Source organism: Enterococcus sp. LJL120, from assembly GCF_054871765.1.
Genome location: NZ_JBTXLV010000009.1, coordinates 1 through 57671, shown reverse-complemented (window position 1 = coordinate 57671; position 57671 = coordinate 1). Strand labels below are relative to the sequence as shown.

Here is a 57671-nt window from a genome sequence, read left to right as displayed (position 1 = left end):
AACTGAAATGGTGGATACTGCTGATCAAGAAGCTATTGTCCTCAGCAGTAACAGCCGGCATATGAAACCGGCTGATGCTCAGGCTGCAATTGCCGAAGCGATTGAGGCCTTGAAAATTGAGGGGGCTACTTATTTTTCCAAAAGGATTGATACAACTTTACGAGGTGGCATCGGCTATGAAATTGATGAGATGCTAGCTCATTTACCAGAAGATACCGTGGGAATCATGGTGCCAGCAATGCCCCAGTCCAACCGGATTTTAGTTGGCGGGTATTCAGTCATTGATGGTACTGCGTTACAAAAAACGGATGTTGCTCAGGATGTTTTGACACCAATTAAAGAGACCCACGTCCCGACGATGATTGATAAACAAACACAGCATCGGACCGGGCAATTAGGCCTCTCCTCCTTATTGGCAGGCAAAGAGGCTGTTAAAGCAGCTTTGAGTCACCAAAAATCATTAGGCGCAAAAATAATTATCTGTGATGCAATCAGTCTGGATGAAATTGAGCTGATTGCTGAGTGCGTCCATGAGTTAGCATGGTCTGTTTTAGCCATTGATCCTGGACCCTTCACACAAAAGCTAGCAATTCAGCGGGGCTTTGGCTCAGAGGCTGAACCAGAATCAAGTGAAGCTGTCGCAGCGATTATGGATGGCAAAGTAATTGTGGTCGCCGGAAGTGCCACAGCTGTCACCAAACAGCAGATAAATCTTTTGTGTGAAAATGAAAGCGTTTCGAAGGTCTCGGTAGCGCCGCTGGCAATTGCCCTTGATAATGCAGAAGGGGAAGCTGCTAAACTAGAAGCTATTGAAGCTGTTGGACATGCATTGTCAGATAATCAGAGCAATGTCATTGTTTTGGAGACAGCTGTCTCAGGTCCCCGTTTGGACTTAGCAGATGTTGAGTCCAATCAAGGTATGGCTAAAGGTCAAGCAGCCCGCAATATAAATGCAGCATTGTCGGAAATTGTAAAAACAGCTCTGGAACAAACGCAACAGCCAATCAAAGGGATATATATGACTGGTGGCGATACGATGGTTTCAACGCTGAAAACATTAGGTGCATCTGGCATTGCCCTGGTTGATTATGTGATACCGCAAACAGATTTAGGTCGAATTATCGGTGGACCCTATGATGGTGTTGTCACAATTGGTAAAGGTGGTTTAACCGGGAAAGAGGATACGGCAATCGTAGCGGTTAAGCGGATTTTCCAAGAAGCAGATAAAAAGGTGAGTATTTAAAGGGGGAAGCAGCGTGAATCTACTAAAAAAAGTACCAGGTGGTTTTATTATTGTCCCATTGTTATTAGCTATTTTAATCAACACAGTTTTTCCAGATGTTTTAATGATTGGCGGTCCAGCAACAGCATTATTTAAAGAAGGTAATCAAGCAATGATGGGACTTTTTTTAATTGTTTGTGGTTCCTCCATCAATTTTAAGCAGGCTGGTGAACCATTGTATAAGGGAACTGTTCTTTTAGGTCTAAAATTCATTGTCGGTGCAGGCATTGGCCTTCTAGTCGGTCATTTCTTTGGCTTTGCCGGTATTCTTGGCTTGACTCCATTGGCTTTGATTGCGGCTTTAACCAGTTCCAACAGCTCTCTTTACATCGCACTTTCATCTGAATATGGCAATTCTAGCGATACCGGTGCCATTTCAGTTTTTTGTATTAAAGATGGGCCCTTCATCACGATGGTAGCAATGGGGATGTCTGGTTTAGCCAATATTCCTTGGCAGCAGATTGTCGCGATGATTATTCCTTTATTGGTGGGAGCAGTTTGGGGCAACTTTGATAAGAACTTTAGAGATTTATGTAGTCAAGCCCAACCCTTAATCATTATTTTTATGTCCTTTGCGATTGGAGCAAATACTAGCGTCTCAACAATTTTACAAGCAGGCCTGTCAGGTGTGCTATTAGGTGTCTTGGCATTAGTGATTGGTGTTGGTTACTTCTTTATTTACAACTTGTTCTTGAAGAAGAAAACTCCGTTGGGGGCCGTTTTAGGAACAGTGGCGGCAAACTCTGCCTTGACTCCAGGGATTGTAGTTGCAGCTGATCCATCTTTAGCACAATATGCTGATATGGCGACAGCACAATGCGCTACTGCCAGTATCATTACGTTGCTGGTAGCACCTTTCTTAGTAGCTTATTTTGATAAATGGTTGAAAAAACGTTACAGTCAAGACAAGCTCAATCCACAGCCAAATATGGAAGAATTTGTGGAACCAGAGCCGAAAACCGCTTAGAGAAGGTGAGGGAAAAAGATGATTTTTCAAAGTCAAGTAGTGACAATCGGGCCGGAAGCTTCCCGTTTTTTAGATGAAGGGATTTTGCTACTGTTTTCCGCTGAAAGTGTCATGACTCAAATTAAAAATTATAGTATTACAATCGGTAATATTAGCTTAGCAGGTGATATAAAGGTTGGCCAAAATCTGGTGCTGGGCTCAGAAAGCTTTACCATCACCGCAGTTGGCAATATCGCACAGGATAATCTGGCGGACATTGGCCATGCTACTATCAAAGCCGATGGGAGCCAAGCTGCAGAGCTTCCTGGTACCATCTATGTTGAAGCGAAGCCTTTACCTAGTTTACAAGCAGGTGATGTAATTAGGATTACTGATTAATCGGTTATTGTCATTCTCCACAACCAACATGAGTCAAAAACTATAGCGGAATATTTGTTATCCGCTTGAAAGTCGAACAAATTTCCTAGTAGGAAAATCAATCCATTTAAGATGAATTAGGTGAATATTATGAAGCGTAAGGCGATTGTCGGCATGAGTTTAAAAAATTATATGAATACCAACGTGAAAACGGCTGAGTTTTGCCGGAATATCCGCCAACTTACCGGTAATGAAACGGCGGTGGAGCAGTTTTTGTTTCCGAGTCTGGGGGCAATTCCCGCAGCACAGGTGGAGTTGCAGCATCAAAGTAATATTAGCTACGGTGCCCAGAATATTGCACCAGGGCAAAATGGTGCTTATACCGGCGAATATTCAATTGAAAGTATGCTGGAATTAGGCGGCAGTTATGTGGAATTGGGGCATAATGAGCGGATTCAAATATTCCATGAGACTCCGGAGCTGATTAATCAAAAGACTCGTTTGACTTTAGAAAATAACTGTACGCCAGTGTTGTGTATTGGCGAGGGCAATCAGCAGCTTTCAATGGCAGACTTTACCGCTGTTTTAACACAGCAACTGCAAGCCTATCTTCATGAAATTGCGCCGGTAGCCATCAGTCGAATTATTTTCGCCTACGAACCCGGCTGGGCGATTGGCAAAGCAGAGGCGGCTCCGACTGCCTTTGTCCATCAAGCCCATCGGGAAATCCGCACTATTCTAGCAACACTTTATAATCAGGAAGTGGCCGTGGCCAGCCGAATTATTTATGGCGGTTCAGTCTCAAAAGAAAATACCGGAGCCATTATCAAGGGCGCCGATGTCGATGGTGTATTTATTGGACGCTTCGGGCATCAGCCGCAAAATTATCAAGCAATTTTAGAATTAGTCAAAGCAGGAGGTCGATTAGATGACAACTAGAAAACCAATCGTCGGAATGAGTTGGGCTATGCGGCAAAATCGCAATCAAGATGCGGTTGATTTTGCCAAGCAACTCGTTGACTTACTAAATGAGAATCAGGAAATTGAACAAATTGTTTTTCCATCAATGGGGACTATCACCGCTGTTGCGACAGTTTTAAAAGATAGTCGGATAGGGCTAGGGTCACAAAATATTGCCCCTTTTGCAGCTGGTGAATACTCAGGTGAATATTCTATTGAATCTTTAGTTGATGTTGACGGGCAGTATGTTGAATTAGGACATTGGGAGCGCCGCAGTATGTTCGGCGATACTGACGAGTTGATTAATAAAAAATTACTGCTAACCCTAGAAGCTGGCTTAACACCAGTTCTCTGTATTGGTGAGGATGAAAAAATTGAAGATCCCAATAAACTGTATAGCATTTTAAAACGTCAGCTATTCAACGACTTGCAAGATGCCAAAGAAACGGATGTCCGGCGACTAGTGGTGGCATATACACCCCATTGGGCAGTCGGCAAAACCCGGGCTTCAAATGCTCCTCATATTCACCAAGTAGGACAGGTCATCCGTGAGATTTTGGCGGAATTTTATCCCGCAGAAACGGTGGCTGCCATTCGAGTAATTTACGGCGGCTCTGTCAGTCCGGAAAATGCCCGGCTGATTGTTGCTGATGATGCGATTGACGGAGTATTAGTTGGCCGTTTCGGCAGCGAGCCAAGGCGCTATGCTGAAGTGGTAGCAGTTGTTGAGGAGGCAAAAGGGAGAATCAGTGTGTAAATAAGACACCTTTACTCTAAACTCGTGATTTAAACGGGTTTAGAGTTTTTTATTTAAAAATACTCGAAAAATATCATTAGTTTATTGAGTAAAGTCCTTGTGGAAACTAGTTCTTAATATGGAAACTATTGTTATCTTCGGAAAATGAGACACAATTCGAGATGAGTTATTGTTTTTACATTTTATTCGAGTATTCTAAGAGTGTGCACATCATCTTCTAGAAAATGAAATCGCTTAAAAAAATTTTTTTATAAGAAAGGGAAGTATATTTGAATCTTAATAATTTAAGTATATGAGGTGCTTATCTTGGGAAATAAAATGCATTTATTAACAGATAAATTTCAAACAGTGATGGGGAAATTCTCAACAAATATTGTTATTATGTCAATCGCCAATGGAATGATCAAAATATTACCAGTTACAATGGTGGGATCAATTTGTGCCATTTTGTCTAATCTTAGTATCCCCGTCTATCAAAACTTCATTGACAATGTTGGATTAACTGGCTTAATCAAAGTCGGTACGACGATGACTACAAATTTAATTTCAATATATGTTTTGATTGCCCTTGCATATGAAATGGCGCGAACCTTAAATAGTGACGTTATCTCTTCAATTTTAATATCCATCATGAGTTTTTTTATTGCGACTCCGTTAGGTAACTTTGAGGTAAATGATAGTACAATCAGTGGTTTTGATATTTCATACCTTGGCTCAAAAGGAATGTTTGTAGCAATGTTAGTCGCTTTGTCAACAACCTGGTGTTACCATTTTTTGACCAAGAAAAAAATTACTATCAAAATGCCTGAAAGTGTCCCCCAAAATGTGGCAAATTCCTTTACAGCACTAATCCCTGCAGTCATTATCGCTGCATTTATGTTAGTGCTCTCAGGAGTTCTTTCATTTACTAGTTTTGGAAACATTCACGACTTAATCTACACTTTGCTTCAAGAACCTTTACAATATTTAGGAGGTTCAATATGGGCTCTTCTTTTTTTGATGTTTTTTTCTGAAGTACTGTGGTTTTTTGGGATACACGGTAGTTTAGCAACTTCAGCCATTTTATATACATTATATCAGCCTTTAGAAATTCAAAACCTAGCTGCATTTTCGAGTGGGGAGCCTCTGCCGAATATTTTAACTATGACTTTTATCAATACCCTCAAAGGTCCACGTCATTTTGCTTTAGCATTATTGTTATTAGCCTTTTGTCATAGTAAGCAACTGAAAGCGGTGGGGAAAATCGCAATTGTTCCTGGCTTTTTTGGAATTAGTGAGCCGATGAAATTTGGTATACCGATGGTTTTAAACCCAGTTTTATTTATCCCTATGAGTCTTGCTCCAGTTATTTCAATTGCGATGGCTTATGTCGCTACGCTCTTTAACATTATTCCAAGAGCAAATGGTGTGACATTTCCATGGAATATTCCATTCTTTAGCGGTTTAGTTATTGGTGATTGGAGGACTGGGGTCTTACAGCTTGTACAAGTAGTTGTTGTAATGCTCTTGTATTATCCGTTCATTAAGTATTTGGATAAGAAGAATCTAGAGAATGAGTTACTGACTATTAACTAATAAGGAGATTATTTTGAATATTAATGATGAACATTTCATTCGATTAAACGGAACATTTAATACAAGAGATTTTGGAGGATATCAAACAGAGGGCGGTCGTCGTATAAAAAAAGGGAAGCTGTTCAGATCAGATGATTTATTTTTACTAACAAATTCTGATATTGAGATTCTAGAAAAGTATGGTATAAACACAATTATTGATTATCGAAATCAATCTGAACGCTCTAAGAGGCCTAATCAAGAGATCGCTGGCGCTAAAACCTATGTATTATCACCTGATAGTAAAATTGCAGCTTTGGCAAGTAGCGATTTGAAAACAGATTTTGAAAAAGTTAATAGTTTGATTCAGCTTGATGTAAGCAATCAACTAAATTTATCGTCAGATATGCTAAAAGAAAGCATGCTTTCCTATGTAAAAGATAAACATTCACAAGGGATTTATAAAGAAATGCTGACAATATTGGGCCGAGGACCAAATATTATTTCTCTGCAACATTGTCGCGGCGGCAAAGACCGTACGGGTTATGGAGTTGCTTTAGTTTTGCTGCTTTTAGGAGTGGAGGAAGAAACTATTATTGAAGATTATATGGCCACGGGGAAATATAATCAGACGAGAAACGATGAAAGAATGGCAGAATATCGGCAATATACTGATAATAAAAATGTATTAAATTATTTAGAAAGCGCCATGGCCACAAGGGAAGATGTAATTTACGATACAATTATTGAAATAAAAAAAGTTGGGGGTACAGTAATTGACTATTTTAGAAAAGTCATGGGTCTATCAGAAGACTTTATCCAGCGTTTCAAAGAATACTATTTAGAGGATATGAACTGATTCATTTTAAATTGCTATTTCATTTAAAACTCATTAATATATACCTGAAGGGGGTTATTTAAATGAGTTTTGAAAGTAAAATCATAGACAAAACCTCAATATTAAATTTCAATGAAAACACGGTCGTTACTTGGCTATATGAAAATCGTAAATTGATTGAAACTTTGACAATTGATGAAATTGCTAGTGCAGTGCATATGTCTAAATCATATATCTCTAAAGTAATCAAAAAATTAGGATACTCTAGCTTTGCTGAATTTCGGGTTCAGTTAAAAATCGAAGCTGATGCTCAGATATCTGAAAAAAATGCAGATGTGCTTGAACTACAGACTAAAGATCTTGCTGAAACAAAACGTTTGTTGAGACAGATAAACTTTACAGCAATTTTTGATGACTTTGAACAGCTTGAATTTATTTACTGCTTTGGAACAGGACACACGAATCAAAATTATATTCGTGAGCTTTCAAGAAATTTAATGGGTATCGGGAATAAAAGAGTCATCTATCTATCTGGCATGAGTGAGTTAGAATCGGTGATTCCTTTGATAACGAAGCGCGATTGCTTTTTCATTGCTTCCCATAGTGGTGAGTCAGTAGATTTAATTAAAGTAATAAAGCTTTTAAAGTTAAGAGAGGCTAAAATTATTAGTATTACTTCTTTTTCAAATAATAAGCTTGTGCGTCTGGCTAATTATAATTTGTTCTATTACTCCACGCCGATTGCTAATCCATTAAAAGGGACCCAAATCCATTCCTATCTGCCGTTAAATCTTTGTATTGATACGCTAATGCGAAATTACTTGTTATATTTAAAAGCATACTCATGTAATGAAACAATTTAAAACGAAAGCTAATGGGGTGAATGTGTACGAGCTCACTCCATTAGCTTTTTTATGCTTATTTTTCCAAAGCCGGCACCGTCCCTCGCCCCCGATAACTAAAGAAAATCACCGTATATAAAAGGGCAGTGAATAGCGTCACGCCCCAAGTGTTTGAGGCGATAATGCCAATTAAAATCAAGCTGAGGCTGACAATTGCCCCGCCGCTGAGTATTTTTTCAAAGAGGCGGCCTTTTCTAAGGGCGAGAACGAAGGCGCCACAGCTGATTAGCATCCAAGTCGCTAAAACCGAGTAGGAGAGGCTGCCGACAAGATAATTAAAAAGGTTATCGCCTAAAAAATAAGCTAGGATAACGCCGACATACAAGGTGCCGGTGCAAAATAGCACCGCCCGCTGTGGAACTTGATGTTTGTTTAGACGAGCCAGCTGCTTGCCGATGCCGGTCTGATCCTTCAGCCGGAAAAATAATGTCCGAGAAGAGGCGTAGACGCCGGAATTAATCGACGAAAAGAGGGCCAGAATAATGACGAAATTAACGATATCGGCTGCGTATGGGATTTGCATTTTTTCAAAGACCATCACAAAAGGGCTAACAGAAGTTGCCGCTAGAGTCTGCCAAGAATAAATCGTCAGAAGTAAAATCATCGGTACAATGTAAAAAGACACAATGCGGCCCATTACGCCTTTGATTGCCTTGGGAATGGCTGTTTTCGGGTCCTCCGTTTCTGAAACGGTGATGGCGATTAGCTCTGAGCCGCCATAGGAATAAATCACAATCAGCAGGGAGCTGACCAAACCGGAAAGACCTTTAGGAGCAAAGCCGCCATGACTGGTGAGCTGGCTGAAGGTTGTTAGCCAGCCGCCTGCAAAAATTTGTTGAGCGACCAGATAAAGGCCGAATAAAATTAGTAATAGAATGATAACAATTTTGGCAAAGGCCAGCCAATACTCGGTTTCGGCGAATAGTCGAACGGAATATAAATTGATGATGGTAGTCAACAAAGCTAAAATCAGAACAAAGGCCCAGGTTGGCACCTGGGGAAACCATAATTGTAAAAAGCTGGCGGCGGCGACCGCTTCAGCGATGATATTAATCATCCACAAGGACCAATAGAGCCAGTCGATAAAATCCGCCGCATGATCGCCTAAATAAGGCTGGATAATTCCTGATAAGCCGTGGGGATTTTCTTGATCCACCACCATTTTGCCGAGGCCGTTCATCACGACAAATAATAACAGTCCGCCAATTAAAAAAGCTAAGATAACAGCCGGTCCAGCCAGACCGATTGCTTCGCCGCTGCCTTTAAACAGGCCAACGCCAATTGCTCCACCTAAAGCCAGCATCGTGATATGTCGGGAGGTCATCCGTTTTTGTAAATTTTTCTCCATGAAACTCTTCCTTCTTTTTAAAATAATTTATCCGAAAATATCGTGGGAATTTTCAGATAATTCTTTTATATAATAACAGAAAGTTTTCAAGTTTCAAGGGCCGCTCGCCTGCCGGAAGCTCGCCTAAAGGCCTAGCAGCAAAAAAAGCAAACAGCACCTTAAGAATCCTTTGGCTTTTTCAAAAGATTTACATCTTTTTGCGAAAAAAAGGCGGATTCAGGTCTGTTTGCTTCTTCTTGCTGTTGTTTAAGATAAGGTAAACATTTTAATTTCCGAAAAAGTTTTTGAATTTATCCGCCAGACCGCTAAGGCCCTCTGGATTGCCAATAAACTCTTGAGCTTTATCCATGATGCCGGAAACTCCGCCGGCATTTTCTAAAAGATTGCTGGCTTGACTGGCTAAATCACCCAAGTTTTCCTTGTGTTCATCAAAGAAATTTTGAGCGGCCTCAAGATTTCCTTGGCCGATTAATTCTTGTAATTTGGCGAAAATTTCTTCTTGATTCATCAAAAGTCCTCCTCTTAATCATGTAGGCTGCAGCTGGACTTAGCTTTTTTGGAGCGAGCAGCAGGTTTTTTTATTTCACATAGCTTTCTGTCAGGTCCATAAACTGCTGGATATCCTGCATGACCATATCAATGCCGGCCTGCCAGAAGTCAGGTTTAGTCAGGTCAACCTGCAAATGTTTTTGGGCCAAATCTTCTGAGGTCATCACGGCAGTGTCCCGCAGTAATGCGATATATTGGTCCTCAAAATTTCCTTGATGCTGGTTGGCGTAAGCGTAAATGCCCATGCTGAAAAGATAACCGAAGGTATATGGGAAATTGTAAAAAGGAACATCATCAATAAAGAAATGCAGTTTTGCTGCCCAGAAATAAGGGTGGTAGCTGCCCAATTGATCGAGATAGCTTTCCTTTTGTGCCGCCAGCATCATGTCAGCAATTTCTGCCTCTGAAACTAAGCCTTTTTGGCGGGCTTCGTAGAAATTGGTTTCAAAAATGAAGCGGGCGTGGATGTTCATAAACATCGCTACAGCATTTTGCAATTTAGTATCTAATAAATTAATTTTTTCTTCGGTGGTTTGAGCGTCCTTCAAGGTCGCATCGGCAACAATTAATTCCGCAAAAGTGCTGGCAGTTTCCGCCACGTTCATAGCATATTCCTGATTGATAACCGGTAAATCCCACAGTAAACTGCTGTGGAAGGCGTGGCCTAATTCATGGGCCAAGGTGGCCACTTCATTGACTGATTCGCCATAGGTCATGAAAATCCGTGATTCTTCTGATTCTGGGAAGCCTTCACAGTAGCCACCGGGACGTTTGCCGGGGCGGTTTTCCGCTTCAATCCAAGATTTTTCAAAGGCCGATTGGGCAAAGGTTGCCATTTTCGGGCTAAAGCTTTGGAAATGTTCTAAAATAAAGTCGGCGGCCGCATCAAAGGAATAGGTTTTTTCCGTTAAATCCCCTAAGATAATCGGTGCGTCTTGATCCTGCCAATCAAGTTTTTCTTTGCCGAACAATTGGGCTTTGCGGGTCAAAAAGTCCATCACGCCCTGTTTGTTTTTGGCGATGGTCGACCACATCACATCCAAGGTTTCTTTTTTGAGACGGTTATACTCCAACGGCTCCTGTAAAAAGTCGTCTTCCCCGTGGAGCTTATAAGTGGAGAGTCGGAAGCCGTCTAAATGGTTTAAGGTATCGGCTAAAATGCTGCCTTTTTCCCGCCAAGCTGCTTCCCATTTTGTAAATAATTCTTGGCGCACAGCGGCATCGGCATCCCCCATCATCGTGTTGAAGGCTTGACCGGCTGACAACAGTTTTTCACTACCATCCTCTGTAAAAGGAATTTGAATTGTGGCAACAATCGTATCATAATGCGAGCTCCAAGCATTGAGGCCGTCTAAAGCAAGCACTTGGATAATGTTTTCGGCTTCGCTGCTTAAGAGGCGTTGGCCGTCGCGACGGATTTCACCTAAGCGAAAAGCCAATGGAGAAATTTGGCTGTCGGCAGCTAATTCCTGCCAAGCGGCATCGGAAATTTCCGCTAATTTTTTAGAAAATAACGTTTCAGCCAAGCGGATTGTCGGCAAAAGGGCAAATAAATCGCCGGCTAAAACCTTGGCTTTGGCATCAGTGACGTCAGCTGAGTTTAAAGCGGTGATAAAGCTATTGCATTGGCTAAAGCCATTGGTGACGATGCCTAAAGTCGTCACAACCTCGACGAGCTTTTCTGGAGCATCACTCCCTTGATAGCGGTCAACTAAGTCATAGAAATCTTTGGCCTGCTGTTTTAATAAGGTCATCCGCTCCTGTAAGCCTTGCGAGCTGCTGCCGCCGGTGAAAATACTGTCTAAATCCCATTTCATTGAATATCTCATGCATGTACCAACCTTTCTTCATACTTTCCTAAGTATAGCAAAGTTTTTTTCTGCTGTAAGGCTTGGCATTCAAATTTGGCGTGGTAAGATAGAAGGCAGAGATATTTTTTAATAGAAAGTAGCGAAATTTTTGAAGAAAACAATCAGTAAATCCATGAAAAACGGCAATTTTTATTTAGCCGTGGCCGCTCTTATCATGCTTATCTTATTTATCAGCTCATCGCAAACCTATGAGCAGCAATCACAAATCGGCCTCTTGCAAAGCCTCTTGAAAAATGAACCCTTTAAAGACCAACTCAGCGGCATCTCTTTTGTCTACGGCGGTTCAGAGGTCAGCATTGCCGCCTCTGGCTATTTTAAATTTGTCGAATTTTTTATTCGCAAAGGCGCCCATTTCGGCACGTATTTTGTAATGGGCTGGGGCTTGTTTTTAGGCACCCGCAACAAAACCAAGCTGACCGCTTTGCCGATGATTTTGGCTTGGCTGTCGGCCACCGGCTATGCGGCGACAGATGAATTTCATCAGATGTTGACCGGCGGCCGCACGCCATTATTCCAAGATGTGATGCTGGATTCAGTGGGGGCGGCGACAGCGATTGTGCTGACTTTTTTAGTCGGGCTGATATTCAAGAAACGAAAAAGAAGATAGCTAAAGATAACTAGCAAGGCCCGGCAAGAGTGAACTTTTGCCGGGCCTTGTTTTAGTTTTTTTGTTTAAAGTCAGAGTTGCAAAGCTAAAATACTAGCTTGAAATTTTTGATAGTTTAAATAGATTGAAGTTGAAATTTTTTTATCTAGCTCTTCTACGGATTAAAATGCAATGGAAATTCTGCGATTGGATTAGTGAGGTCATTACAAAAATAGTAGTCGCTACCTTGCTTGACGGCAATGCTGTCTTGGCCGTCGCCATTCCAATCGCCGGCTAAACCAACGTCTTCAGCAGCACCAAAGGTTACAGAAAAAGTTTGTTCTTCTGTCTCAAGCGAATTAGTAAAATAATAAACATTTCCCCGTTTAACCGCCACACTGTCTTTACCATCACCTTCCCAGTCACCGACTAAAAATTCGTCATCATCGTGGCCAAAAGCAAAGGTGAATTCCGCTGTCGTGGCTTCAAAATTATTGGTAAAATAGAAGACATTTCCCCGCCTAACGGCAATTGTATCAATGCCGTCACCATCCCAATCACCAGCAATCGCTGTGTCCTCCAAGTTGCCATAGGCCAGTTCATGGTCAATCAAGTCATCAGTCAAATCATTGTCAAAATAAAAACGATTTTCCCGTTTCAAAGCCAACGTATCTTGACCATCACCATTCCAATCGCCAACCAGCACTTGATCTTCTGGTAGACCATAGTCAAATTGCCAATCGATTTGGTCATCAGTCAGTGAATAGTTGAGAAAGTAGCTGGTCGCTTTTTTGACGCCAAGACTATCGACACCTGTGCCCTGCCAATCCCCAATAAGTGCTAATTCTGTTTGAATGGATGAAGTGGTTGGTAAAATTCGTTTGGCAAAGCTAGGTGGATAATAGTTGACCGGCGTGACTTTGACGGTTTCTCCCGGCTGCGGTGCGTAAATCATCTGTTGGTCGCCAAGATACATGGCGACATGATAGGCAGCGCCTCGTTCTCCGTAAAATAATAAATCACCGACTTGTAAAGTCTCAAAACTAACTTCTTCCCCGTAGCGTTCTTGATTGGTGGTGCCCATCGGTAAGTCAATGTTCAAAGCCTGCTGATAGCTGTATTTCACCAAGCCGCCGCAGTCAAAACTATCGGGACCATGTGCGCCTAAAACATAAGGCTTGCCAACTTGAGCCAAGGCAACCTCCCGCAGTGCTTGCTGGGCGGTGGTAACATCTGTCGTCAAGTTGATAGTTAGCGGCGGTGCTGGTGTCTGGGACTTTTCGGCAGGTGCTTGTGAGTTGGCGGTTTCCGACGGGGCAGCGGGTTCTGCGGGCGGAGCAGGAGTAGCAGTGGGCGGCGGACTTTCGGCGGGAACTTCCGCTGGGGTTTCGCTAGGCGTTTCACTGGGATTCTCATTTGGTGTTTCAGCTGGCGACTCAGGCGAGGGGGACGGTGTCGGTTCCGGTAGCGGTTCAGTGACTGGTGTTTCCGGCGGCTGTTCGGGTGTTTGTTCAGGGGGCGGGCTTACTTCTGGTGTGACGGGTGCAGTATTTGGCCCGCTCTGGTCAAAGGTGGCATCGGCATCGGCGGCTTGGGCGATTTGATCGCTCAACAGTGCAGCCGTTAAGACGGGTACCAGCAAAAACGAGCTTAAAAGCAAGCGGGACTTATACAAGGGCTGACCTTTTTTCATTTTTCTCCCTCCGTTTCATGGTAAATAGAACCGTTAAGAAATCACCTTCATTGTATACGGATTTAATTACGGCGAGCTGAAAAATTTATTTTTTTCAGGTTTGACAGCTTTGAGCAAGGCTGCACAATTGCGAAATGATAAGTCTTTTATCGGATGTTTGACGGCTAACTCTGAATTCTCAGGTTTTCCGCCCGCTGTTAATTTTTTGAACATCCCCTCAGATGGAACCTGAAAAAATATTTTTCTTGATGGCATCTTTTTTTTAAAAGTTAAAGTCAAAAAAAATTTGCTTCCCCATTTTTGACAATAAGGAAGCAAATTTCGAACTTGACGGAAAAAATTTTTTTCTGCAGGTGTTGATTTTTGGCCGGCTCAGGTTGTTTATATTATGAAGGGAAAAAAGGGGGAGATACCGTGCGAAAATTACATTTAATCTTTAGAAATGCAGACGGCAGCCGCAAAACGCTGATTATTCACTGCTGTCATCAAAATCTTAGTCCAGCCATTGTCCACTGGGCGATGAGTGAAATCATCGCCTTAAAGCTATTTGTTCGTAACGGCGTGCAACTGTACACGGAAATTATCGGAGCGAAATATGTTGAAAAGCGAATTACACCGCTATTTGATGACTTTAATCCCCACCAAGTCGCCAAACGACAAATGCGCCAGCGACCTTTCCAAAAGTCGCCACAGCCATTGTCAGCTAAGGAAATTAGCCCGTCGTTGGAAGCAAAGTTGGAACCAGAGTTGAGGGCTGAGCTGTTGGCAGAGAGAAAGCCAGAATTAAGTCTAAAGAAAAGGGCAGAAAACAGCTGTGGCGAAAATCAATTAGCTGTCAAATCAAGCCAGCAGCAAGCAGCTGAATTTGCGACTACAGTAAAAGCCAGCTTTCTCCGGCTGTTTTTCAAAAAGCCGCTGAGTCTGTTGTGGGAGCAGTGTTGCCTGCTTCTGCCGGCTGCAAATCACAGGGCCGCCTCTCATCAAGAGGCGTATTTGGCGCGGGGAGCGCCTTAGCCAAGTAGAGCGCAAAAATAATTCTAACTACGGACCTGCCGGACAAGTTTTTTTGACCTGCACAAAAACAGCCAAGCAGCGGCGCTGCTTGGCTGATAAATCATCTATTTAGATTCTTTATTTTCTTCAGCTTTTCTGCGTTTGCGGCGGCCAATGCCCACCACGCCCAACAGACCTAGCATGCCGGCACCAAGGCGTTGGTACCAAGCTGGATTAACTTCTGAAGTCTGCGGTAAAAGCTGATTGTTGCTGCTGCCGGTATTTGGCAGCCCTGATGTGTTGGCAAGCCTATTGGCCGTCCGATTGCCACTGAAGTTAATGGTAATCGTGCCGCCTGTTCCCGGTGTCCGATTGGTGTTGGTACCACCGACACCTGAATTTGGATCGGTTGGATTACCTGGATTTGTCGGATTGCCAGGGTTTTCTGGATCAGTCGGATCGGTTGGGTCAGTTGGGTCAGTCGGATCGGTTGGGTCAGTTGGGTCAGTCGGATCGGTTGGATCAGTTGGATCGGTCGGGTCAGTCGGATCAGTTGGATCGGTCGGGTCAGTCGGATCGGTCGGATCGGTTGGATCGGTTGGATCAGTCGGATCGGTCGGATCCTCTGGTTCCAATACCGGTGGGTCAACTTCTGGTATTGGTTCTGGCTCGACCGGTTCGACGGTTTCGATTTCCTCTGGTTCCAGTGGTTCAGTGATAATAATTTCTTCTTCTTCCTCTTTAATCACGCCATCGCCAGGGTCCTCAGGTGTTTCAATCGGCGTCGGGTCAAATTCCGGTTTTTCGACGCCTTCAAAGGCTGGCGACTCCGTGAATTCGGGAGTCGGCTTGACTGGTTCCGGCACGTCAACAATGACGCTATCTGCTTTTTCTGGTTCGGCATTTGGCGTTGGATCACTGACATTCAATGTAGTTTCCGTGACACCGGTGGTAGTTTCCAAATCCGGCAGCACTACGGTAATTGGTGTCGCCACCTCTGTGGTCATCGTAATAAACTCAAGCGGGCTGACCTCTGGCAAGTTTTCCAAGCCTGGCAAAGTGGTTTCTTTCACACCTGTTGCCGTAATACTTGGTTCCCTCAGCGTGATATCCAAATCTGTCATGGAAACCGGACCTAATAGCGGTAACGTCAGCTTATCGGGTTCTTCAGGCACTGGAATAGCAACAGTCGGTGTCTCGATTGCAAAAGGTTTTAATATCAACTCTGGATCAAGTCTCAAGCTAGGAGTTAATGGCATTTCCGTTAATATCTGCGCCTGTACAGGATTGAAATTACCGTAGGCCATAAAATAATCCAATGAAGCGTAATCTTTTCCGTAATCTAAATAAAATTGGAAAGGGTCACCATCGTCGTCTCTATTGTATTGATATACTCGGTATAGCCCATATGTCAGAGCTCTTTCCATTTCCTCGTAATTTAATGGAGGAATTCTGGCAAAATCATCTTCTAACTTATTTGCCATAGTGTAAAGAGAGCCATTATCGATTAGGCTTAGCAGGCTTCGAACTGAAACGTCGGTACCATCCATGATTGCTTCGGCATCCGCATTGAAAGCCTTCTTTGCATCTAGCCAAGCATTCGTTACCTTATTTATATATTCCCTCCAGGCAGGTATCTCTTTGGAATACGCCTCTCCTTTAGCTAGATAAGCCTGCCGCATCTCTTCCCATTCCTCATTGGAATCGATTGTCGCATATTTCTCGTCTATAAAGCTAAAATCAATTGTGGCACCAAGACCTTGACCTACAAGTTTTGGACTTTGAAGGTATTCCGCCCAATCTGCAAAATTCTTTTCATAACTAGGGCCGTCCTCGTCATCCTTGTTCACTACAGAATCTGCCCTAAATTTGTCATATTCAACTAACACGTCCATAAAACGGTCTACTAATTGAATATAGGCATTTAAGTTCGTCACATTGCGGTCTTCCGTAGTGTCAATTGCAAATACGGCTTCCGCATCCGTGATAAAGGCAGTTGGATCAAACTCCTCAGAACCCGGTGGTATTGTCACGAGGCCGCTAGCGGCATATTCTGCATAGCTTGCTTGATAGTCTGTAATAGCTGTTTTATTTTCTGCAAAGATCTTAGCGCTGCTTTCCTGTTGTTCTTGGTATTCTTGCCGCCAAGCTTTTATATCAGCAACTAATTTCTCCTGATCATCAGTTTTTGTATTAGAAGTTATAAGGTTAGCAATTGCTTGCTCGGACTGGATTGGGTAACTAGCTAGTAAGTCTGTTAAAGGTTTAAAAGCTTCGTCTTGGATTGTCGCTACAGCTGCTTGCGCTGCATTATAAGCCGTCAGAACCTCTTGATAAGCAGAATTTTTATCTGGGTCGTTAAAGTCATTGACCGCTGTTTCAGCAGCTGGATAGAGTCCGAGCATCTTATCGTATTTTTCTTTTGCATCAGTAAATGCTTGTTTTATTGCTGTTACATCTGGGTCTCCTTTATAGTCATCAATTGCATCTACAGCTGCTTGATAAAGCATTTGCGCGCTAGAAAGCGTTTGTTGCAAGTCGTTCTTAAAATAGTTATCCGCCGCTTCGAACTGATCTTTTAGACCTCCGGCATCATTCAAGCGGCTTTCTAAATTTGTCAACAGAATATCCAATGAAGCCTTTTGTGTAGCAAGAGGACCATAAAGATCTGCCGCTTTCTTATATTCAGCCATCACTTGATCAAAATGAGTTTTCAGCGTGCCGTGCTGAGTTTGCAAAGCGGTATACAAGCCTTGAACTCTTGTTAAATCGGCACCCGCCACGGCTACTTGGTCAATCACAGCTTGGCGAGCTGTTTGGGCAACTTCTAAGAGCTGTTTAACCTCCTCAAATTGTGCAGAAACCGTCGCATAAGTCTCTGAATGGATTTTTAATTGTGTTTCCAGCGTTGTTTTTTGGCTGATGACCGTCGCTAATTGAGCATTCAATTCGCCTAATTCAATGGTTACTTGGTCGTATGTCGCATTCAAGCTAGCCAAGTCAATTTCTAAAGCAGTTTTTGTGACATTTAAACTGTCAGCATTTTCTTTGGCAGTAGTGTAGGCTGTCATCGCTGCTTCATAAGCCGCCTTGGTTTTTTGATAGGCTGCTGTCACTTCCTGATAGTTTGCATCCCCCTCAGGAATTTGACTGGCTACTTCCTCATAGGCCACCAGCAGATCATCATACAAACCAGAAACGCGATCTTTTTCCGCAGTCAGCTCAGCGATTTGTTCTAACAAGCGTTCGTGCTCGGTTTGGACAGCGGTATATTGGTCGGCAGCTACTTGATAATTTGTTTCTAGTGTTTCATAAGTGGACTCAGCATAAAGCTTTTGCTCATTCAACTCATCATATTCCGTTTTCAGACTTTGATAATTACTTTCTAAAGTGCTGAAGGCGGTTTTTGCTGTGTCATAATTACTTTGGGTCGTCTCAAACTCAGTTAGTAATTGGTCATAAGCGGTTTTAACCGGCTGGTACTTTTCCATCGTCTGATTGTATAAGGCAACATTTTCACTATAGGTTTGGTAAGCTGTTGCGTATTCGACGCTGCCTTCAGCATATTGGTCCATCACTTTTTGGGCACTATCTCGGTTAGCCGCATAGGTGGCTAGTTCGCCTTCAAGTGCAGTCAACTGGCTTTCGTAGCTACGTTTATTTTCATCGTAGGTGCTTTTTGCTAAATTATAGGCTTCAGTTTCCTGTTGATAAACGAGGACCGCTGCTTGATATTCTGCGGCTTTGGCTTCGTAGGTTGGTAAAAGCTCATTCAGCTTAGTGGTGGTTTCTTTGTAAGTCGTCACCGTCGTTTCATAAGCTTCTTTGGTAGCTAGATAAGTCTCCCGCAACTGATTGTACTCTTCAACCTTGAGATTGTGGGTAGTAATTTGGCCTTCTAAAGTTGCCAATTCACCTTCATAAGCACGTAACTGTTCAAAATATTTGGATTTCAGTGCTGCCAATTCTGCATATTGGGCCTCATATTTCTCTTGAAGCGGTTCGTAAAGGGCTAAGTTCGTTTGATATTCCAGCGTTAAACGGTCCACTTCACTATTTAGATTCGTCAGCTCAGCTACGGCCGTGTTGTAATTAGCTAAAACTTCCTCATATTGCTCTTTCTTTTGATTATAGCCTGTTAAGTTCTCATTGTAGGTTTGCTGCTTTTCTTCGTAAGTCGTCAGCAAGGTTGTGTAATTTGTGACTAAAACTTGATAGTCCTTTTGATCTTGTTCGTAAGCGGCTTTAGCTTTTTTATACTCGGTTAACTTTGCATCATATTCGACTTTCGCTGCTAAAAAGTCAGTTTGCAGTTGGCTATCAGCTGCCAAGGAATCTTTAAGCGCATTGTAATCAGCTAATGCTTTCAGATAGACGCCTTCTTGTTGTTTAAAAGCTATTTCAGCCTGGTTATAAGGTTCTATCAGCTTTTCGTAATTTTCTTTAGCGGTTTTGTAGGCCGGCAAAGCTTGCATATACTGTAAATTCAATGGATTGAATTCTTCTTCAAGAATGGTATTATATGCTTTTTGAGCATCTTCATAAGTTTTTTTTAATCCCAGATATTCAGCTTCGGCAGCTTCAAGATTTAGCAGCTCTTTATCATAGTCATCTTTCGCTGCAACGGCTTTCGTATATAAAGTGTTTTCCCCTAATTTATAGTCTTCAAAAGCTGCTTTTGCTTCTGCGTATTTGTCGTAAGCCTCTTTGTATTCGGTATAGGCGGCTGGCAGTTCAGTTGCCGCTTGGGCTTCAGCAGCTTGATTTTTTTGTTCCTTTTGTTCCGCTTGGGAAGTGGTGATAGCAAGGACATTGACTGGTGTCGTCAACCCCATTAAAACGGTACTTGAGTACAATAAAAACCGAAAATATTTATTCCTTTTCATCTCCTATTCACTCCTTTTAAAAAATTAACAATATCCTACCTAATTTCCTAATAACGCTTTTTCCTTTTGGCATACCTAGTAGGCTGAGAGCCGTATGTCTAAAAAACTTCGAGAACGCTACCATAATAAATTTGTTGAGGACAGTTCTTTGATAACTAGTTCTGGATTGGGTCAAGCAGCTGGTAGGTTGCTTAAAGCCAGCCTAATCCATCAGCTTTTGAAGCGACTTTCTGATAGTCCAGCCACTCTACGCTTTGGCAGGCTCATTTTAGCACCAGCTTAATGTTTTGCTTATGGGCCAAAAGAAAAAGGTAGCGAATCTTGGTACCAGAAAATTTTATGAGGGAGCCGGTTAGCTGGAAATCTCATTTCGCAGTTCTCCTTTCATGTAAATAAAAACAGGTTTATTCGTAGACCAATTTAATAACTTTCTCTCCAAATAAAACTCTGGGCCTCTATCTGGATGTAGACCATTTTCTATGTATGGTTCCGCTTGCTATGATAGCGTTTGCATGTGAAGTTTTAAACTGGAAAACTTAACATTATATAAAAAGTATAACATATTTCGATAAAAATGATTAATATTTTAACAAATATGAAATTTTATTACATTTAAAGGTTAAAAAGAGAATTTTTTTGTGAAAAAATATAAAAGTGTGGTTATTTTTTAAAACTCGGTTTCATTGATAGTGCAACGTTTTTTGATGAGGATTACTACCTCAATGTTTTTTTTATTACGTGAAAAAAATTCCCGTAAAATTAAAAATTTTTAATGGAATATGAATGAAGCGTGATGAGGAGCGGTTTGTAGCGAAGCAGCAAGATTTTAAAAAAAATTTTCTCTAACGTAAAACACAGCACACCAAAATAAACCCAGCAGAGGATTGTCACTTAGACGGACAACTCTCTACTGGGTTTGGTTAAGCTGGGCTAGGTTGCGGCAAGACCGCCCTGCTCAGCAGCTTCTTCGGTTAAGATGGGGCAGTCAGGTGCACAGTAGGCGGATTTTTTTGGTTGATAAAAATTACCTTTTAGCATTTCAGCCTTTAATTCTCGGGAATCAAAAAATTGGATAGCGGCCATTTCGGCGTGGCTGATATGTTGTTCAACGGCCCGTTTTAAATAATCGGCCTCTTTAGCTTCAATGAGTTGGACGAGAATCTGATGTTCCTTGGTGGCAATTTTGCGGCGCTCCCGCGTATCAAAGGAAAAGCTGCGGAAGTTGCGGAAGTAGGTATGTAAGTCTGACAAAATGCTCGTCAAGGTAGTCATCTGGGCAATCTCATTGATGCGTTGATTGAAGTCGTTGAGTTCTAAATTCAGGGCATCCGTCTGGTTTTGGTCCTCCAATTCGAGCATTTTTTGAACGGATTTTTTCAAAAAGACTAAATCGGCTGCATTGGCTTTGCGGGCAACTTCATCGTAGAGTAGGACCTCTAAAGATTTGCGGATTTTGTAAATCTCGCGAATTTTATCTAAGTTAACGCTTTTGACAAAGGTGCCGTAGTCATAGACGTGGTCGACTAAATCTTCTTCAATCAAACGATTCAGGGCTTTTCTAATCGGTGTGCGGGAAATTGACAATTGTACCGCCAGACTGTTTTCATTAATCCTTTCCCCCAAAGGAAAGGTGCCGTCTAGAATGGCTTCTTTCAACCCTAGATAGACAACTTCGGCAAGGGGCTTGCGCTGAGTGAAATCAATTTTCTCCAGCAGTTTTTCTTCGTATCCATACTTATTCATTTTTGACCTCCATTTACAGTAAGGGCATTAGTTCCTTTATAATAAACACTTTAATATTCTTTTTCAAGAGACCTACCGGGAAAACTCATCAAAGCTTCATCTGTGCCTGCTGAAACTTCTTTTTCTATTTTTAAGCGTCAGACAGAAAAAAACAGAAAAAAAACAGGCGGTACAGTTTTTGGACAGAAATCGCTTTCATTGAAAAAATGAATGGTGCTATATTAAAGATGCTTAAGCAACTACATAAAAAATGGTGAGGAGTTTTTATATGGTTACATTTATGGCGTATGCACTGGTGGCGACTTTCTTAGTGCTGATTATGACCAAAAAATTAAGTCCCTTTGCAGCCTTGGCATCTGTTCCGCTACTTTTTGGGATTGCGGGGCAATTGTTCGGTCTCTGGGATGTTAATTTAGGGGAAGCGGCCTTGGAAGGGCTGAAAACAACCAGTACTACAGCAATTATGCTATTATTCGCTGTTTTATTCTTTACATTAATGATTGATGCCGGTTTGTTTGATCCTTTGTCCAATGCGATGATTCGCTTTGCTAAAGGGGACCCTTTGAAGGTGATGATGGCAACCGTTATCTTGTCTGCCGGAGTTTCTTTAAATGGTGACGGTACCACGACGATGATTATCGTCTGTTCGGCCTTTGTTCCCATCTATAAGAAGCTGAAGATGAGTATGCTGGACTTGGCGGTTCTAACGATTCTTTCCCACTCCGTGTTGAATTTACTGCCGTGGGGCGGACCAACTGCCCGGGTGATTACCGTCTTGAATTTAAATGAGTCAGAAGTTTTACGTGGTTTGGTGCCGATGATGATTGCAGCGACCATCTACATGGTAGTAGTAGCTTACTTCATGGGTAAAAAAGAACGGAAACGTCTAGGCATCATGGACTTTACCGATGAGATGCTTTTAGAAATGACTACGATTACCGATCCTGAATTGCAAGCCATTCGTCGTCCAAAATTATTGTGGGTCAACTTTATTTTAACCGCAGCGGTTATCATTCTGTTGATTATGGGGACGATTCCTTCTGCGATTTTATTTATTGTCGGGATGGCTTTAGGCTTGATTATCAACTATCCAAACTTAAAAGATCAAAGGGCCCGCATCGAAGCCAACTTGCCGGATGCCGGTCAAGTATCGATGGTGGTCATTGCTGCCGGAATTTTTATGGGAGTTTTATCAGGCACAGGCATGAACGATGCCATTGCCAACAGTTTAACTGCGGTTATTCCAAGCAGCATGGGCAGCTACTGGGGCTTGATTGTTGCTATTTTATCCGCACCAGGAACCTTCTTCTTATCAAATGATGCCTTTTATTATGGTGTTTTACCCGTCTTGGCTGAATCTGGTGCCCAATACGGCTTCACACCATTGCAATTAGGTTTTGCTTCCTTGATGGGTCAAGCCTTCCACTTATTGAGTCCATTGGTACCATTTATTTACGTATTACTGAGAATGACAGACGTTGACATGGGGCAATGGCAAAAGAAAAGCGCCCTTTACGCCATCGGAATTTTTATCATCTATGTGGTGGTAGGAATTATTTTCGGCTTGATGCCATTATCCGTTTAGGTTTAACGAAGGAGAGAGACTATGAGTCAGACTAACTATTTAAAACAGCTGGAAAATTATGGCGACTACTTTGATATTCAAGCAGCAGCAGCTGAAAACGATTTGGATATCAAGACGTTACCTTATGCAATTCGGATTTTATTAGAAAATGTGCTGCGGAAATCATCTGCGGCGGATTTGGAAAAAAATATTGCGAAGCTTCGCAATTGGAAACAAAACACCGGTGAAGACATTGCCTTTTACCCGGCACGGATTTTATTGCAGGATTATACAGGTGTTCCTTGTGTAGTGGATATTGCTTCGATGCGGGATGCCGCAAAAGCGCTGGGCTTAGACCCTTTGGATATCAATCCAGAAATCCCCGTAGATTTGGTAATCGACCATTCCGTTCAAGTCGATCAAGCAGGCTCACCGGCAGCGATGGCCTACAATATTAAAAAGGAATTTGAGCGCAATCACGAACGCTATGAACTGTTGAAATGGGCTCAAAAGTCCTTTGATAATTTCCGGGCGATTCCACCGGATACCGGCATCATCCACCAAATTAACGTGGAATACTTATCGCCGGTGATTCAAGAATCAAAAGAGCAGATTTTATATCCTGACAGTGTTTTTGGAACTGATTCCCACACGACGATGGTCAATTCCCTCGGCGTACTTGGCTGGGGCGTCGGTGGGATTGAAGCGGAAGCCTGCATGCTGGGTGAGCCTTCGATTTTTGGTATCCCAGAAGTGATTGGTGTTAAACTGGTTGGTCAATTACCTTCTGGCGTTGTCGCAACTGATGTGGCGCTGCGGATTACCTCTTTATTAAGAGAAAATAATGTTGTCGGCAAATTTGTGGAATACTTTGGCGAAGGCTACCAAGCCTTGAGTCTGGCTGACCGTTCAACAATTGCCAACATGTCACCGGAATACGGCTCCACCTGTGGCTATTTCCCGATTGACGAACAGACCTTAAGCTATTTAGAGTTAACCAATCGGGAGGCAACTAAGATTGCCGCAATTGAGGCCTACGCCAAAGCTAATGCTCTATTTTATACGGCGGCAACAGCGGCGGAAATCGATTATACAAAAGTGATTGAATTAGATTTGGCGACAATTTCGCCTAGTCTTTCCGGACCAAAACGCCCGCAGGATTTAGTCTTGTTGGAAGATTTAAATGAAGCCTTTGAAAAAGCTGTTTCAGCGCCCCTTGGCAATCATGGTTTTGGCGGGACGCCGGCTGATTTAGACAAGGAATTTGCTTTTGAATTAGAACAGGCAGAATCTTTAAAAACCGGTGATGTGTTGATTGCCGCTATCACCAGCTGCACCAATACTTCAAATCCTGAAGTCTTGATTGGTGCCGGCCTGATTGCTAAAAAGGCCGTCGAACAAGGCTTGACGATTTCGCCCAAGGTTAAAACCTCCTTTGCTCCAGGTTCTCAGGCGGTGACTCGGTATCTAGAAGAGGCCGGTTTGATGCCTTATTTGAACCAATTAGGCTTCAATATTATCGCCTATGGTTGTACGACTTGTATCGGAAATTCTGGTCCACTAAAGCCTGCTATTGAAAAAGCTTTAGTCGATTCTGAGATAATTGCTGGCGCTGTTCTAAGCGGCAATCGTAACTTTGAAAGCCGGATTCATCCGCTGATTAAGGCCAATTATTTGGCTTCGCCGATGTTGGTCATCGCCTACGCTTTAGCTGGCAATCTGCGGGTCAATTTAAACCAGGAGGCGATTGGCATAAACGAGGCCGGCGCCGAGGTTTTCTTGAAGGACATTTGGCCGACGACAGCAGAAATCAACGAGCTGACGAAAAAATATGTGACTTCTGATGTCTATCGGGAAGCCTACGAAGAAATTTTCTCAGGAACTGAAGAGTGGAATAAATTGGCAGTGACGGATTCAACCAATTTCAATTGGAAGCAAGACTCGACTTATATCGCCAATCCGCCGTATTTTGATGAACAAGTAGCGGGCACTACGAAAACCCCAAGCTTGCAGAACATGCGGGTTTTAGCTAAATTAGGTGATTCCGTGACCACTGACCATATTTCGCCAGCGGGTTCAATTGCTTTGGGTACACCAGCTGCTCATTATTTAGAAGAGCATCAAGTTGCACCGAAGGATTTCAATTCCTACGGCTCCCGTCGAGGCAACCATCATGTGATGACTCGAGGAACACTAGCTAATACGCGTCTGAATAATGCTTTAGCCGATGGCAAAATCGGCGGCTTTACCAAGTTCTTCCCGACTGATGAGATTCTACCGATTTTCGATGCTAGCCAGCAGTATACTCAAGGGGATACTGAACTCGTTATTTTAGCCGGCAAAGATTACGGCATGGGTTCTTCCCGCGACTGGGCTGCAAAAGGTGTTAAATTGTTAGGGGTCAAGGCAGTTATTGCTGAGTCATTTGAACGAATTCATCGCTCAAATCTGGTGATGATGGGCTTAGTACCGTTGCAATTCAAGTCAGGAGAAAGTGCGGCGACCCACGGTTTAACCGGTGAAGAAGTCATTGACATTGATTTGCCAGCAGACTTTGTACCAAAACAAGATGTCAGAGTAACTGCAACCAAACCTGACGGGACAATTGTCACTTTTATGACGACTTTGCGTTATGATACCGATGCTGAATTGGCCTATTATCAGTTAGGCGGCATTTTAAACAAGGTGTTGCAGGACAAAGTTGCAGAGAACTAAAAGGTTACCACCGTCAAAATTTGACGGATAAGATAGTTAGCGGGGTTATCCTACAAGTTTACAGAGGCCGACCTGAAGCGATGAGTATTCGTTTTAGGTAGGTTCAATAGCACAAGCATTAAAGGCTGCCGCTATGTTTCTCTGTTTAACTTGTGGGATAACTCCATTTTTGGAAAATAATTTCATGCAATATCTAAAGGAGGAGCTACACATGCAGCTTTTTGACAGTCATTTTCATATTATTGAACCGGGATTTCCACTGATTGAAAATAACGGCTTTTTACCGGAGTTTTACACGGTTGAGGATTATCAAGGTGAATTGGCAGCTAGCGGCTTAGAAGCGGTTGGCGGAGCAGTGGTCGCCGGTTCCTTTCAAGGTTTTGATCAAACTTATTTAGAAGCGGTTTTGAAAAAATTCGGACCGAACTTTGTCGGCATTACCCAATTGCCGCCAGAAACCTCTGATGCAGAAATTCTCCGTTTGGATGCGGCAGGGGTCAAAGGGCTTCGCTTTAATCTATACCGAGGAGCCGCAAGCGATTTGAAAATTATCGAAAAATTTTCTCGTCGAGTCTACGATTTAGTCAACTGGCGGACGGAATTTTATTTAAATTTAGATACAGTTTCCGCAGATTTGGAAGCCGTCATTTTAAAACTGCCAAAGGTTTCCATCGACCACTTAGGCATGGGCAAAGCCAACTCACAGCGTGTAGCTAAATTTTTAGCGGCTGATGTAGCGGTAAAGGTGACCGGCTTTGGGCGGGTGGATTACTCCCGAGAAGAAATTGCCCGTTTACTGCCGCAATTATTTGCCGAAAACCCAGACCGCTTATTATTCGGCAGTGATTTGCCGGGGACCAGAGCCAGAGAGCGGTTCACAATCAATGATATCAAACTGATTCAAGATCAGTTTTCAGCCGTCGATGCCAAAAAAATTCTACTGACAAACGGACAAAACTGGTATTTATAGGACAAAAGCCAAGAACGAAAAACCCCTTAGCAAAAATGCTAAGGGGTTTTGAGGTTAGTGATTAAATAACTAAAACAGGCGTACCAACTGAAACTGATTCATACAAGGTTGCCATCACACTTGGTGGTGTATTGATACAGCCGTGGGAACCGTTTGTTGTGTAGCGGTCGCCGCCGTAAGCACTTTGCCAGCTGGAATCGTGAATCCCAACGCCCGTCCAATCAATTGGCATCCAATAGCTCACGGGTGTCTGATAATCTTCACCGACTAAAGTTGCATTTCTTTCTTTGTTCCAGACATAGTTTACACCAGTTGGGGTCGCCATTGAAGGTCGACCGCTGACGATATCAGTTTCCAAGACTAAAGCGCCGTCTTTGTAATACCACATATGCTGGTTGACTAAATCTACTTCAATATAAGTATTGCCGATTAATGCATGGTCGGCAGTTGTCGCACCGCTGGTAATTGGCGTGCGGGTGAAATCTTCCCCAGCTAAAATCTGTTCTGTCAAAGCAGCGACTTCATCGCCGGTTTGAATCGACCAGCTGTAGGTACCGGCTGGCACTGAAACAGTCCCCCGTAGCGTGCTGGCGAAGCTGGTTGGGTTGGTGCTCGTATTGTATTGCGTACCTAAATCAGTCACATAAGCGGTCACTTTGTCATTATCCAAGCCAACTTGGCCGTCGGTATAAGTTAACCAATCGGCAATTGTTTCTGTCGGAATTTGGAAGCTGGTGCCATTAATTGAATAAGTTGCATTGACTTGGGCAATGTTATTTAAGCTGGTTAATTGATTTTGTAAATCAGCATTGTCCGCGGTAATGGTCGGTTGGGTGATGTAATTTTCCAACTCGATTGTGAAGCTGCCATTGGCAATCGCTTCAGAAATCGCAGCCATCGCAGCTTCGGCGTTGATGTTATCACCTACAACAGCATCTTGAACACTAAAGCCAGTCTCGTTTTTAACAATGGTCGCATCTTGAGTTACCGTGCGGCCTTCATTTAAAGTATTGATTTCACTAGTGATTTCAGCCAAAGCCGTGTTTAAAGTTTCTTCATCTAATGAAAGGCTGTCAACCGATAAATCGCTATCGGAAAATAGCGCTGTACCCCAGGCCCAATTATTTTGATCCTGTAGATGGGCGCTGATTTGATTAATAGTATCAGCTGTCACACCTAAATCAGCAATCGGTAAAGTTTTCCACTCTTGGCCATTATCGGTAATCGTAAAATTCTGACCATTGTAATAATTTGCTAAAGCTTCCTGAGCTTCATTGGCCGTCATTCCGCTAACGTCAATATTGTTAATCGAAGTCTGAGGTTCAAAGCGACTTGCGTAATAATTACTTCCAAAGGCATAACCACCGAGTAAAACAACAATAACAGCTGGAATTACAATTAAAAGAACTTTTTTCAAGCGTCCTTTTTTACCTGCATTTCTAGCACTTCTGCTCATAAAAGCAACTCCTTATAGTTAGTCAAAAAAATGTCAATCGGTAACAATTGTAACATAAAAAGGCAGCTTTGTAGAGAACTTTATCTTCGTCTAAAAACGACCAGTCCTCCAAAGGAAAACTGGCCGTCAAAATCTCGCTGCTTATTCGTTGTCTAATTGGGCAAAGGCTTGGTCGATGACTTCTTTTAGTTGGTCAGCTGAAGCCTTCATTCGATCTTTTTCAGCATCGGTTAAAGGAATTTCAATCACTTGTTTGATACCGGAACGGTTAACAACCGCCGGCGCACCGATAAAGATGCCTTCTTGATCATATTCGCCGTTTAAGTAAACAGACAATGGCAAGACAGAATTTTCATCGTCTAAAATCGCTTTGGTAATCCGAGCTAGAGCGACGGCAATACCATAGAAGGTCGCGCCTTTTTTCTCGATAATGGTATAAGCGGCATCCCGCACACCGAAGAAGAGATTAACCATTGCTTCTTCATCGACATCTGGATTGTTTTTAATCCATTCATAAATTTGAAGACCGGCTACGTTGGCATGGGACCAGACTGGGAATTCAGAATCCCCGTGTTCCCCTAAGATATAAGCATGGACGTTTCGGGCATCTACATCCACCAATTCAGCAATCGCTTGACGGAAGCGGGCTGAATCAAGGGAAGTTCCTGAACCGATGACCCGCTCTTTTGGAAAGCCGGAGAATTTCCAAGTGGCATAAGTTAAGATGTCTACTGGGTTAGCCGCCACCAAAAAGATTCCAGAAAAACCAGAATTGACAATTTCTGTCACGATGGAGCGGTTGATTTTTAAGTTTTTGCTAACTAAGTCTAAACGAGTTTCACCGGGTTTTTGCGGCGCACCAGCTGTTAAGACTACGATATCAGCGTCTTGGCAGTCGCTGTATTCAGCGGCATAAATTTTCTTAGGTGAAGTGAAGGCCAAGGCATGGGATAAATCAATCGCGTCCCCTTCAGTTTTTTCTTTAGCTATATCGATAATACCAATTTCTTGGGCAATGTTCTGATTGACTAATGCGAAAGCGTAGCTGGAACCGACAGCACCGTCGCCGACTAAAATTACTTTTTGATGATTTTTGATTGCAGAATCTGTCATGTTGGATCATCCTTTCAAGTTGTATTTCACTACACATACTAACAGCATTTACGGCCCTTGTCACTTCAGACGCTCGCAAAAATAATACAGATTTATCAACTGTTTCTTTTGGAATTGTTTACATGTGTGATTTTTCACGATTTCTAACCTTTTGATATTTTTTGAAGAGTTGAAAAAAATGACGAACTGATAAAATAGCAGAATAGTAAAGTTTTCCTTGGAGTTTCCAATTGGAAACAACGAGAATGAAAACTTGAGCAATATTTTCCATTTTTAAATGAAAATTATCGGAAAAAGGAATTAAAAAGAAAATTTTCAAGAAAATTATGTAACAGAATTAGGGCGTGGGCTGAAAATAATTTGCTGCTAGAATACCTTGTGGGAAGAAAGGGCCTGCCCCTGTCTAACAGCCAAAAATTTTAACGAAGTCTTAAAGTCTCAACAGGGTTTTCTTAAGCGGAGTATGCTATAATTTTGAAAGAAAAACTGGGTAGCGGTGAAGCTATCCAGTATTTTGTGTTGGAGCGGGGAAAAAGCCGCTGATAATCTTCGAGGTGGAAAATGAAAATGATTGTAGGGCTGGGCAATCCCGGCAGTAAATATGAAAAGACCAAGCACAACGTCGGCTTTATGACCGTCGATCGTTTAGCAGATAAGTATCAGGTGACGTTTAAAGAAAACAGCTTTAAAGCCGAGGTCGGCAATTTTTTCCTCAAGGGAGAAAAAATATATCTGGTGAAACCTCAGACCTTTATGAATGAATCCGGTAAAGCGGTGGTCCCCCTAATGAATTATTTTGGTATGTACCCCGAGGAGCTGTTGGTAATTTATGACGACTTAGATTTAGAGGTCGGTAAAATCCGCTTACGGCAAAAGGGCGGCGCCGGTGGGCACAATGGTATGAAAAGTATTATTTCCCATTTAAATGACAATGTGTTTGATCGAATAAAAATCGGCATCGGTCGGCCAAAAGGACAGATGAGTGTTGTCAATCATGTCTTGAGCCCATTTGACACAGATGATCTGCCTTTAATCGAAGGCGCCATTGATCAAGCGGTGGCCGCCAGCGAGTTTTACTTGGAACAAAATAATTTTATTGATACCATGAATAAATTTAATTAATCAAGCAGTTGTTGTTTTTATCCGGGTAGAAAACTATCAGCTGGTAAAAATCACAGCCTTAAGAGGAGCACTATCATGAATTTGGTTGAATTAATCAGCCGCAGTCCTTTATTGCAGGAGTGGACTGGGCTGTTGTCGAAAAAAAATAATCGCGAGCTGCTGACGGGCCTTTCCAGCAGCGCCAAAATGCTGGCCTTTGTCGCCGCCTACCAAAAAATGCAGCGGAGCATTGTGGTCGTCACTCCAAATTTGTATTACGCCAATCAATTAATGGAGGACTTATTAAATGTGCTGCCGGAAAATGAAGTTCATATTTTCCCGGTGGACGAAGTCATGTCAGCGGAAATGGCCTTTGCCTCTCCTGAAGCCAAAGCCAATCGGGTCATCACATTGAATGCTTTAGCAGCGGAGGAACGGGGCATCTACATCGTCCCAGTGGCTGCTTTACGCAAGCAGCTGCCGGAAAAAAATACTTGGCAGGCCGCCCATTTAAATTGGCAGGTCGGCACTGAAATCGACTTTGATAACTTGCCTCAACAACTAGTACTAATGGGCTATGAGCGCCAAGAGATGGTGGGCCGCCCTGGCGAATTTAGTATTCGCGGCAGCATTATTGATATTTATCCCCTTGATACAGCTTATCCGGTGCGGGGGGAGTTATTTGACGTGGAGCTGGATTCGCTGCGCTTTTTCGATGCCGATACCCAGCGTTCAGTGGAAACGCTGGAGACAATCACCATCAGTCCCACCTCTGAGCTGGTATTTTCAGCTGATAATCTTAAGACAGGTGTCGCCAATTTACAGGTAGCTTTGGAAAAAAGGTTGGCCATTACCAAAGAAAAAGTTGACCAAAACTTTTTAACCGATTATTTCGGTCAGCTGATTGCTTCTTGGGAACAAGGAGTTCCCGGTGAACAAGCTAATTATTATCCGTCGTTTCTCTATCAAGAGGCAACGACTTTACTAGATTATGTGACAGAGGGCAGTTTGCTTTTTGTCGATGATTTTTCTCGGGTCATGGAAACCAATCGAGAAATTGAGCGGGAAGCAGCAGAATGGCAGACGTTGAAAATTGAAGAGCTGCGAATTTTTCCAGAACAGAGTTTTGGCGGCGATGTCCATCAGCTATTGACGAAATCAACGCTGAACACCAGCTTTTTCTCCCTTTTTCAAAAGGGGATGGGCAATCTACGCTTTCAAGGGATTTACAATTTTCAATACCGCAGTATGCAGCAATTTTTCGGGCAAATGCCCCTCTTAAAAGTCGAAATCGACCGCTGGCAAAAACAACAGCAGACCGTAGTGATTTTACTACCCTCCAGTGAGCGACTGAAAAAAATGGAAGAGATGCTGCGGGACTTTGATGTCACCAGTGTGGTCACCAAGCCAGAGGAGCTGATTGAAGGCAAGCTGCAATTAGTCGCCGGCAATCTTCAGACCGGCTTTGAGCTGTTGCAGGAAAAACTAGTCGTGATCACGGAAACCGAAATTTTCCAGAAGGCGACAAAAAAACGAGCGAAGCGCCAGACGATTTCTAATGCAGAACGTCTGAAAAGCTATAACGAGCTAAAAACCGGCGATTACGTCGTGCATGCCAATCACGGGATTGGGAAATATATCGGTATGGAAACGTTAGAGGTCGATGGCGTCCACCAAGACTATATGACGATTCTTTATCAAAATGATGATAAAATTTTTATTCCCGTCACCCAGCTGAACCTGATTCAAAAATATGTTGCCTCTGAAGGCAAGAGCCCGCGGATTAATAAACTCGGCGGCAGCGAATGGACCAAAACCAAACGGAAAATCGCCGCTAAGGTTGAAGATATCGCTGATGATTTAATTCAGCTCTATGCTGCCAGAGAAGCGGAAAAAGGGTTCGCCTTTGGACCCGATGACCAGTATCAAAAGGAATTTGAAGATGCCTTTCCTTACTCAGAAACTGATGACCAGCTGCGGAGTGCCGCTGAAATCAAGCACGATATGGAGCGGGAACGACCGATGGACCGTCTCTTAGTCGGCGATGTCGGCTTCGGTAAAACGGAAGTCGCTTTGCGGGCGGCGTTTAAGGCAATCAAAGAAAGTAAACAAGTCGCCTTTTTAGTGCCGACAACGATTTTAGCTCAGCAGCATTATGAAACCATGCTGGAACGCTTTGAAGGCTTTCCCGTGAATGTTGGTCTTTTAAGCCGCTTTAGAACTAAAAAACAACAAAACGAGACCTTGGAACAATTAAAACAAGGCAAGATTGATATCGTTGTTGGCACACATCGGATTTTATCGAAGGACATTACCTTTAGTGATTTAGGTCTGTTAATCATTGATGAAGAACAGCGCTTTGGTGTTAAGCACAAGGAGCGCTTGAAACAATTGCGCTCGCAAGTTGATGTGCTGACCTTGACAGCGACACCAATTCCGCGGACTTTGCACATGTCAATGCTGGGAGTGCGGGATTTATCGGTGATTGAAACACCGCCGGAAAATCGCTATCCGATTCAAACCTATGTCATGGAAAAAAATCCTGGTGCCATTCGTGAGGCAATTGAGCGGGAATTAGCTCGGGACGGTCAGATTTTCTACTTATATAATCGCGTCGATACTATTGAACAAAAGGTAGAGGAGCTGCAGGCTTTAGTTCCAGAGGCCAATATCGCCTTTGCCCATGGTCAAATGACTGAGGTGCAGCTGGAAAACACCCTCTTTGATTTTATTGAGGGGCAGTATGATATTTTAGTCACCACGACGATTATTGAAACCGGCGTGGACATTCCCAACGTCAACACCCTTTTTGTCGAAAATGCCGACTATATGGGGCTATCGACCCTCTATCAATTGCGGGGCCGCGTTGGTCGGAGCAATCGAGTGGCTTATGCCTACTTTATGTATGAGCAGCAAAAGATTTTAAATGAGGTCAGTGAAAAACGGCTGCAGGCGATTAAAGATTTCACCGAACTGGGTTCCGGCTTTAAAATTGCTATGCGGGATTTATCGATTCGCGGTGCCGGTAATATTTTAGGCTCCCAGCAGCACGGCTTTATCGATGCCGTCGGGTTTGATATGTACTCACAAATGCTTTCTGAAGCGGTGGCCCGCAAGCAGGGTAAAAATGCCCAAATTCAGCGGACATCTGTGGAGATTGATTTGAGCATTGATGCTTACATTCCGGCTGAATACATTGAAGATGAACGCCAAAAAATCGAAATCTACAAACGAATTCGGGAGCTGGAAAATCAAGAAATGCTGGAGGAACTGGAGGCGGACCTCTTAGACCGCTTCGGCGAGTTTCCTGACGAAGTCGCCTATCTTTTGGCAATCGGCCAATTGAAGATGGACGGCGATCGGGCATTACTAGAAACCATCCGCAAACAGCAGATGACCGTCCAAGTTGTCTTGAGCAAAGTCGGCACCAAGCGTTTTTCTGTGGAGCAGATTTTTGAAGCCTTAGCCGCTACGAAAATGAAGGCGACTCTAGGAATTGAAAAAGAACAAATGGTCATCAAGTTAACTATCGGTAAAAACATGTCACAGCCGGAACTCTTGCAGGAGCTGAGTAGCTTCGTCAAAGGACTACGGCAGTTAAAGAGTACCGAAGAATTAACGACAGTTGAATGAGAATAGCTGAAGGCAGAAAAATCACAGCTGTAGTAAATTGATAGCTAATTAAGAAAGTAGTAGCTAATTGGTAAATTGCTAGACAAATAAGAAATGGAAAAAAGCAGATGCAGACAGACAAGGAGGGTAGCCATGGCCAGAGAGATGCAATCAATTATGAAAGGGGCAGCGATTTTGACCATCGCTTCCTTTATTGCCAAGTTGTTGAGTGCGGTCTATCGGGTGCCCTTTCAAAATCTGGTGGGGGACGAAGGCTTTTACGTCTACCAGCAGATTTATCCGATTTATGGAATTGCCATGACGCTGGCCTTGAGCGGTCTGCCTCAATTTGTTTCAAAGTATGTGGCGGCTCAAAATAGTTTAGCCGAAGAAAAACAGGCGATGCAGCGGCTAATGCCGCTGCTGGTTGCCCTGAGTATTGGCTTGTGGGGGCTGACCTTGTTTGGCAGCGGCTGGATTGCCGGCTTGATGGGGGATAGAAATCTTCAGCCTTTGCTACAAGTAGTTTCCTTCACCTTTTTATTGATGCCCGGCTTATCTTATTACCGCGGCTATTTTCAAGGCCGCCTGCAGATGATTCCAACGGCGATTTCGCAAGTCTTGGAGCAGCTAGTCAGAGTCGGGATTATTATAATCGCCGCCTTATTTTTCTATTACTTAGGCTGGGATGTTTACCAGACCGGCACATTGGCCATGGCCGGTTCCGTTGCCGGTGGCTTATTGGCCTATGCTGTCTTGTATTATTATGACGGCAAAATTAACGGCCACGGCCTGTCGACGCGGGATATTTCTCTGCGGAGCTGGCCGGACAAAGCCCTGTTGCGGCGCTTTATCATTGAAGGCGGCTTGGTATCGATTTACAGCGGCTTTTTGATTTTATTTCAGCTGGTGGATTCCTTTTTTGTCAAAAATTATCTGGTGGTGGCGGGCCTCAGCGAAGAAGCTGCCAAAATTGCCAAGGGAGTTTATGACCGGGGCCAGCCGTTGGTGCAACTAGGCTTGGTGGTGGCTACGGCTTTGAGTGCGACTTTTTTGCCGCCTCTGACCAAGAGCTTTTTAACTCGCAATCAACAACAGTTTCAAAAAAATGCCACAATTTATCTGCGGCTGACCGCCAGTTTGGCCTTGGCGGCGACCTTAGGATTAGTGCTGTTGGCACCATTTATCAACTACGCCCTCTTTAAAGATTTGGTCGGCAATCCAACCTTGATTGTCTTTGTCTTGGCGGTGGGGCTGATGGCTTTGATTCAGACGTATCAAAGTATCACTCAAAGTCAAAATATTTTCCGCAAACCACTGTGGGGGGCGCTTTTGGGATTTTTTACGAAACTTTTGACAACCGGCCTCTTAACCTATACTCTTGGTACTGTAGGAGCCAGTCTGTCGACAATTTTAGGCCTCTTGGTGACATTGGTCTACCTGATTCGACTCCTGCCGCCAGAAATCAATCAGTTTTGGCGCAAACAGCAGTTTAATCGTAAATTATACCGCTGCTTGGCGGTGATGACGGCAGTCATTTTCATTCTGTATGGTGTGATTTTGATCAGCGGCTTATACACTCATCGAAGTCAGGCCCTTTGGTGGTCACTGACAGGGGTGGCTCTTGGCGCTAGTGCCTTTGTGATTACGGCAATCCGAGTCCGGCTGTTTACCATTCGGGAATGGCTGATGTTTCCTTTCGGGGAAAAAATATTAAGATTTGTTCAAAGATGGGAGAAAAAATAAATGCGTTTAGATAAATTTTTAAAAATTTCGAGAATTATTAAAAGACGGTCGGTGGCTAAAGAAGTTGCCGATAAAGGCCGGATTCAAGTCAACGGCAAGCTGGCGAAATCCTCCAGTGATGTTAAGGTTGGCGATGAATTAAAGGTTCAATTCGGCAATAAAATTTTGGTTGTAAAAATTACCGAGCTGCATGAATCCACTAAAAAAGAAGACGCAGCGAAAATGTATACGATTTTATCTGAAGAACGCGTCAATTCCTCAGAGAATTAGGTTAGACAAGGTTCTGAGATGTTGGTATAATAAAACGAACTTAGAAAGGCTGAGGGGATTAACTTGAGTAAAGACGATAAAATTACAAAACTCACCAATGACTATACAAAAGAACAATACGCACAATTTCAAAAACAGCGTCGCCAAGTCGTTTTCAAGCGCCGCCGCTTATTTTTCATCTGTCTAGTGGCCATTGGCGTCTTTGCCTTTATGGGCTATAACGTTTACGGTAATTATCAGAAATTGGCGAATTTAGAAGATATCAAATCTGAAGCTGAAGTTGAGGCCCAAACTGTTACTGATAAAGTAGCGGATTTGCAGACGGATGTTGACCTTTTACAAGACAATCAATACGTGCTGAAACAAGCCCGTAGCCGGTTCTATTATTCAAGGGAAGGCGAATCGGTCTATGTACTGCCTAGCGGAACTACTGAATCCAGCGATACTGCCACAGATAGCAGTCAAACCACTGAGGATTCTGGTACAGAAGACAGCGCCGCTCAGTAAAAGCAATAATTAATTTATATAAATTAGGAACAAAAAATTAGGAGGAACATTTTTAGATGTCAATCGAAGTAGGAGCTAAGTTACAAGGAAAAGTGTCAGGTATTACCAATTTTGGTGCTTTTATTGATTTAGGAGGCGGCAAAACTGGTCTGGTTCATATCAGTGAAGTTTCTAATGGGTATGTTAAAGATATTCATGATGTATTAACAGTTGGTGATGAAGTAACGGTTAAGGTTACCTCAGTCGGAAATGATGGGAAAATTGGTCTTTCGATTCGTCAAACACAGGAACAACCGGCCGATGCCAAACCCGAGGTGAAAAAAGAATTTCGTCCTCGTCCTCCGCAAAAGAAAAACTTCAGTAAACCTGCCGGCAACAGCGGCGGTAAAGATGATTTTGACACTTTGATGAGCTCTTTTCTTAAAGACAGTGATGATCGCCTTTCCTCTTTAAGAAGAAATACCGAAGGCAAACGTGGTGGTCGTGGCGGCCGTCGCAATTAATTAAATGTAAAAAAGAGGCTGTGACATTAGGTGTAACAGAGTAGAAATTTCCAAAGACTAATTGGCAGATGCCAATTAAATAGTATGAATTTGCGCAAAGTCCGACTAAGATGATGCGCACGTTCAAGCTACTGCGGGATTTCAACTGTTAACAAGACTAATGCCACAGCCTCTTTTCTTGATTTTAGCAAAGGAGGTCCGCAAAATGGCGGCAGCAAATCTATTTGCCGAATTTCAAAAGCAATATCAAAGGTCTTGGCAGAAAGAAAAAATTTTAGTAGCCGTTTCCGGCGGAGTTGATTCAATTGTCCTATTGAATCTGCTGCAAAGGCTGGCACCAGTTGGAAATTTTCAACTGGCCGTCGCCCATGTCAATCATAATTTGCGGGCAGAATCCATAATGGAAGCAGATTATTTACGAGAATTTTGTCAGCAAGCAGGACTGGCCTTTTGCGAAGCCAGTTGGCAGGAAGTCCCCGCCAGCGGTTTTGAAGCGGCTGCTCGGGAATTTCGTTATCAATTTTTTGCAGAAACGATGCGACAAAATGATTTTTCGCTGTTGATGACGGCCCACCACGGGGATGACCTTGCAGAAACAATTTTGATGAAGCTAATTCGTGGTGGTCATCTGGAAAATTTTGTGGGCATTTCTCCAAGCCAGCCCTTTGCGAACAAACAACTAGTTCGGCCGCTCTTGCCGTTTACAAAAGCAGAGCTGAGAGCCTATGCCGCTGAGCAGCAGCTGGACTATTTTGAAGATGCTAGTAATCAAAGTTTACTCTATCAGCGCAATCGGCTGCGGCAACAGGTCTTGCCGTTATTAGTTGAAGAAAATCCCCGGACTGTGGCTCATCTGGCGGAATTTTCAACTAAACTGGCAGCCGCTAATCAACTGGTAGCAGAGGAGATGAACCAGCTCTATCAAAAGCTGGTCCAAAAGCAGATAAATCCTGTCAGTTATCAGCTAAACTTAACGGATTTTTTGACTTATTCACAGCCGCGTCAAGAACTTTTTTGGGATTACTTTTTTGAACGAGTCCGCAGTGAAACTGGAGTGGTCGGGAAAAACAGCCAACTCAATCAAGTGAAAGAGCTGCTGGAAAATTCTCAGGCTCCGCAATGGCAGGTGGACTTTGCTGACGGTTGGCAGCTACGGCGGCGCTACCAACGACTGATTTTTGAAAAGTCTATTTCAAACGAAACAATTGAAACAACTGAAATTGTCAAAGCTCTACCGCTTCTAGAAAAAGGTATTTTTATTAATGAAACAAGCTGGTTGGCGATTTTCCCAACAGAACAGCCAGTTCCAATCCCTGAAATAGCCCAAGCATGGCCAGCTTGGCAGCGGGAATTTAGTTATCAAAAAAACAGCAAATTCTTTTACCGCTCCCGTCAGGCGGGGGATTTCATCCAGTTATCGTCAGAAATGCATAAAAAAATTCGCCGCTATTTTATCGATGAAAAAATCCCGACTGAAAAGCGGGCTGAAGCTTTAGTGATTTTATCTGATGAAGAGCAGATTTTGGCGCTTGTTCCCCACCTGCTTTCCTATTTGAGTATTGCTCCAGAAACTGATACAATACACTACACATTGCTTTATCGAGCAAAAAATTTATGATGTTAACCTGCTAAAAAAATAGTTCGTTTTTTAAATCAATGAGGAGGATTTACTAGAGAATGTTAGAAAAAGACATTGAAAAAGTTTTGATTACCAGAGAGGAGATTCAGGCTCGCTGTGCTGAACTGGGACAAGTTTTGACAGCGGAATATGCCGGTAAAAGTCCTTTAATCGTCGGTGTTTTGAAGGGTGCTGTACCTTTTATGGCGGATATTATTCGGGAAATTGACGGCCACTTGGAAATTGATTTCATGGATGTTTCCAGCTATGGAGCTGCTACGGTTTCTTCTGGAGAAGTCAAAATTGTTAAAGATTTGGACACAAATGTAGAAGGTCGGGACCTGTTGATTGTCGAAGATATTATCGACAGCGGGCGGACGTTGGCGTATCTGGTGGATTTGTTTAAATACCGCAAAGCCAACTCTGTGAAAATTGTGACATTGTTGGATAAACCAGAGGGTCGTGTGGTGGATATTCAAGCTGATTATGTCGGCTTTGATGTGCCAAATGAATTTGTGGTGGGCTACGGCTTAGACTACGCAGAAAATTATCGCAACCTGCCTTATGTCGGTGTTTTAAAACCTGAAGTTTATCAAACAAATTAGTGCCTTTTTCCCTGTGAGTTATGTTACAATTGAATGGTCAGAATTGATTAAAAAAATTAAAGTAAAATTCTTATAGTCATGGGAGGGCGAATATGAACAAAAAAGGTAATGGTATGATGAAAAATACCTTATATTATGTCCTCGTAATCTTAGCGATGGTGATGGTTGTCTATTTTATTTTCGGCAACAATTCTTCCCAATCAACAGATATCGAGTACTCAACATTTAAGCAACAACTTGAAGATGGAGAAATTGAATCCTTCTCTATCCAACCGGCTAACGGTGTGTATCGCATTACTGGTGAATACACTAGTTCGCAAACGGTTGACAATTCTGGGGGCTTAGCAATTTTAGGCTCCACCAGCAGTTCTACTACAAGCTTTACCACGATTGTACTGCCAAATGATTCGACTTTAAATGAAGTCTTAAATCTGGCAACAGACAATGATGTCGACACAACGGTCCGGGAAGAATCCTCCAGCGGTGTCTGGGTGTCTCTATTAATCAGCTTCCTGCCAATTGTGTTCTTATTATTCATCTTCTATATGATGATGAGTCAGCAAGGCGGCGGTTCTGGTGGCGGTGGCGGCCGAGTGATGAGCTTTGGTAAATCAAAAGCCAAAGAGGCCGACAAAAAAGCCAATCGGGTACGTTTCTCTGACGTAGCCGGTGCCGAAGAAGAAAAACAAGAACTAGTTGAAGTTGTGGAATTTCTAAAAGATCCCCGTCGCTTCGTTGAACTAGGTGCCAGAATTCCAGCAGGGGTACTGTTAGAGGGCCCTCCAGGAACTGGTAAAACTTTACTTGCTAAAGCCGTTGCTGGTGAAGCCGGCGTACCATTTTACTCGATTTCTGGTTCAGACTTCGTGGAAATGTTCGTTGGGGTCGGTGCTAGCCGAGTGCGGGATTTATTTGAAACTGCTAAGAAAAATGCACCTGCGATTATCTTTATCGATGAAATCGATGCCGTTGGTCGTCAACGGGGCGCTGGTATGGGGGGCGGACACGATGAACGTGAACAAACCTTGAACCAATTGTTAGTTGAAATGGATGGTTTTGATGGTAACGAAGGTGTTATCGTGATTGCCGCAACAAACCGTTCTGATGTCTTAGACCCTGCGTTATTACGTCCAGGTCGTTTTGACCGCCAAATTTTAGTTGGACGTCCTGACGTTAAAGGCCGTGAAGCGATTCTAAAAGTTCACGCGAGAAACAAACCTTTAGCTGATGATGTTGATTTGAAGGTTGTAGCCCAACAAACACCAGGTTTTGCCGGTGCTGATTTGGAAAACGTCTTGAATGAAGCAGCTTTAGTAGCGGCTCGCCGCAACAAGAAGAAAATTGATGCCTCTGATATCGATGAAGCAGAAGACCGGGTAATCGCCGGACCTGCTAAAAAAGATCGGGTAATCAACAAAAAAGAACGGGAAATGGTGGCCTATCACGAAGCCGGTCATACGATTGTCGGTTTAGTCTTAAGCCGGGCCCGGGTTGTCCATAAAGTAACGATTATTCCTCGTGGCCGCGCTGGCGGTTACATGATTGCTTTACCAAAAGAAGACCAATTCTTAATGACCAAAGAAGACATGTTTGAACAAATCGTTGGTTTACTAGGTGGTCGGACGGCAGAAGAAATCGTCTTCGGCGTTCAATCAACTGGTGCCTCTAATGACTTTGAACAAGCCACTTCATTGGCCCGCAGCATGGTAACTGAATACGGCATGAGCGATCGCTTAGGACCAGTTCAGTATGAAGGTAATCACCAAGTCTTCGTCGGCCGTGATTATGGTCAAACTAAGGCTTACTCTGAACAAGTTGCCTTTGAAATCGACCAAGAAGTCCGCAAGATTTTAGTGGAAGCCCATGATAAAGCTCGGGAAATTATTGAAACGAACCGGGACAAACACAAACTGATTGCCCAAAAATTATTAGAATTTGAAACCCTTGATGCTAAGGCAATCAAATCATTATATGAAGAAGGCAAGATGCCGGATGATGCTGCTAGCAGCGAATTCCCAAGCGAAAAAGCGCAAACCTTTGAAGAAGCGAAACGTGCTTTAGAAGAAAAAGATGCGCAAAAGCAAGCCGAAGAAAAACGTGATTTTGAAGCTGCCAAACAAGAGCTTCACGAGGAAACGGAAGAAGTTAAATTAGAGGCTGACCAAGAAAGTCATAAAGTCTCTGAAGAAATTTCTGAAGAAAAAGCAGACAAAAAAGATGACGACGATCATGATGATTCAGATTATGACCGCAACAACTTTGAAGATCGCTACAAATAAACACAAATTGAAAACCACCTGCAAAATATCGATTTTGCGGGTGGTTTTTTTGACAACTTAAAATGTGGTAACATTACTTTTATTAAAGGAGGCCAGCTATGTTCACCTATCAAAAATTTACTAGCCAAGCGCCTGCCTATCAACAGGCCTTGTCACTAAGAGACAAACTCTTGCGTCAGCCGCTAGGAAAATCAATTTATGATGAGGACCTACTGATTGAAGCAGAAAATGATTTCTACGGAGTTTTTATTGGAGAGCAGCTGATTGGCACAGTCAGCTGGTTTAAAGTGACTGAGCAAACTGCGCATTTGACGGCTTTTGCGGTGGCGGAAGCTTATCAACAGCGGGGCTTAGGTAGCTGTTTATTAGATTTTTTAGTTGCTGATTTGCTGGAGCGAGGTTTCCAGCTGATTGAAGTGGACGCTCGCCAGACTGCACTGGAATTTTATCAGAAAAATGGTTTTCAAAAAATTAGCGGGCCAGTGGGGAATGCCACCGGAGCCATCGACTTTCAAATGGTGCGCAGATTAGCTTAAAAACAACACTCTGCTTAGAGCAATTTGAGTGAAGTTGTTTTCTCATTAGCAAGAAATTGTTATACTATTTAAAAGAGGTGAAGCTCATGGCGACGCTTTCAGATGTTGCAAAGAAAGCTAATGTATCGAAGATGACTGTTTCCCGGGTAATTAATCACCCGGATCAAGTGACGGATGAGTTAAAGGAACTTGTATTCCAAGCGATGAAGGAGCTGGATTATCAGCCGAATATTGCGGCAAAGGCGCTAGTCTCCAAGCGTTCGCAGATTATTAAGCTGCTGATTTTAGAAGAAATTGACACGACAGAGCCTTATTACATGAATTTATTGATGGGGATTGCCGAAGCAGTCGGCAAGGCCCATTATTCCCTGCAGTTGGTGACAGAATCTGGCTTTGACATCGGAGCTAGTGATGGCTATATTATTACTGGTTTTCGGGACACAGATTTCCAGTGGATGAGTCAATTGGACAAGCCGGTGGTACTTTTCGGCGAAAATCATTATGGCTATGATTTTGTCGACAGCGACAATCGCTACGGTACTAATTTGACGACCCATCATGCTTTAGAAGTCGGTTATCAAAATATTATTTACATCGGCATTGATATTGATGAGGCCTTTGAGCATTCTCGAGAGGCCGGCTATCTCAATGCCATGAAAAAACATCAGTTGCCGACGGAAATCCAACGCTTTAAAAATCGGTCGACAATGTCGCAAAATTTTATTGAGGACAATTGGCCTTTTCCAAAAAATACTTGCTTTGTCTGCAGCTCCGACCGTTTGGCCTTAGGGATTGAGCGGGGAATTTTAAATTGCGGCGGCGATGTGCCAGAGGATTACGGGATTATCGGCTTTGACGGCGTCTTTTTAGATCAGGTCAGTTCGCCGAAACTGACGACTGCTAAACAGGCCATCATCAAAATGGGCGAGGTCTGCGGTGAACTGTTGATGAAAAAAATTGCTGAAGACGGAGCCAATCAAGGCAGCCGAATTTTTCTGCCGGAATTGATTGTTAGGGAGTCTACTCGGCAAGTGAAAAACTAACCCCATAGAAACAGAAATTAAAAATTGAGATAATCAACGAATTTTTTGGCGACAGCTAGCTGTCTCAAGGTATGAACAGCCTGCAAGTTTTAAGCAGACCAAGCAGTGCTTTAAACCCAGCAGCCAACTAAAATTAAGTTCGTTGATTTTTTTGTGGCTTTTTATTAGCTTTTTTTGTTACCGGTAACAAACAGGAATTGATTGAGCTGGCGGGCAAGATTCGCTATCATGAAAGTGCATTCTAAACTTGACTTGGAGGAAACGTTTTATGAATACAGCAGCTTTATATCACCGCCCTGAAAGTGAATTTGCTTATCTTTATACACCGGATAAAATGCGGATTCGTCTGCGGACCGGGCGCCAAGATGCCCGCAAAGTCGCCTTAATTAAAGGCGACCCTTATCAAATTGACAGCGACCGCTGGTATTTGGATAAAACACCAATGGCAAAGCTTCTCAGCACTGACCTGCACGATTATTGGGAGATTGAAGTCGGCGCTGAATTTCGCCGGTTGCAATATGGCTTTTATGTGGAGGGTTACGATGGGCTAGAACTTTTATATTGTGATCAAGGGGTTTACCCTTATACGGAAGAAAATTTGGCCAATGCTAATTTTTATTTTCGGATGCCTTATTTCCAAGAGATTGACCGCTTTAAAGCACCGGCATGGGTCAAGGATACGGTTTGGTATCAAATTTTTCCAGAGCGTTTTGCTAACGGCAATCCTAAAAATGACCCAGAAGGTACGTTACCTTGGGGCAGCAAATTACCGGATCGGGAGGACTTTTTCGGTGGGGACTTGCAAGGGGTGTTGGACCACTTGGATTATCTGAGTGATTTGGGGATTACCGGCATATATTTCTGTCCGATTTTTAGAGCGACTTCCAATCATAAATACGATACGATTGATTATTTTGAAATTGATCCAGATTTTGGCGACAAAAAATTATTTAAGAAATTAGTCGATGAGGCCCATAAACGGGGCATGCGGATTATGTTGGATGCTGTTTTCAATCACATGGGGGATTTTTCACCGCAATGGCAGGATGTCATTAAAAATGGTGAAAAGTCTAAATACAAAGACTGGTTCCACATTCATAATTTCCCGGTGGACGACTATCAGATGACGGACTTGCCGGAAACGGCGGCCAATTTAAATTACGACACCTTTGCCTTTACGCCGCATATGCCAAAGCTGAACACTGCCAATAAAGAAGTTCAGAAATATCTGCTGGACATTGCCGGCTATTGGATCCGCGAGTTTGATATTGACGGCTGGCGCCTAGATGTTGCCAATGAAGTAGACCATCATTTTTGGAAATTATTCCACACTGAAGTGACCGATTTGAAAAAGGACTTCTATATTTTAGGCGAAATCTGGCACTCTTCCCAAAGCTGGCTACAGGGGGATGAATTCCATGCCGTGATGAACTACGCTTTCACCGACAATATCAAAGATTTCTTTTTTGAAAAGAAATTCTCGGCGGCTAAAATGGTCAGCGGGTTGAATCAGCAGCAACTTTTGTATCGGGATCAAGCCAATGAAGTTACTTTTAACCTCTTGGATTCCCACGATACAGCCCGAGTTTTAACTTTGAGTCAAGGAAACAAGGAGCTGACGAAGGCGGCTTTGGCCTTTATGTTTTTACAAAAAGGCTCGCCTTGTATTTATTACGGAACTGAGATTGGGATGGAGGGAGCTGATGATCCCGATTGCCGCCGCTGTATGATTTGGGAGCCGGAAAATCAAGATTTAGACATGTTGGCCTTTACGAAAAAATTGATTGCCCTCAGAAAAGAGTACAGCGATTTAATAACTTATGGTCAACTTGATTGGCTGCAGGCTGATGAAGATAGCGACAGTGTCATCTTCCGCAAACGTTATGGTAATCAAGAGTTGGTCGCCTCCTTTAATGAGAGTGAAGAAACCCTACCGCTTTTTGATTCAGAGCAAGTTTTACTAGATCAAGGCTTATACACCGCAGAGCACGGTGAACAGTTTTTAAAACAGCACGGCTTTAGCATTAGTCTTAAGACAATTGAAGCGTAACAAAATCCTGTTACCGGTAACAGAGAGAAAACGGTTGCAAAAGTTATTTTTCCTCAGCATAATAAACGTGTAAACAAAACACATTTAGGGGGAAATAAAACATGAAAAGCTATAAAAAATTTGGTCTTGGGTTAGTGGCTGCCAGTGCAGCATTAACATTAGCAGCGTGTGGCGGCGGTTCTGACAATTCGACAGCCGATAGCGGCAGCAGTACTAGTGGTGGATCAGATGACAATACGTTAACGGTCTCTGTCGACAAAGGCTACGTGGATTATATCAATGAAATCAAAGGCACCTTTGAAGATGAAAACGGTGTAACAATTGAAGTCATCGAAAAAGACATGTTTGACCAATTAGACGCCTTGGCATTAGATGGACCTGCTGGCAAAGCGCCAGACGTGATGATGTCTGCTTACGACCGAATCGGTGGCTTAGCTCAACAAGGCCATTTAGCCGAAGTGACTTTAGGTAATGCTGACGATTACGATGAAACTGACCAAGCACAAGTGACGGTGGACGATAAAGTTTATGGGGCGCCAGCCATCATTGAAACATTGGTTCTTTATTACAATAAAGACCTGATTGATGCGGCACCAACTAGCTTTACTGAATTAGAAGCTTTAGCAGAAGATTCTCGTTTTGATTTTGCTTCTGAATCAGGCAAAAATACTGGCTTCTTAGCAAAATGGACTGACTTCTACTATTCATATGGTTTGATGGCCGGCTATGGCGGATACATCTTCGGTGAAGACGGTACAGACACGAGCGACATTGGTTTGAATAACAGCGGAGCAGTTGAAGGTATCACTTATGCAACTGACTGGTTCCAAAATGTATGGCCACAAGGGATGCAAGATATCACAAGTGCCGGCGACTTTGTTACTAACCAATTTACTTCTGGTGCCGCAGCAGCAATTATCGATGGCCCTTGGCAAGCTGCCACTTATACCGATGCTGGCGTGAACTTTGGGATTGCTAAGATTCCGACATTAGCTAACGGTGAAGATTATCAAGCCTTTGGTGGTGGTAAAGGCTGGGTTGTCAGCAATTACTCTACTCATAAAGACACAGCACAAGAATTCTTAGACTATTTAACAAATCAAGAAAATCAAGAAAAATTATACGAAGACACCCAAGAAATTCCAGCGAACCAAGCAGCTCGGGAAACAGCTAGTGCTGCCGGCAACGAATTGACAACTGCCGTAATTGAGCAATATGCAAGTGCGCAACCAATGCCGAATATTCCTGAAATGGCTGAAGTTTGGACGGGTGAAGAAAACATGATGTTTGAAGCGGCTTCCGGCACAAAAACACCTCAAGAAGCTGCTGACGATGCAGTTCAAACCATTAAAGATGCGATTGAACAAAAATATTAAGCCGCTTAACGGATAATTTTTAAAGCAGACAGCTAAACAATGCAAGATAAGGGGCTGTGACCTAAACAATCGCCAATCAAAAATAGCCGAACTATATTTGATGAACGCTCCGCATTGTCACTGGGAAGTGACAGGGCGACTTCTCGATAGTTCGGTTATTTTATTGTTAAAAGGCAGGTCGCAGCACTTATTTTTTAGAAAAGAGGGATGGTTCTGTGGAAACAACACATAGTGTCAATAAAGCAACCTTGTTATCACTGATTCCAGGTTTAGGGCAGTTTTACAACAAGCAAAAGAGCAAGGCGCTGATTTTTTTCGCAATTTTTATCGCCTTTGCTGCAGAAATGGTTTTAGTCGGCTTCCAGACCTTTGCCAATCTGATTTCACTGGGAAGCACGCCGATGGTCGATCATTCGCTATTCTTGATGATTCGCGGCGTCTTACAATTAATCATCACTGCAATCTTTTTATTCTTCTATTTTATTAATATCTATGATGCCCGCAAAGTCGCAAAATTATGGCAGAGTGGTCACAAGGTCAATACGACGTTTAAGGAAATTTTCTTAAATGTTACAGATAAAGGCTTTCCTTATCTTTTAACCTTACCGGCCTATGCCTTAATGACGTTTACGATTATTTTTCCAGTGCTGGTTACCTTATTTATGGCCTTCACCAATTATGATTTTCGCCATATTCCACCGGCGAATTTAATCGATTGGGTCGGCATCAAAAACTTTGTCGATATTTTCTTCTTAAGCACGTATCGCAAACCCTTCGTGGCGGTCTTTACCTGGACAATTATCTGGACCGTTTGTGCCACCACCCTGCAAATTGCTTTGGGAATTTTGACGGCCGTAGTAGCCAATCAAAAATTCATCAAATTCAAACGGGTTTTCGGAGTAATCTTCTTGCTACCATGGGCGGTTCCGGCCTTTATCACGATTATGAGTTTCTCCAATATTTTCAACGATAGTATCGGGGCGATTAACACCCAAGTTATTCCCTTTTTAAATAATCTGCCTTTTGTCGATATCGGAGCGATTTCTTGGAAAACCGATCCCAATTGGACCAAGGTTGCGATTATTATGATTCAAGGCTGGCTGGGCTTCCCGTATATTTATGTGATGGTCACCGGGATTTTGCAGTCGATTTCAGAAGACTTGTATGAAGCAGCTAGAATTGACGGAGCGAATGCTTGGCAACGCTTCAGCAATATTACCTTGCCGGCAATTTTCTTAGTGGCAGCCCCAACCTTTGTCACCCAATATACCGGTAACTTTAATAATTTCTCGATGATTTACCTCTTTAATAATGGTGGCCCCGGCAGTGTCGGCGGCGGTGCCGGTTCGACGGATATCCTAATCTCCTGGATTTACAAACTGACCACCGGACAATCACCGCAATACTCATTGGCATCGGCCATCACCTTGATTATTTCGGCCATCGTTATCACAGTGTCGTTAATTGTCTTTAAACGAACGAACGCCTTTAATATGGAAGGGGAGTAGACCATGAATAAATACAAATTCAAAAAGATGCTGCCGAAAATTTTCACCTATCTCTTTCTGATTTTGCTATCGGTGATTATTATCTATCCGCTTTTGATTACGGCTAGTACCGCTTTTAAATCAGGGAACATTGCCTCCTTCTCATTGGATTTCAATTCCGAATGGACGCTGACCAATTTTGAGCGGCTCTTTACCGAAACCCTTTACGGCATTTGGTATAAAAATACTCTGATTATTGCGATATCTGCCATGATTGTTCAAGTGGCGATTGTTACACTGGCGGGGTATACTTATAGTCGTTACCGCTTTGCCGGTAAGAAATTCAGTCTGATTTTATTTTTAGTCATTCAAATGGTGCCGACAATGGCAGCCTTGACGGCCTTTTATGTAATGGCCTTCTTATTGGATGCTTTAGACCGCTATTGGTTCTTGACGATGATTTACATCGGCGGCGGGATTCCCATGAATACTTGGCTGATGAAGGGTTATTTTGATACTGTACCGATTGACTTGGATGAGTCGGCGGAATTAGACGGTGCCGGACATCTCCGAATATTTGCCCAAATCGTGTTGCCATTAGTACGGCCGATGATTGCCGTGCAAGCGTTGTGGGCCTTTATGGGACCATTTGGCGAATTTATGTTGGCCCGCTTTTTATTGCGGACCCCAGAAAATCAAACGGTTGCCGTAGGATTGCAAACTTTTATCAGCGATGTCACCAATCAAAGAGTGTCGCTATTTGCGGCGGGAGCCATTTTAATTGCCCTGCCGATTTCAATCCTTTTCTTCTTCCTACAAAAACATTTTGTCACCGGCTTAACTTCTGGAGGAACCAAAGGCTAATTATTTTTTGAAAGGATGTTGAAACTTGAAAGCTGAACAGTTCCCGATTAATTATTTTAGCGGTATCGCTTCACCAAGAAAAATCTTTTTAGGCAGGAAAAATTTCAGTTGGTTTCAACTGATTTTCATCTATATCTTTTTAAATGCTTTATTATTGATTCCGGTCACTTTAAATTTGGCCACCAGCTATCAGTTTTCTTTAGCGGATTCACTGCCGGAGGTCGCAGCTCTCTTAGATGACCAGACCGCAGCCGCCTTTTCTGAGTTGCCAATTGAAAACGGCGAATTAGAGACCAGTGAGTCAACTATTTTAAATCAAAGCGCCGATGGAATTGTCGGCGTCAATTTAACTGAGGCAGAGCTGGCGGGGCAAACGACAGTTGTTAATTTTACCCCGACCACTTGGCAGATTACAGGTTTACAGGGGGAACGGGAGTACAGCTTTGAGCTGTATTACACCGACAGTTTAAATCCTAGTCAAGCTACTAGCGGTGCAGCATTGCAAAAGCTGCTGGGCCAGCAATTTTTTGCCAATCAGCGGCTGCCGATTATTATCAGCGCTCTATTGGCCACCGGCTTTCTGCTGTTTGTGATGAATTTGTTCTTAGTTTTGGGGAGCGCCTTTTTCCTTTGGCTGACCAAAAAGAGCAGCTTTTCCTCCATCGGCTCCTTTAAAGAAAGCCTGAGCATCATCATTCAATGTCTTGGCTTAGGCACGATTTTAGCCTTTGTTTTTGGGCTGATTTACTATGACGTGACCATGATGATTGCTGTTCAAATGCTGACGATGATTATTTTGCTTTTTGCAATCTACATCCGCACCAAATTTAAAGACCAGAAAGTGAGTGGAGAAAATGTATAAAAGGTTGTTTGAAATCGATCCTTGGAAAATAGCGACCCATCAATTAGATGTGGAAAATAAACGTTTAATGGAAAGTTTAACCTCCATCGGTAATGGCTATATGGGGATGCGGGGCATGTTTGAAGAAACTTATTCGGGTGAAACTCATCCCGGCACGTATTTAGCAGGCGTCTGGTTTCCAGATAAAACCCGGGTCGGCTGGTGGAAAAACGGCTACCCCGATTATTTCGGCAAAGTCATCAATGCCACTAATTTTATCGGCATGGAAATCGTTATCGACGGCACTGAGGTTGATTTAGCGCAGGGAGCTTATGAAGAGTTTTACACCGAGTTGGATATGCGCAACGGTGTCTTAAAACGCAGCTATCTCTATCAGCAAGGAGATGCCAAAGTCAAATTGACCTTTGAACGCTTTGTCAGCATTGTCACCAAGGAGCTGGCCTTTGTCAGAGTATCGGTTGAAATTTTAGCCGGCGAACCGCTAATTGAAATCCTGTCAAAAATTGACGGCAATGTCCGCAATGAAGACAGCAATTACGAAGAAACCTTCTGGCTGGAAAAAAATCGCGGCAGTCAACCGGAATTGGCTTTTCTGACAACCGAAACGATTCCTAATAATTTTGGCACCCCGCGTTTTTCAGTGACAACTGCTATGAAAAATCATATCTCCCGGGAAAGTCTGCGGGAATTACGCAGCAGTCCACTACAGGTTGGCGAGTGTTTCTCTGTTAACGGACAAACTGGTGATCAGTTCGCCGTTGAAAAAATGGTGGCGGTCATCACCAGCCGTGATGTCGAAGAGGCTGAGCAGGTCAAAGTAGTTCAAAAACTAATTGATAAAAATAGCAACAAAGATTTTACTGAACATTTAGCTGAGCAGACTGCCGCTTGGGGAGCCCGCTGGCAACAGGCGGATGTCAAAATTGACGGCGACCCGGAAGCGCAACAGGGTATTCGCTTCAACCTCTTCCAGCTGTTTTCAACTTATTATGGAGAAGATGCCCGCTTAAATGTTGGACCAAAAGGCTTCACCGGCGAAAAATACGGTGGGGCAACCTATTGGGACACCGAAGCCTATATCGTACCGATGTATCTGTCTGTGGCGGAACCGGAAGTTAGCCGCAAATTATTGGAATATCGCTATAATCAATTGCCGGGGGCCTTTATCAATGCCCGCCGTCAAGGTTTAAAGGGTGCGCTTTATCCAATGGTGACCTTCACGGGAGTCGAGTGCCACAACGAATGGGAAATCACCTTTGAAGAAATTCACCGTAACGGTGCAGTGGCCCATGCCATTTATAATTACACCAATTATACCGGCGACACCAGCTATCTTTATAGTGATGGCATCAAGGTTTTGGTTTCGATTGCCCGCTTCTGGGCGGATCGGGTGCATTATTCTAAACGCCAGCAAAAATATATGATTCACGGCGTCACCGGACCAAATGAATATGAAAATAATGTCAATAACAACTGGTACACCAATTATATTGCCGCTTGGGTCTTAAAATATGCGGCGGAAAACTATCCCAAATCTTTAGCGGCTTCGCAAAAGGAATTGGATGTTAGCCCAGAAGAACTGACCCACTGGCAGGATATTATTGATAATATGTACTTCCCTTACAATGAAGAACTCGATGTTTATGTCCAACATGACACCTTCTTGGATAAGGATTTAATGTCCACTAGTAAACTGGCTCCAGAAGACCGGCCGCTAAATCAGCATTGGTCTTGGGATAAAATTTTACGCAGCTGCTTTATCAAGCAGGCGGATGTTTTACAGGGGATGTATTTCTTCGGTAATCAGTTTACTAGAGAAGAAAAAATGCGCAACTTTGATTTCTATGAGCCGATGACGGTCCACGAATCTTCATTGTCACCATGTGTGCACTCGATTTTAGCGGCAGAATTAGGCAAAGAAGAAAAAGCGATTGAGCTGTACAAACGGACTGCTCGTCTAGACTTGGATAATTATAATAATGATACCGATGACGGCCTCCACATTACCTCAATGAGCGGCAGTTGGCTGGCGATTGTCCAAGGCTTTGCCGGCATGCGGACCTTTGACGAAGCGCTAAGCTTTAAGCCCTTCTGTCCAGCCGATTGGCAAGGCTACTCCTTTGTGATTAAATATCGGGAACGGCAAATCGAAGTGACTGTTGATCAAAGTCAAGTCACCTTGAAATTAAAGGCCGGAGCAGCGTTAGACTTGAAACTTTATGACCAAGCGCTGACCTTGGAAGCAGCACAGCCAATTGTGACCTCAATTCAAAAAAGCGAATAAGTTTTATGTTTAGCATTAGAAAATACAAAACCGAGCTTCTCCCAAACCAGCTTGCTGGTGGAGAAGCTCGGTTTTTAACGCAACAGAATTACAGCGCGGCTTTTGACAATTTTTTTTGAATTAAATACAGCAAAAGGCCAGCTGCTATCAGGCCGATAAGTGTGCAGGGCAAGCCGCCTTCTAAGCCAAAACTGCCGCCGTTTAACCAAGCAGTCTGCTGCGATAGCGTTGTCGTAAAAATCGCCGAGCTGCTGCCAAGGTCTTGTCCGCTGACGGCAATGCCAAAGACGGGGCCCTGCATAAAATTCCAAATGGTATGGGCTGCCCCAACCACCCACAAATTCTCAGTCAGATAAAACAGCAGCGAAAAGACGAAACCAAAGAGCATCAGATTGACAAGTGAAATCACCGACATATCGGGATTCGCACCGTGGAATAATCCAAACAAAAGCGAATTGCCGACAATTGCGACCGTTGCATTTTTCCGGTGGCCGACTAGGTTCATCAGATAGCCTCTAAAAAAGACTTCCTCTGTCATCCCTTGGACCATAAAACCTAAAAACAACAGAAGCATCAACAGCCAATTGGTGGACTGACTCAAGCTAATCGATGCGCTGTTGAATACGAGACACAGACCTAAGACCAGCACAAGACCAATTGCCCCCAGCAATAAGCCGGTCAAATAGTTTGCTACCAATTTTATTTTTACAAATCCTAAGGCCGCTAGCGGCTGCTTGTTAAAATATTTAAAAATCAATAATAACGCAAGTAGAGGAACCGCAAAGAACAATAAATTTGGCAGTGTCGATTGGGAGAGCTCGGTTAGGCGATCAATGGCATTGGGCTGTTGGTTGACGGCGCTATAGATGACTATCGCAACGCCTAGCAGAGTGCCTGCGACCGTTTGGCCCACAAGAAAAATAAGCATGGTGCTGAAAAAAGGCAGCCACCATTTGCGGCTGGCCGGCTCATCAATTAGATTCATGCTGGGAATCTTCGGTAATTTAGTAAACATAAGTCACGTCCTTTTACAATAATTTCGATAAATCAATAAAAAAATAAGCGATTAATAAAATAAATTATAGGGATTATGATTAATTTATCAATTCCAATATTATTGTACCTTCTTGATAAGGAATTAGGCACTAACAAGTTTGTTAGACCTGTTAGCTTTTATTCACTTTATATACAGTTCAACTAAGGATAGCTTTTACCCAAGGACTTGCTAGGAAAAGAAGTCTATCAGTACAGCAATTTTTGTCCTCTTTGAGATGCAAAGGACGAAATTTCTTGGCATAGGCAGTTTCAAAACTGTCAGAAGAATATTCAAAATACTGCGCAATAAAAAAATGAAAACCAAAAAAATAGTTCGTTTATGTGTTTTTAGAAGCCTTGCCAAGAGCTAGTAAGTAGCTCCACCGCTCTTCTTCCAATCAAGAAAAGTTGAAATATTTTCTGAAGGCTAGTATTATGCAAGAATGAATGCAACTCAAGAGGAGAAAAAGCGATGACAGAAGATTATTTAGTAAAAGCCTTATGCTACGACGGATTTGTGCGGGCTTATGCAGTGAAGGCGACAGAGGCTGTAGCAGAAGCTCAGCGCCGCCATGATACTTGGCATACCGCTTCGGCGGCTTTAGGCCGCACGATGGTCGGCGCCCTTTTATTGGGCGCGACTCTCAAGGGCGACGATAAATTAACCGTAAAAATTCAAGGGGATGGACCGGCTGGTGCGATAGTTGTCGACAGCAATGGCCACGGCGATGTCAAAGGCTATATAAAAAATCCCCACATCAGTCTGCCGGCTAATCCTCAAGGAAAATTGGATGTTAAAGGGGCTGTCGGAACAGAGGGCATGTTCGTGGTAATTAAAGATTTAGGGTTGAAGGAACCTTTTTCTGGTCAAACACCGATTGTCTCCGGTGAAATTGGCGAAGATTTCACCTATTACCTAGCAGTTTCTGAGCAAATCCCCTCAGCGGTGGGCCTAAGCGTTTTTGTGGACACTGATGACAGCATTAAGACAGCTGGCGGCTTTTTGATTCAAATCATGCCAGGGGCCGATGAAGCCATCATTGATAAAATTGAACAGCAATTACAGGAAACGCCATTAATCTCAAAATTATTAGATGAAGGTCAAACGCCGGAGGAAATTTTACAAGGGCTAGTTGGAACCGAACAATTAGAAATTTTAGAAAAAATGCCAGTTCAGTTTAAATGCGACTGCTCCAAGGAAAAATTTGCTTCAGCAATTATCGCCTTAGGACCAGACGAAATTCAGCAGATGATTGATGAAGACCACGGTGCTGAAGCCGTCTGCGCATTTTGCAACAACAAATACTACTACGATGAAGCCGACCTTCAAGCCTTGAAGGCCGAAGCGCTAGGAGAATAATATGTCTGCATTAAATCAAAGCTGGAAAATCGGCGATGTTGAAATCCCCAATCGGGTCGTCGTGGCTCCGATGGCGGGTATCACCAACGCCGCCTTTCGGGTCACCGTCAAAGAGTTCGGTGCTGGCCTTGTGGTGATGGAAATGATTAGCGATCAAGGGATTCATTTCCGCAACAAAAAAACCTTGGAAATGCTCTACATTGATGAAACGGAACATCCTTTAAGCGTGCAGATTTTTGGCGGCTCCAAGGAGAGCTTGGTGGAGGCGGCAAGCTTCGTCCAAGAAAATACCACCGCAGATATCATTGACATCAACATGGGCTGTCCCGTCAACAAAGTGATTAAAGCCGAAGCCGGTGCCAAATGGTTGCTGGACCCCAACAAGGTTTACGAAATGGTCGAGGCTGTTTCCGCTGCCGTCGATATTCCCGTGACGGTTAAGATGCGCACCGGTTGGGATGAAGACCACGTCTTTGCGGTGGAAAATGCCCTGGCTGCCCAATCAGCGGGAGCGGCGGCGATTGCGATGCACGGCCGCACTCGAGTTCAAATGTACGAAGGCCATGCTAATTGGGAAATTTTAAAAGAAGTCAAAGAGCATTTAACGATACCCTTCATGGGCAACGGGGATGTCCGCACCCCAGAAGACGCCAAACGCATGTTAGAAGAAGTCGGCGCAGATGGCGTGATGATTGGCCGAGCTGCGCTAGGCAATCCCTGGATGATTCACCGCACCCAGCAGTATCTGGAAACCGGTGTGTTGATGCCAGAACCTAGTCCGCGGGAAAAGATTGCCACGGCGAAATTGCACTTGAGGCGTTTAGTCGCTTTAAAAGGCGAAAAGGTCGCTTGTCGAGAATTCCGTCAGCACGCAGCCTACTATCTAAAAGGTGTTTCCCGGGCTGCCAAAGTCAAGGCGGCGATTAATCAGACAGAAAACGAAGCGACGATTGCAGGTTTGCTGGATGATTTAGTGGATAAATTGGAGAGTAGAGAGAAAATTACTAGCATCTAATATGTAGCAAAATTTTTTGCAAAGTGGCGCCTTGTTGCTCTTTAGAGATAGAAGACCCGTCTAGTAGTCGGTTCAGCCAAAACAAAATAAAATTTCCCGAAAATTTTTATTTGAAAAAAGACGCAACAGTTCCACCAGCTTTCTTCTATAGAAAGAAACCTGCTGTAAAATATTTGACTGCGACTTCCGCAATGGGGTCGCAGTTTTTTATTTTTTAAGGAAAAGAATTTCAACTTGCATTTTCTGTTCTTCATTGGCATTATAGGGAAGAGACATCAAGAACGGAGGAAACAGAGTGACAGAGGAACAACAAAACAGTCAACAAGAACTAAATGATCAAATGCTGGTCAGACGTCAAAAGATGGAAGAACTACAAGCAGAAGGCATTGATCCCTTCGGCAAACGTTTTGACCGCACCCATAATTCAAAAGAGCTGCATGAATTATTCGACCAACGCACCAAAGAAGAACTCGCTGAAATGAATTTATCCAGCAGCGTTGCTGGTCGAATGATGACCAAACGGGGCAAAGGCAAGGTCGGCTTTGCGCATTTGCAAGACCGGGAAGGCCAAATTCAAATCTATGTCCGCAAAGATGAAGTCGGCGATGAAGCCTATGAAACTTTTAAACACAGCGACTTAGGAGATTTCTTCGGCGTTACCGGACAAATTATGAAAACCGACATGGGGGAAGTTTCGATTAAAGCTAGAGAAATTACTCTGCTTTCTAAAGCCTTGCGCCCATTACCAGATAAATACCACGGCTTAACGAATATTGAACAGCGCTATCGTCAACGCTATTTAGATTTAATCAGCAATCGTGACAGCTTTGACCGCTTTATGAAACGCAGCCAGATTATTAGTGAAATCCGCCGTTATTTGGACGGACAAGGCTATATCGAAGTTGAAACGCCAACTCTGCATAATGAAGCCGGTGGCGCAGCAGCGCGACCATTTATTACTCACCACAATGCGTTGGATATTGATTTGTACCTGCGCATCGCCCTTGAGCTGCATTTGAAACGATTAATCGTCGGCGGTATGGAAAAAGTCTACGAAATTGGTCGCGTCTTCCGTAATGAAGGCATTGATACGACCCATAATCCTGAATTCACGATGCTGGAAGCTTATACAGCTTATTTTGATTTTCAAGATGTGATGAAATTGACAGAAGGCATTATCCGAAATGCTGCTGAAAAAGTTCTCGGCACCACTAACATCACTTACAATGAAGAAGCGGTTGATTTGGGAGCTCCTTTCAAACGTATTCACATGGTCGATGCCATTAAAGAGCAAACCGGTGTTGATTTCTGGAAGGAAATGACAGTGGCAGAAGCACGGGCTTTAGCGAAGGAACACGACGTGGCAATCACCGATGCTATGGAAGTCGGCCATATTCTCAATGAATTTTTTGAAACCTTTGTTGAAGATACTCTGCGTCAACCAACATTTGTTTACGGACATCCAGTCGAAGTTTCCCCTTTGGCTAAAAAGAATCCTGAAGATCCTCGTTTCACCGATCGCTTTGAATTATTTATTGTCGGCAAAGAGTTTGCCAATGCCTTTACCGAATTAAATGATCCAATCAATCAAAGAGGCCGTTTTGAAGAGCAGGAAAAAGAACGGGAGCAAGGAAACGATGAGGCCCATGGAGTGGATGAAGATTTCCTAGAAGCACTGGAATACGGCATGCCGCCAACCGGAGGCCTAGGTATCGGAATTGATCGTCTAGTAATGTTGTTAACCGATGCTCAATCTATCCGCGATGTCTTATTATTCCCGACGATGAGATAAGTTAGAAAACAGCGCATACCCTTCTGATAAATTTACTTATCAGAAGGGTATTTTTTTATAGAAGGTCATTTTATGTCTCAATTACAAAAGAAAAATGAAGATATTTAACAACTTTGATTTTTTTGAGATTTTTTAAACTTTTTTCACTTTTTTTGTTGACGGAGATTGCTTCCCATGATAAACTAACGAAGTTGCTTGAGACGACGGTCAAACATTAGTCATACCAATGCTTACCGGATTTTCAAGAAATATTTTCAGCCCTGTATATCCAACGACTAATTTTAAATTATTGAAAAATAAATTAAAAAAGTTGTTGACAATCATCTGAAAAGCTGATAAGATATAAAAGTTGCTGAAACAACAGATTCGCTTCTTTTTGAGAGGCTGAATCGCAACATGTAGACCTTTGAAAACTGAACAAAGCAAACGAACCAATGTGTAGGGCGTTCTTGATATTCAAGAACAAAATAAACATTGCAAGCAAAAGCTAGCAAACAATTAATGAGCTAACAATCGCAAGATTGTGCAAACACTTTTATTATGAGAGTTTGATCCTGGCTCAGGACGAACGCTGGCGGCGTGCCTAATACATGCAAGTCGAACGCTTTTTCTTTCACCGGAG

At 43.1% G+C, this 57671-nt stretch carries 43 protein-coding genes and 1 rRNA gene (1 of these 44 running past the window's edge); 34 read left to right on the top strand and 10 right to left on the bottom strand.

The genetic code is table 11. From position 1 onward, the window contains the following. The 8 genes from ACYSNU_RS14885 to ACYSNU_RS14850 form a co-directional block, all read left to right on the top strand. Positions 1-1243, top strand: partial view of a four-carbon acid sugar kinase family protein gene (locus tag ACYSNU_RS14885; protein WP_461737984.1) — the 3' portion only. 101 nt of this gene lie to the left of the window's left edge; only the last 1243 of its 1344 coding nucleotides appear in the window; its start codon lies off the left edge, out of view; its stop codon occupies positions 1241-1243. Between the two features lie 13 nt (positions 1244-1256). After that, positions 1257-2249 (top strand): 2-keto-3-deoxygluconate permease, encoded by a 993-nt coding sequence (locus ACYSNU_RS14880; protein WP_461737983.1) that lies wholly within the window; start codon positions 1257-1259, stop codon positions 2247-2249. Positions 2250-2267: 18 nt separating this feature from the next. After that, on the top strand, positions 2268-2627 hold the full coding sequence (locus ACYSNU_RS14875) for a PTS glucitol/sorbitol transporter subunit IIA (RefSeq protein WP_461737982.1): 360 nt from the start codon (positions 2268-2270) through the stop codon (positions 2625-2627). Between the two features lie 129 nt (positions 2628-2756). Then, entirely contained in the window at positions 2757-3545 is a 789-nt protein-coding gene (locus ACYSNU_RS14870; RefSeq protein ID WP_461738067.1) for a triose-phosphate isomerase family protein, read from the top strand. Further along, a complete protein-coding gene (locus ACYSNU_RS14865) occupies positions 3535-4323 on the top strand; it encodes a triose-phosphate isomerase family protein (protein ID WP_461737981.1) in 789 nt (262 codons plus the stop codon). Before ACYSNU_RS14870 ends, ACYSNU_RS14865 begins: the two co-directional genes overlap by 11 nt. Positions 4324-4629: 306 nt before the next feature. Next, positions 4630-5898: a PTS sugar transporter subunit IIC gene (locus tag ACYSNU_RS14860; RefSeq protein ID WP_461737980.1), complete on the top strand. Its 1269-nt coding sequence runs from the start codon at positions 4630-4632 to the stop codon at positions 5896-5898. A 13-nt stretch (positions 5899-5911) separates the two neighbouring features. Continuing rightward, complete coding sequence (locus ACYSNU_RS14855) at positions 5912-6736, top strand: tyrosine-protein phosphatase (RefSeq protein WP_461737979.1); 825 nt, start codon at positions 5912-5914, stop codon at positions 6734-6736. A 62-nt stretch (positions 6737-6798) separates the two neighbouring features. Continuing rightward, positions 6799-7578 (top strand): MurR/RpiR family transcriptional regulator, encoded by a 780-nt coding sequence (locus ACYSNU_RS14850; protein WP_461737978.1) that lies wholly within the window; start codon positions 6799-6801, stop codon positions 7576-7578. Positions 7579-7633: 55 nt separating this feature from the next. Here ACYSNU_RS14850 and ACYSNU_RS14845 read toward each other — a convergent pair whose 3' ends face one another. From ACYSNU_RS14845 to ACYSNU_RS14835, 3 genes are all read right to left on the bottom strand, one after another. Further along, entirely contained in the window at positions 7634-8965 is a 1332-nt protein-coding gene (locus tag ACYSNU_RS14845) for an amino acid permease (RefSeq protein ID WP_461737977.1), read from the bottom strand. A gap of 265 nt (positions 8966-9230) precedes the next feature. Next, complete coding sequence (locus ACYSNU_RS14840; protein WP_461737976.1) at positions 9231-9473, bottom strand: hypothetical protein; 243 nt, start codon at positions 9471-9473, stop codon at positions 9231-9233. 70 nt (positions 9474-9543) lie between these two features. Next, positions 9544-11331, bottom strand: a complete 1788-nt coding sequence (locus ACYSNU_RS14835) for a M3 family oligoendopeptidase (RefSeq protein ID WP_461737975.1) — start codon at positions 11329-11331, stop codon at positions 9544-9546. Between the two features lie 166 nt (positions 11332-11497). Between ACYSNU_RS14835 and ACYSNU_RS14830 the strand changes: the two genes are divergently transcribed. Beyond that, positions 11498-11992 (top strand): VanZ family protein, encoded by a 495-nt coding sequence (locus tag ACYSNU_RS14830; protein WP_461738066.1) that lies wholly within the window; start codon positions 11498-11500, stop codon positions 11990-11992. A 154-nt stretch (positions 11993-12146) separates the two neighbouring features. Here ACYSNU_RS14830 and ACYSNU_RS14825 read toward each other — a convergent pair whose 3' ends face one another. Both ACYSNU_RS14825 and ACYSNU_RS14820 read right to left on the bottom strand, forming a co-directional pair. Next, positions 12147-13664, bottom strand: coding sequence for a C40 family peptidase (locus tag ACYSNU_RS14825; protein WP_461737974.1), 1518 nt, complete (start codon positions 13662-13664; stop codon positions 12147-12149). Positions 13665-13730: 66 nt separating this feature from the next. Next, entirely contained in the window at positions 13731-13943 is a 213-nt protein-coding gene (locus ACYSNU_RS14820; protein ID WP_461737973.1) for a hypothetical protein, read from the bottom strand. 135 nt (positions 13944-14078) lie between these two features. Here ACYSNU_RS14820 and ACYSNU_RS14815 point away from each other — a divergent pair, with 135 nt between their 5' ends. Then, on the top strand, positions 14079-14678 hold the full coding sequence (locus tag ACYSNU_RS14815; RefSeq protein WP_461737972.1) for a DUF2922 domain-containing protein: 600 nt from the start codon (positions 14079-14081) through the stop codon (positions 14676-14678). A 104-nt stretch (positions 14679-14782) separates the two neighbouring features. Here the strand turns inward: ACYSNU_RS14815 and ACYSNU_RS14810 are convergent, their stop codons facing one another. Together ACYSNU_RS14810 and ACYSNU_RS14805 are read right to left on the bottom strand one after the other, a co-directional pair. Then, positions 14783-19543 (bottom strand): coiled-coil domain-containing protein, encoded by a 4761-nt coding sequence (locus ACYSNU_RS14810; protein WP_461737971.1) that lies wholly within the window; start codon positions 19541-19543, stop codon positions 14783-14785. Positions 19544-20473: 930 nt separating this feature from the next. Then, complete coding sequence (locus ACYSNU_RS14805; RefSeq protein ID WP_461737970.1) at positions 20474-21286, bottom strand: GntR family transcriptional regulator; 813 nt, start codon at positions 21284-21286, stop codon at positions 20474-20476. Between the two features lie 268 nt (positions 21287-21554). Between ACYSNU_RS14805 and ACYSNU_RS14800 the strand changes: the two genes are divergently transcribed. The 3 genes from ACYSNU_RS14800 to ACYSNU_RS14790 all read left to right on the top strand — a co-directional run bounded on the left by ACYSNU_RS14800 (position 21555) and on the right by ACYSNU_RS14790 (position 26535). After that, complete coding sequence (locus ACYSNU_RS14800; RefSeq protein ID WP_461737969.1) at positions 21555-22871, top strand: CitMHS family transporter; 1317 nt, start codon at positions 21555-21557, stop codon at positions 22869-22871. Positions 22872-22892: 21 nt separating this feature from the next. Continuing rightward, positions 22893-25565 carry an aconitate hydratase AcnA gene (gene acnA / locus ACYSNU_RS14795; protein WP_461737968.1) on the top strand — a complete coding sequence of 891 codons (2673 nt, stop codon included), beginning with the start codon at positions 22893-22895 and terminating at the stop codon, positions 25563-25565. A 211-nt stretch (positions 25566-25776) separates the two neighbouring features. Then, positions 25777-26535 (top strand): amidohydrolase family protein, encoded by a 759-nt coding sequence (locus ACYSNU_RS14790; protein WP_461737967.1) that lies wholly within the window; start codon positions 25777-25779, stop codon positions 26533-26535. Positions 26536-26596: 61 nt separating this feature from the next. Here ACYSNU_RS14790 and ACYSNU_RS14785 read toward each other — a convergent pair whose 3' ends face one another. Both ACYSNU_RS14785 and ACYSNU_RS14780 read right to left on the bottom strand, forming a co-directional pair. Beyond that, on the bottom strand, positions 26597-27991 hold the full coding sequence (locus tag ACYSNU_RS14785; protein WP_461737966.1) for a L,D-transpeptidase family protein: 1395 nt from the start codon (positions 27989-27991) through the stop codon (positions 26597-26599). Positions 27992-28132: 141 nt separating this feature from the next. Further along, a complete protein-coding gene (locus tag ACYSNU_RS14780; RefSeq protein WP_461737965.1) occupies positions 28133-29104 on the bottom strand; it encodes an L-lactate dehydrogenase in 972 nt (323 codons plus the stop codon). 561 nt (positions 29105-29665) lie between these two features. On the opposite strand from ACYSNU_RS14780, the gene pth reads away from it, so the two are divergent. From pth to ACYSNU_RS14695, 17 genes are all read left to right on the top strand, one after another. Next, entirely contained in the window at positions 29666-30226 is a 561-nt protein-coding gene (gene pth, locus ACYSNU_RS14775) for an aminoacyl-tRNA hydrolase (RefSeq protein WP_461737964.1), read from the top strand. Between the two features lie 75 nt (positions 30227-30301). After that, the gene (gene mfd, locus ACYSNU_RS14770; RefSeq protein WP_461737963.1) at positions 30302-33838 is read left to right on the top strand and encodes a transcription-repair coupling factor; all 3537 of its coding nucleotides are present in this window, start codon (positions 30302-30304) and stop codon (positions 33836-33838) included. 156 nt (positions 33839-33994) lie between these two features. Next, positions 33995-35563 (top strand): putative polysaccharide biosynthesis protein, encoded by a 1569-nt coding sequence (locus ACYSNU_RS14765; RefSeq protein ID WP_461738065.1) that lies wholly within the window; start codon positions 33995-33997, stop codon positions 35561-35563. Further along, positions 35564-35833 (top strand): RNA-binding S4 domain-containing protein, encoded by a 270-nt coding sequence (locus tag ACYSNU_RS14760; protein WP_461737962.1) that lies wholly within the window; start codon positions 35564-35566, stop codon positions 35831-35833. Positions 35834-35896: 63 nt separating this feature from the next. Then, positions 35897-36340, top strand: a complete 444-nt coding sequence (locus tag ACYSNU_RS14755) for an FtsB family cell division protein (RefSeq protein ID WP_461737961.1) — start codon at positions 35897-35899, stop codon at positions 36338-36340. 56 nt (positions 36341-36396) lie between these two features. Then, complete coding sequence (locus ACYSNU_RS14750) at positions 36397-36843, top strand: S1 domain-containing RNA-binding protein (protein WP_265459833.1); 447 nt, start codon at positions 36397-36399, stop codon at positions 36841-36843. A 205-nt stretch (positions 36844-37048) separates the two neighbouring features. Next, on the top strand, positions 37049-38461 hold the full coding sequence (tilS, locus tag ACYSNU_RS14745) for a tRNA lysidine(34) synthetase TilS (RefSeq protein ID WP_461737959.1): 1413 nt from the start codon (positions 37049-37051) through the stop codon (positions 38459-38461). Positions 38462-38520: 59 nt separating this feature from the next. Continuing rightward, positions 38521-39066 carry a hypoxanthine phosphoribosyltransferase gene (gene hpt / locus ACYSNU_RS14740; protein ID WP_461737958.1) on the top strand — a complete coding sequence of 182 codons (546 nt, stop codon included), beginning with the start codon at positions 38521-38523 and terminating at the stop codon, positions 39064-39066. A 92-nt stretch (positions 39067-39158) separates the two neighbouring features. Further along, entirely contained in the window at positions 39159-41345 is a 2187-nt protein-coding gene (ftsH, locus tag ACYSNU_RS14735; protein ID WP_461737956.1) for an ATP-dependent zinc metalloprotease FtsH, read from the top strand. Between the two features lie 98 nt (positions 41346-41443). Further along, a complete protein-coding gene (locus ACYSNU_RS14730) occupies positions 41444-41881 on the top strand; it encodes a GNAT family N-acetyltransferase (protein WP_461737955.1) in 438 nt (145 codons plus the stop codon). Positions 41882-41967: 86 nt separating this feature from the next. Then, positions 41968-42924 carry a LacI family DNA-binding transcriptional regulator gene (locus ACYSNU_RS14725; protein ID WP_461737954.1) on the top strand — a complete coding sequence of 319 codons (957 nt, stop codon included), beginning with the start codon at positions 41968-41970 and terminating at the stop codon, positions 42922-42924. 268 nt (positions 42925-43192) lie between these two features. Beyond that, entirely contained in the window at positions 43193-44974 is a 1782-nt protein-coding gene (locus tag ACYSNU_RS14720) for a glycoside hydrolase family 13 protein (RefSeq protein WP_461737953.1), read from the top strand. 101 nt (positions 44975-45075) lie between these two features. Continuing rightward, on the top strand, positions 45076-46350 hold the full coding sequence (locus ACYSNU_RS14715; protein WP_461737952.1) for an extracellular solute-binding protein: 1275 nt from the start codon (positions 45076-45078) through the stop codon (positions 46348-46350). 215 nt (positions 46351-46565) lie between these two features. After that, positions 46566-47858, top strand: coding sequence for a carbohydrate ABC transporter permease (locus ACYSNU_RS14710; protein WP_461737951.1), 1293 nt, complete (start codon positions 46566-46568; stop codon positions 47856-47858). Between the two features lie 3 nt (positions 47859-47861). After that, complete coding sequence (locus ACYSNU_RS14705; RefSeq protein ID WP_461737950.1) at positions 47862-48701, top strand: sugar ABC transporter permease; 840 nt, start codon at positions 47862-47864, stop codon at positions 48699-48701. Between the two features lie 25 nt (positions 48702-48726). Then, the gene (locus ACYSNU_RS14700) at positions 48727-49563 is read left to right on the top strand and encodes a hypothetical protein (protein WP_461737949.1); all 837 of its coding nucleotides are present in this window, start codon (positions 48727-48729) and stop codon (positions 49561-49563) included. Next, positions 49556-51847, top strand: a complete 2292-nt coding sequence (locus ACYSNU_RS14695) for a glycoside hydrolase family 65 protein (RefSeq protein WP_461737948.1) — start codon at positions 49556-49558, stop codon at positions 51845-51847. Before ACYSNU_RS14700 ends, ACYSNU_RS14695 begins: the two co-directional genes overlap by 8 nt. 88 nt (positions 51848-51935) lie before the next feature. Here the strand turns inward: ACYSNU_RS14695 and ACYSNU_RS14690 are convergent, their stop codons facing one another. Then, positions 51936-52862, bottom strand: coding sequence for a CPBP family intramembrane glutamic endopeptidase (locus ACYSNU_RS14690; RefSeq protein WP_461737947.1), 927 nt, complete (start codon positions 52860-52862; stop codon positions 51936-51938). Positions 52863-53354: 492 nt separating this feature from the next. Here ACYSNU_RS14690 and hslO point away from each other — a divergent pair, with 492 nt between their 5' ends. From hslO to ACYSNU_RS14670, 4 genes are all read left to right on the top strand, one after another. Beyond that, positions 53355-54242, top strand: coding sequence for an Hsp33 family molecular chaperone HslO (gene hslO / locus ACYSNU_RS14685; protein WP_461737946.1), 888 nt, complete (start codon positions 53355-53357; stop codon positions 54240-54242). A gap of 1 nt (position 54243) precedes the next feature. After that, entirely contained in the window at positions 54244-55257 is a 1014-nt protein-coding gene (gene dusB, locus ACYSNU_RS14680) for a tRNA dihydrouridine synthase DusB (RefSeq protein WP_461737944.1), read from the top strand. A gap of 295 nt (positions 55258-55552) precedes the next feature. Continuing rightward, entirely contained in the window at positions 55553-57049 is a 1497-nt protein-coding gene (lysS, locus tag ACYSNU_RS14675) for a lysine--tRNA ligase (RefSeq protein WP_461737943.1), read from the top strand. A gap of 536 nt (positions 57050-57585) precedes the next feature. Continuing rightward, a 16S ribosomal RNA gene (locus ACYSNU_RS14670) occupies positions 57586-57671 on the top strand; the annotation flags it as partial.

Coding starts and splice junctions, on each gene's coding strand:
- ACYSNU_RS14875 (WP_461737982.1), top strand. CDS start 2,268: ATGATTTTTCAAAGTCAAGTAGTGACAATCGGGCCGGAAGCTTCCCGT.
- ACYSNU_RS14870 (WP_461738067.1), top strand. CDS start 2,757: ATGAAGCGTAAGGCGATTGTCGGCATGAGTTTAAAAAATTATATGAAT.
- ACYSNU_RS14865 (WP_461737981.1), top strand. CDS start 3,535: ATGACAACTAGAAAACCAATCGTCGGAATGAGTTGGGCTATGCGGCAA.
- ACYSNU_RS14850 (WP_461737978.1), top strand. CDS start 6,799: ATGAGTTTTGAAAGTAAAATCATAGACAAAACCTCAATATTAAATTTC.
- ACYSNU_RS14845 (WP_461737977.1), bottom strand. CDS start 8,965: ATGGAGAAAAATTTACAAAAACGGATGACCTCCCGACATATCACGATG.
- ACYSNU_RS14840 (WP_461737976.1), bottom strand. CDS start 9,473: ATGAATCAAGAAGAAATTTTCGCCAAATTACAAGAATTAATCGGCCAA.
- ACYSNU_RS14835 (WP_461737975.1), bottom strand. CDS start 11,331: ATGAAATGGGATTTAGACAGTATTTTCACCGGCGGCAGCAGCTCGCAA.
- ACYSNU_RS14830 (WP_461738066.1), top strand. CDS start 11,498: ATGAAAAACGGCAATTTTTATTTAGCCGTGGCCGCTCTTATCATGCTT.
- ACYSNU_RS14825 (WP_461737974.1), bottom strand. CDS start 13,664: ATGAAAAAAGGTCAGCCCTTGTATAAGTCCCGCTTGCTTTTAAGCTCG.
- ACYSNU_RS14810 (WP_461737971.1), bottom strand. CDS start 19,543: ATGAAAAGGAATAAATATTTTCGGTTTTTATTGTACTCAAGTACCGTT.
- ACYSNU_RS14805 (WP_461737970.1), bottom strand. CDS start 21,286: ATGAATAAGTATGGATACGAAGAAAAACTGCTGGAGAAAATTGATTTC.
- ACYSNU_RS14800 (WP_461737969.1), top strand. CDS start 21,555: ATGGTTACATTTATGGCGTATGCACTGGTGGCGACTTTCTTAGTGCTG.
- acnA (WP_461737968.1), top strand. CDS start 22,893: ATGAGTCAGACTAACTATTTAAAACAGCTGGAAAATTATGGCGACTAC.
- ACYSNU_RS14790 (WP_461737967.1), top strand. CDS start 25,777: ATGCAGCTTTTTGACAGTCATTTTCATATTATTGAACCGGGATTTCCA.
- ACYSNU_RS14785 (WP_461737966.1), bottom strand. CDS start 27,991: ATGAGCAGAAGTGCTAGAAATGCAGGTAAAAAAGGACGCTTGAAAAAA.
- ACYSNU_RS14780 (WP_461737965.1), bottom strand. CDS start 29,104: ATGACAGATTCTGCAATCAAAAATCATCAAAAAGTAATTTTAGTCGGC.
- pth (WP_461737964.1), top strand. CDS start 29,666: ATGAAAATGATTGTAGGGCTGGGCAATCCCGGCAGTAAATATGAAAAG.
- mfd (WP_461737963.1), top strand. CDS start 30,302: ATGAATTTGGTTGAATTAATCAGCCGCAGTCCTTTATTGCAGGAGTGG.
- ACYSNU_RS14765 (WP_461738065.1), top strand. CDS start 33,995: ATGAAAGGGGCAGCGATTTTGACCATCGCTTCCTTTATTGCCAAGTTG.
- ACYSNU_RS14760 (WP_461737962.1), top strand. CDS start 35,564: ATGCGTTTAGATAAATTTTTAAAAATTTCGAGAATTATTAAAAGACGG.
- ACYSNU_RS14750 (WP_265459833.1), top strand. CDS start 36,397: ATGTCAATCGAAGTAGGAGCTAAGTTACAAGGAAAAGTGTCAGGTATT.
- tilS (WP_461737959.1), top strand. CDS start 37,049: ATGGCGGCAGCAAATCTATTTGCCGAATTTCAAAAGCAATATCAAAGG.
- hpt (WP_461737958.1), top strand. CDS start 38,521: ATGTTAGAAAAAGACATTGAAAAAGTTTTGATTACCAGAGAGGAGATT.
- ftsH (WP_461737956.1), top strand. CDS start 39,159: ATGAACAAAAAAGGTAATGGTATGATGAAAAATACCTTATATTATGTC.
- ACYSNU_RS14730 (WP_461737955.1), top strand. CDS start 41,444: ATGTTCACCTATCAAAAATTTACTAGCCAAGCGCCTGCCTATCAACAG.
- ACYSNU_RS14725 (WP_461737954.1), top strand. CDS start 41,968: ATGGCGACGCTTTCAGATGTTGCAAAGAAAGCTAATGTATCGAAGATG.
- ACYSNU_RS14720 (WP_461737953.1), top strand. CDS start 43,193: ATGAATACAGCAGCTTTATATCACCGCCCTGAAAGTGAATTTGCTTAT.
- ACYSNU_RS14715 (WP_461737952.1), top strand. CDS start 45,076: ATGAAAAGCTATAAAAAATTTGGTCTTGGGTTAGTGGCTGCCAGTGCA.
- ACYSNU_RS14705 (WP_461737950.1), top strand. CDS start 47,862: ATGAATAAATACAAATTCAAAAAGATGCTGCCGAAAATTTTCACCTAT.
- ACYSNU_RS14695 (WP_461737948.1), top strand. CDS start 49,556: ATGTATAAAAGGTTGTTTGAAATCGATCCTTGGAAAATAGCGACCCAT.
- ACYSNU_RS14690 (WP_461737947.1), bottom strand. CDS start 52,862: ATGTTTACTAAATTACCGAAGATTCCCAGCATGAATCTAATTGATGAG.
- hslO (WP_461737946.1), top strand. CDS start 53,355: ATGACAGAAGATTATTTAGTAAAAGCCTTATGCTACGACGGATTTGTG.
- dusB (WP_461737944.1), top strand. CDS start 54,244: ATGTCTGCATTAAATCAAAGCTGGAAAATCGGCGATGTTGAAATCCCC.